Here is a 45474-nt window from a genome sequence, read left to right as displayed (position 1 = left end):
GCTGGACCGGCACGCGCAGGCGGCGCAGGCCGCGGAACGCGCCGCCTACCTCGATCAGGTGGTGTCCACGGTGGACCGGCTGGTGGATCGCGGCGTGATCACCCGCACCCCGGCTCTGCGCGCGGAACTGGAGAGCCGCGCCCGCAAGGCCATCGAGGGATAGTCCGTTCGATCCTCGAACCGACCGTCGTGCGAATGCGACGCGCGTGTGAAGGTTTGTTACGTATGTGACTGATGTTGCGTATGGTGTTGGTGTGGATATGACGCGCAGGGCGATGCTCGCCATGGCGGCAGCCACCGTTCCGGCGACGATGCTCGCCGCGCGGGCGGCTGCCGACCCCGGATCAGGACCCGGCTCGGGCGGGACGGTGCCCGGTACTCCCGGTGCGGCCCCCGCCGCTGCGGCGACGCGCTGGACGCCGGAGCGCGCGCAGCAGTGGCGCCAGCAGGTCGGCTGGATGGTGGGCTGCAACTTCATCAACGCCAACGCCGGGAACCAGTTCGAGATGTTCCAGGCGCAGACCTTCGACCCGGTGCGGATGAACCTCGAGCTCGGCTGGGCCAAGGCGCTCGGGATGACCACGATGCGCGTGTTCCTGCAGGACCAGCTGTGGACCGCCGATCCGACCGGCTTCGTGGCGCGGCTCGACCAGTTCCTCACCGTCGCGAACGCCAACGGCATCAAGATCATGTTCGTGCTGTTCGACTCGTGCTGGGACCCGAACCCGAAGCCCGGCGTCCAGCGCGAGCCCACCCCCGGCGTGCACAACTCGACCTGGGTCCAGAGCCCCGGCGCCGCCGGACTGACCGACCCCGACACCTCGAAGCTGCAGGCCTACGCGACCGGCGTGGTCAAGGCCTTCGCGAGCGACCCCCGCGTGGTGGCGTGGGACGTGTGGAACGAGCCGGAGAACCTCGCCGACTCCTACCCGCTGAGCCCGCCGGACAAGGTGGCCCGGGTCGCGCAGCTGCTGCCCAAGGCCTTCGAGTGGGCCCGCGCGGGCGGTCCGACGCAGCCGCTCACCAGCGGTGTCTGGGCCGATACCCGCCCGGAGATCCGCGCGATCCAGCTCGCCCAGTCCGACGTGATCAGCTTCCACAGCTACGATCCGCCGGAGAAGTTCCGCGCGATGGCCGCCGACCTCGCGAAGCAGGGCCGGCCGATGCTGCTCACCGAGTACATGGCCCGCCCGCAGGGCAGCACGATCGAGACGATCCTGCCGATCTGCAAGGAGCTCGGCATCGACGCCTATCAGTGGGGCTTCGTCGCCGGCCGCAGCCAGACCTACTACCCGTGGGACTCGTGGAAGCAGCCCTACGTGGGGGCGCGGCAGCCCGCGCAGTGGTTCCACGACCTGCTCTGGCCGGACGGGCGCGCCTACCGGGAGTCCGAGGTGTCGACGGTGCGCCGCCTGACCGGCAAGGTCTAGGTCCGGGTGCTCCGCAGGAAGTCGCCGCCCAACGTGTAGTACGCCTCGGCCTTCGGGCCGAGGCCGAGGTTGAGGATCGGCGGGGCGCCGCGCGAGCGCAGGGAGGACGAGGCGAGGTCCCGTTCCACCTGCAGGCTGACGGCGTTCGCGTCGATCGCGGGGACGGCGGAGCGCTGTGCCAGATCGGCGCGGGCGTGCTCCAGCCCGGCCGCGGTGAGCGCGGTCAGGGCGAACGGGTTCGACGAGGTGCCGGTGCCGGGCCGCAGGCTCACGATCGGGAACCGCCCGACGGTGACCTCGATGGTCCCGCTCCGGCCGCCGCCCTGGATGCTGAGCCTGAGACGGCCCTGGTCGCCCGATACCGCGGTGGCGTTCGGGGCGAACACCCGGTACTCGAGCCCGCTGAGGAAGGGCTGCGCGGGGTCGATGCCGTTGTCGCGGAGCGCGCGCTCGGCGGTGGGGAGGAGGCCGTCGAGCTTCGCCAGTGCGAGATTGTCGGGCAGCTCGCCGGCCTGGTCGGCGTGGATCTCCTTGCCGGACATGTGGAACTCGACGATCAGCTTGCGGTCCTGATAGCGCCGCTCGATCTGGATGCCGTCGTCGGCGTGCCGGTTGGTGCGGTCGATCGCGATGCGATCGGCGGCGGCGGTCGCCTTCGCGGCGGCCGCCGTCAGGTCCAGCGCGGCGAGGTCGGCGGCGCGGAAGACCGCGTCCTGGCGGTCGTTGGTGGCGCTGCGGCTGGGCTCGTACCACTTCCCGCTCGACCGCGAGTACTGGAACCACACCCGCTGGCCCTTCGCGAGGTCCAGCAGGCCGACCTGGGTGCTGGACTCGCCGATGCGGATGCTCAGCAGCGATTGCGATCCGCCCGGGAGCACCTCGTCGGCCTTCTGCAGAGCGCTGCGCAGCTCGGCCGACGGATCGACCGCGGCCGCGCGGTCGGATGCGCCGAGCGCCGAGTTCGAGGTGGGGGAGCGGCCGGGTGCGCTCTCGGTGAGCACGATCGCCGCGGGGAGGCCCGCCGAGACGACGAGGATCCCCGTCGCGAACGCCGCGATCAGCGATGCGCCGGGCGGCGCGGACCGTAGGCGCCACGCGAGCAGCCCCGCGACCACGACGGTCGCGACGGCCCAGACGAGGGGGGCGGCACCGTCGGACACGACGGACCCGACCAGGCCCACCGTGGTGAGCACCGCGAGCAGGGCGATCGTGAGGGAGGTGGGCACGGTCCCAGGGTATCGGCCTGCGAATCAGGCTGAGCGCAACCAGTGCGCGCCGGGGGAAACGGACATACCGTTCGCGCAGGTATTGTCTTTCGCCCTCGAAAGGAACTCTCCCATGACCGCTTCCGCCACCGGAACCCTCTCCGCCATCATCGACGCGACCGCCGAGGCGGTCTCACGCAATGTCGCCAACGCGCACGTGGTGTTCTCGGCGACGGCGGTGCCGCAGGGCACCGTCGGCAGCGTCACGACGGCCCGCCGGCACGTCCTCGAGGTCGACGAGCCGCCGACGCTCGGCGGCGCCGACACCGCGATCAACCCGGTCGAGGCGTACCTGGGCGCCCTGCTGTCCTGCCAGGTGGTGACCTACCGCTTCTACGCCGACAAGCTGGGCCTGACCATCGACGAGCTGAAGCTCAGCGCCGAGGGCGACCTCGACGTGCGCGGCTTCTTCGGCCTCGACGACGCCGTCCGCCCCGGGTTCACGGCCGTCCGGGTCACAGTCGACATCACCGGCCCGGACGGCGAGGAGCGCTACCGCGAGCTGACCGACACCGTCGACGCGCACTGCCCGGTCCTGGACCTGACGCAGAACCCCACTCCGGTGACGACGACGCTGCGGGTGAACTGACGCACGGTGGGGGAATCGGTGCGGCGCGGGGGACGACGGCGCCGAACAGCGCCGATTCGACTCTGACCGGGACTTTCTCTACACTAGTGAGGTTGCCTGTCGTGCTTCGAGCACGCCCGGCGCACATCCCCGAACCGGTTCGCCGGTCCGGAATCCCTGCAGTGCAACGGTATTGCAGGACGGTTTGCTTCGTAGTAGGCCCACCGTCGGACGTTCCAGGCCCTGATTCGTCAGGGCACCAGACCGCCGTCGATGCATGGGAACCGCTGCGAGAAAGGTAGACGAATCTGTCATGACCATGACTGATCCGATCGCGGACTTCTTGACCCGTCTGCGCAACGCCAACTCGGCGTACCACGACGAGGTGACGCTCCCGCATTCGAAGATCAAGGCGAACATCGCCGAGATCCTCAAGCGTGAGGGCTACATCACCGACTTCCGTACCGAGGACGCCGAGGTGGGCAAGAACCTCGTCGTTTCGCTGAAGTACGGCCCCAGCCGTGAGCGTTCGATCGCCGGCCTGCGCCGCGTGTCGAAGCCCGGTCTGCGCGTGTACGCGAAGTCCACCAACCTGCCGAAGGTCCTCGGTGGCCTGGGCGTGGCGATCATCTCCACGTCCTCGGGCCTCCTCACGGATCGCCAGGCAGCCAAGCAGGGCGTGGGCGGCGAAGTCCTCGCTTACGTCTGGTAAGGGGACACAAACTTATGTCGCGTATTGGTAAGCACCCCGTGGTCGTTCCCGCGGGCGTCGACGTGCAGATCGCCGGCCAGGACGTCACCGTCAAGGGCCCCAAGGGCCAGCTGTCGCTGACCGTCTCCGAGCCGATCTCGGTGTCGAAGAACGAAGAGGGCGCCGTCGTGGTGGCCCGTCCCGACGACGAGCGGCGCAACCGCGCGCTGCACGGTCTGTCGCGGACCCTGGTCGCCAACATGGTGACCGGTGTGACCGAGGGTTACACCAAGAAGATGGAGATCTACGGCGTGGGTTACCGCGTGGCGCTCAAGGGCAAGGACCTCGAGTTCGCCCTGGGCTTCAGCCACCCGGTGCCGATCGAGGCGCCCGAGGGCATCACCTTCGCGGTGGAGAGCCCCACCAAGTTCTCCGTGTCCGGCATCGACAAGCAGCAGGTCGGCCAGATCTCGGCGGTCATCCGCAAGCTCCGTCGTCCCGACCCCTACAAGGGCAAGGGCGTGCGGTACGAGGGTGAGCAGATCCGTCGCAAGGTCGGAAAGACGGGTAAGTAACTCATGGCAACTCAGACCGAGAACAACAAGCGGGTCCCGGTGGGCAAGGACGTCTCGACTCGTCGTCGCACGTCGAAGGCCCGCCGTCACTTCCGCCTGCGCAAGAAGATCGAGGGCACCGCGGCCCGTCCGCGTCTCGTCGTCAAGCGCTCCAGCCGGCACATCCACGTGCAGCTGATCGACGACCTCAAGGGCCACACGCTGGCCGCGGCGTCGACGCTGGAGGCGGACGTCAAGGCTGCGGGCGGCGACAAGTCGGCCCAGTCGAAGAAGGTCGGCGAGCTCATCGCCGCGCGTGCCAAGGCAGCCGGTGTGGACGCCGTCGTGTTCGACCGTGGTGGCAACAAGTACCACGGCCGGATCGCTGCGCTCGCTGACGCCGCTCGCGAAGGCGGGTTGGAGTTCTGATGACCTGTACCACCATCTTTTCCATCGAAGGAGAGGCAGCCTGATGCCCGGACGTCAGCGTCGTGACGGCGGCAATGGGCCCGCCGGTAACAACGGCCCCGAGAACTCGAACGACCGCCGCGGCGGCCGTGGCGGCCGCGACCGCGATCAGCGCGGTGGTCGGAACGAGGCCGAGAAGAGCAACTACATCGAGAAGGTTGTCACCATCAACCGCGTCTCGAAGGTCGTGAAGGGTGGTCGTCGCTTCAGCTTCACCGCCCTCGTGATCGTCGGCGACGGCCAGGGCATGGTCGGCGTCGGTTACGGCAAGGCCAAGGAAGTTCCTGCGGCCATCCAGAAGGGTGTCGAGGAGGCTCGGAAGAACTTCTTCCGCGTCCCCATGATCGGCAACACCATCGTGCACCCGGTGCAGGGTGAGGCCGCGGCCGGCGTCGTGCTGCTGCGTCCCGCCAGCCCGGGTACCGGTGTCATCGCCGGTGGCGCCGTGCGTCCCGTGCTCGAGGCGGCCGGCGTCCACGACGTCATCGCCAAGAGCCTGGGCTCGGACAACGCCATCAACGTGGTGCACGCGACCGTGGCGGCTCTCAAGGAGCTGCAGCGTCCCGAGGAGGTCGCGGCTCGTCGCGGCCTGCCCGTCGAGGACGTCGCCCCGGCCGGCATGCTCCGCGCTCGTGCGGGTCAGGGAGCATAAGTCATGGCACAGCTGAAGATCACCCAGACGCGTGGCCTGGTCGGGCTCAAGCAGAACCAGCGCGACAGCCTGCGGACGCTGGGCCTCAAGGGCATCCGCAAGCAGGTCGTCCGCGAGGACAACCCCGTCAACCGCGGCCTGATCCAGGTCGTGTCGCATCTCGTGGAAGTGGAGGAGGTGTAAGCAATGGCTATCAAGCTGCACGATCTCCGTCCCGCGAAGGGCGCGAAGACCGCGAAGACCCGCGTGGGTCGCGGTGAGGGCTCCAAGGGCAAGACCGCCGGTCGCGGCACCAAGGGCACCAAGGCCCGCAAGAACGTCCCCGTGAACTTCGAGGGCGGGCAGATGCCGCTGCACATGCGGCTGCCGAAGCTCAAGGGCTTCAAGAACCGCAACCGGGTCGAGTACCAGGTCGTGAACGTGGGCGACATCGCCCGTATGTTCCCGCAGGGCGGCACCATCGGCATCGACGAGCTCGTCGCCGCCGGTGCGGTTCGCAAGAACCGTGTCGTCAAGGTGCTCGGCGACGGCGAGATCAGCGTCAAGGTGGACGTGACGGCGACCAAGGTCACCGGCGCCGCCAAGGCCAAGATCGAGGCCGCCGGTGGTTCGACCACCGAGCTGAAGCCGTCGGCCGAGGCCTAGTCCTCAGGCCTACGCGCCAGCGTGAGGAACGTGGACGCCGCGGTAGGCGCCGGTCACCGGTGCCTACCGCGGCTCTCGTTTCGCGGGTTCGACGGTGACCGCCCGCCTCCGCCGGGCGGTACGCTCTCCTAACCCGCGGGCCGCGTACCGCGCGGGCTGGTCACCGCGCATGCGGTCCGCCACCCACCCTGAACAGCCACTTCGAGAGCGGCTGTTAGAGTTTCATACGTTTGCAGGATTACCCATGAGGACACGGCACTCCGCCGCGGGTGGAGGACGTGTCCACGAGCGTGGGGCACCCCGTCGGGGTAGCCCGGCTGCCAGGAGGATGTGTGCTTTCGGCCCTAGTCCCGATCTTCCGGACCCCGGATCTGCGGCGGAAGATTCTGATCGTCCTGGGCATCGTCGTGCTCTACCGATTCGGCGCGACCCTGCCGTCGCCCGGCGTGGACTTCAAGAACGTCAGTGAGTGCATCGACAGCGTCAGCAAGGGCGCGAACGCCGATGTCTACTCGCTGATCAACATGTTCTCCGGCGGCGCGCTGCTGCAGCTGTCGGTGTTCGCGATCGGCATCATGCCGTACATCACGGCCTCGATCATCATCCAGCTGCTGATGGTGGTCATCCCGCGGTTCGAGACGCTCCGCAAGGAGGGTCAGGCCGGCCAGGCGAAGATCACCCAGTACACCCGCTACCTCACCGTGGCGCTGGCACTGCTGCAGGCCACCGCGATCGTCGCGATGGCCTCGCGCGGCCAGCTGCTGCAGGGCTGCCCGGACGATAAGCCGATCCTCCCGGACAAGGGCCTGTTCAGCCTGGTCACGATCGTGGTCGTGATGACCGCCGGCGCGATCCTCGTGATGTGGTTCGGCGAGCTGATCACCGAGCGCGGCATCGGCAACGGCATGTCGCTGCTCATCTTCGCGGGCATCGCCTCGCGTCTGCCCGCCGACGGCCAGAAGATCCTCCAGAGCCAGGGCGGCCTCGTCTTCGGCCTCGTGTGCGTCGCGGTCGTGGTGATCCTCGTCGCGGTCGTCTTCGTCGAGCAGGGCCAGCGCCGCATCCCGGTGCAGTACGCCAAGCGCATGGTCGGCCGCAAGATGTACGGCGGCTCGTCGACCTACCTGCCGCTGAAGGTCAACACCGCGGGCGTCATCCCGGTGATCTTCGCGTCCTCGCTGCTGTACCTGCCGCAGCTGGTGATCCAGTTGGTCGCGAACGGCTCGACGTCGACCTGGGTGGTGTGGATCCAGAACAACCTGGTCAACCCGGCCAGCCCCTGGCACATCGTCGTGTACTTCGCGTTGATCATCTTCTTCACGTACTTCTACGTGGCGATCACCTTCAACCCGGAGGAGCGCGCGGACGAGATGAAGAAGTTCGGCGGCTTCATCCCGGGCATTCGTCCCGGTAAGCCGACCGCGGACTACCTCAACTACGTCCTGCAGCGGATCACCCTGCCGGGCTCGCTGTACCTCGGTATCATCGCGATTCTCCCCAACCTGTTCCTCGAGATGGGCGGCGGCTCGAGCACGAGCAACCTGCCCTTCGGCGGCACGATGATCCTCATTATCGTGGTGGTGGCGCTCGACACCACCAAGCAGATCGAGAGTCAACTGATGCAACGCAACTACGAAGGATTCCTCAAGTGAGACTGGTTATTCTGGGCCCTCCCGGCGCGGGCAAGGGTACGCAGGCCGAGCGGCTGTCCGAGAAGTACGGCATCCCGCACATCTCCACCGGCGACCTCTTCCGTGCCAACATCAGCGAGGGCACCGCGCTCGGCGTCCAGGCCAAGACGTACATGGACGCGGGCGAGCTGGTCCCGTCGTCGGTCACCGTCGACATGGTGCGGTCGCGGCTGACCGAGCCCGACGCGAAGAACGGCTTCATCCTCGACGGCTTCCCGCGCTCGACGGACCAGGCCGATTCGCTGGCCGAGATCCTCACTGAGCGCGGCGAGAAGCTCGACGCCGTGATCTCCTTCGACGTCCCGGAGGACACCGTCGTCGAGCGCATGCTCGCCCGCGGCCGCGCGGACGACACCGAAGAGGTCATCCGCAACCGCATGCAGGTCTACGCGAACCAGACCGCGCCGCTGCTCGACTACTACGGGGACTTCGTCACGCACGTCGACGCCCTCGGGACCGTCGACGAGGTGCTGGGCCGGGTCACCGCGCAGCTCGACAAGTGAGTCGTTTCCGCCTCAAGAAGAAGACCGTGCCCTTCCGCTCCGCGGGAGAGCTCGATGCGATGGCCGCCGCGGGCGCCGTCGTGGGCCGCGCGCTCGTCGCGGTCCGCGATGCCGCCCGCGTCGGCGTTTGCACGCTCGAGCTCGACGAGGTCGCCGAGACGGTGATCCGGGAGGCCGGCGGGGTGCCCTCGTTCAAGGGCTACCACGGCTTCCCCGGCTCGATCTGCTCCTCGGTCAACGAGGTCGTCGTGCACGGCATCCCGGATCGGTCGACGGTGCTCGCCGCGGGCGACCTGGTGTCCATCGACTGCGGCGCCATCCTCGACGGCTGGCACGGCGACTCGGCGTGGACCTTCGGCGTCGGCGAGCTGTCGGCGGAGGACGCGGACCTCTCCGAGGCCACCCGCCTGGCCATGGAGGCCGGTATCGCCGCGATGATCGACGGCAACCGCCTGACCGATGTCTCGCACGCCATCGAGACCGCCACCTACGCGCAGGCCGCGCGGCTCGGTCGCGACCTGGCCATCGTCGACGGCTACGGCGGCCACGGCATCGGCCGCGAGATGCACATGGAGCCCTTCCTCGCCAACGAGGGCGACCCGGGCAAGGGCCCGCTGCTCGTCGTGGGGTCCACGCTCGCCATCGAGCCGATGCTCACGCTCGGCACCCCCGACACCTCCGTCCTCGAGGACGACTGGACCGTCGTCACGGACGACGGTGCCCGCGCCGCGCACTGGGAGCACACCGTCGCCGTCACCGCCGACGGTCCGCGTATCCTCACGCCTCGCCCCTGACCTGCGGTGATGTCGTCCCGCTTGACCCTCACGCGACGTGAGGCCGCAGTGTGGTCGCTGTGAACGAGGGGAAGCATCGGTTCCACCCGGTCGGCGCCGTCGCGCGGATGACCGGGGTGAGCGTCCGCACGTTGCACCACTACGACGAGATCGGGCTGGTCCCGCCGTCGGCGCGCACCGGCGCCGGCTACCGGGCCTACTCCGATGTCGACGTCGAACGGCTGCACCGCGTGCTGACCTACCGGGAGTTGGGCTTCCCCCTCGAGCAGATAGCGACCCTGCTCGACGATCCGTCGGCCGACGCCATGGCGCACCTGGAGCAGCAACACAGTCTCCTGACCGAACGGATCGACCGTTTGCGCCGGATGGTCGCGGCTGTGGAGGACATGATGAACAGCAAGAAGCAGGGCATCGCGCTGACCGCCGAGGAGCAGAGCGAGATCTTCGGCGACGACTGGCGGGGCGACGAGTACGCCGCGGAGGCGCAGGAGCGCTGGGGTGAGACCGACCAGTGGAAGCAGAGCTCGGACCGCACCGCCTCGATGAGCAAGGACGACTGGAAGCAGGTCAAGGCCGACACCGACGCGCTGGAGGCCGCCCTCGCCGACGGTCTGGCCCGGGGCGTCGCGCCCGGCTCACCGGAGGGCGATGCCCTCGCCGAGCGGCATCGGGCGAGCATCGAGAAGTTCTACGACTGCGACTACCCGATGCAGGTCTGCCTGGCGCAGATGTACCTCGCGGACGAGCGGTTCACCAAGCACTACGACGACATCGCCCCCGGGCTCGCCCGGTACGTGCACGATCTGATCGTCGCGAACGCGGAGCAGCGGAGCTGATTTCCGGGCGGCTCGGGGGCGGAGACGATCTCCTGAGCGGTCCGAATCATCGCGCTACTCTGGTCACGTGGAGTGGCTCAACTTCTGGTGGCTGATCTTCCCGTTCAGCGGCGTGATCGCGGCCGGCGTCAAGGGCGCGGTCAGCTGGAGTGACAGGCGGGCGGACCGTCGGCTCGAGCGGTACCGCATCAAGCACGAGACGAAGGCCGCGATGGCGCAGGCGAAGGGCCGCGCGCAGGTCGACGCCGCCGAGGTGCGGCAGGAACTCGCCCGCGCGGTCGCGGACCACGACGCCGTCGACACCCGCTGGTTCGAGTACGAGACGGACCTGTCGACCATCCTCGACTTCCCGATGATGGTCGACATGCGGGAGCCGCTCACCGTCGACTTCCACAAGGCGAAGCGGCGCGCCGACCTGCTCCGCCCGGACGGCCCCGAACAGGTCGACGGGGTGGAGGAGTACCGCGCCGCGGTGCACGCCTACGCCGCCGCGTTCGACGTCGCCGAGCAGGAGGCGCGCCGCCGGCGCCGGGGCGACTTCTCGCCGATCGAGCAGGAGCGCCTCGCCAAGGCGCAGCGCCTCCTGACCGTCGCGCTCGACGGTGCCGCCACGGGCCCGGAGCGCCGGCAGGCCTATCAGCGGGCGCGGTCCGAGCTCGACGGCCTCATCGACCTGCCGAGATCCGCCACCGTCGCCCTGGAGCGCCAGGTGCGGTCCGCCCTGGAACGGTAGCCGGGCTACGGCGCGACGAAGGTCGTCGTGACGCCCACCAGGCTGTAGATGCCACGCGCCCGGGCGTCGCGGGTGGCCAGTACGGCGCCGTTGTCATGGGCGGCGAACGCGACCAGCGCGTCGTACACCGGACCTCCTGCGATGTTCAGCTCCGCGCACAATCGGTGGATCTCGGTCGTCGTGCGGGGCGACGGCGTGAGGATCTGCTCGAAGTTCGCGTCGATGAGGTCCGTCGCATCGGTGGGGGCGACCCGTGACCCGCCCGGGAGCCGGGTGAGCGCGGAATAGGTCTCGGCAAGCGCGTGACCGCTCAATGCCAGCCGTTTCCCGGACGCCCACATGGCGACGGCTTCGTGTTGCCGGTGCTGGGTGGACAAGAGGGGGACTGCGACGGACGTATCGACCGCGATGAGTGCGGCCGACGTCATCTGCGGCCGGCGTCGATCAGCGCGAACAGCACGTCGTCATCGAAGGGGGTGTCGCCGACCGCGACCAGACGACCGTCATCGTCGCGCTCGAGCTTCGCGGTGCGGCCACCGGGCGTGATCTGAACGCCGCTGCCGTACCACGAGATGTCGACCACCGATCCGGGGGTGATGCCGAGCGCGTCGCGGAGCTGCTTCGGGACCAGTATCCGGCCCACGGAATCCACTGTTGCTTCCATGGGACCACATTACCAGTCGTATCCCAATCCGATCCCAGTGAAATCCCAGTCCGAATCGGACAAGATCCGAGAGCACACAAGAACGAGGCACCCCCGACTCCGTCGTTCACGGTGTCGGGGGTGCCTTCGCTGGTCGTACCGGTCTACGTGCAACCGCGCTGCACGGCCGCGGTCCAGGCGTCGTCGCCGGCGAGAACCGATCGGACGGCCCGGCGCAACCACCTCAGCGCGCGCATCGCCGGACTCCTAGGACGCGTCCGCGGCGGCCTTGAGGCCCAGCTGCAGGTCGGCGAGGATGTCGTCGATGTGCTCGATGCCCACGGCCAGGCGCACCAGGCCCGGGGTCACGCCGGCCTCGAGCTGCTCCTGCTCGGTGAGCTGGCTGTGCGTGGTGGACGCGGGGTGGATCACCAGCGAGCGCACGTCGCCGATGTTGGCGACGTGGCTGTGCAGCTGCAGCGCGTCCACGAAGGCCTTGCCCGCGGGCACGCCGCCCGCGAGCTCGAACGCGACGATGGCGCCGGCGCCCTTGGGCAGCAGCTCCCGAGCGCGGTCGTAGTAGGGCGAGGACGGCAGGCCGGCGTAGATCACGTCGGTCACGGTGCCCTGGCCCTGGAGGAACTCGGCGACCTTCTGGGCGTTGGCCACGTGCCGCTCGACCCGCAGGCTCAGCGTCTCGATGCCCTGCGACAGCAGGAAGGCGTTGAACGGGGAGATCGCGGGGCCCAGGTCGCGCAGCAGCTGCACGCGGGCCTTGAGGGCGAAGGCGGGCGCGCCGAGATCGGCGAAGACGACGCCGTGGTACGACGGGTCCGGGGTGGTGAAGTTCGGGTGCCGGCCCTGCGTCCAGTCGAAGCTGCCGCCGTCGACGATGACGCCGCCGATCGCGGAACCGTGGCCGCCGAGGTACTTGGTGGCGGAGTGCACCACGATGTCGGCGCCGTGGGCGAGCGGGTTGAGCAGGTACGGGGTGGCGACCGTGCTGTCGACGATGAGCGGCAGCCCGTTCTCGTGCGCGACGCCGGAGACGCCGGCGATGTCGAGCACGTGGCCGCGCGGGTTGGAGATGGTCTCGGCGAAGAACGCGCGGGTGGTGGGGCGGATGGCGGCGCGCCACTGCTCCAGATCGTCCGGGTTCTCGACGAAGGTGACCTCGATGCCCAGCTTGGCCAGGGTGTAGTGCAGCAGGTTGTAGGTGCCGCCGTACAGGTAGGGCGAGCTGACGATGTGGTCGCCGGACTCCGCGATGTTGAGGATGGCGAGCGTCTCGGCGGCCTGGCCGGAGGCGACGAGGAGCGCCGCGACACCGCCCTCGAGCGCGGCGATGCGCTGCTCGACGGCGTCCTGGGTCGGGTTCATGATGCGGGTGTAGATGTTGCCCGGCTCGGCCAGCCCGAACAGCGCCGCGGCGTGATCGGTGTTGTCGAACGTGTACGACGTGGTCTGGTAGATCGGGAGCGCACGCGCATTGGTCGCACTGTCGGGCGTCTGCCCGGCGTGGATCTGCGTGGTCTCGAAGTGCCAGTTCGGGCTGTCCGGATTGCTCATGGCCCCGATACAAGTGCACAGCCGCCCCGATGTCCAGGGTTTGACTCATACTGTGGGAAAAGGGAGGCGCATGCCGCAGGACGAGATCGTCGGGCTGTTCGACGAGGCCGGGCACCAAACCGGATCGGCGCCCCGCTCGCGGGTGCGCGCCGAGAACCTCCGCCACGGCGCCACGGCGATCCTCGTCTTCGACGGCGCCGGCCGCATCTACGTGCACCGGCGCACCGTCGTCAAGGACCTCTACCCGGGCCTGCGCGACTTCTGCGCGGGCGGGGTGCTGCTGGCGGGGGAGTCGCCGGACGACGGTGCCGCCCGCGAGGTCTTCGAGGAACTGGGCGTGCACGGGGTGCGGCTGCGCCCCGTCGGTGTCCGTTCGTACGCGGACCCGCGGACCCGGTTCGTCTGCTTCCAGTACGTCTGCACGTACGACGGTGCGCTCGTCCACCAACCGGAGGAGGTCGCGAGCGGAGGGTGGATGACCCCGCGCGAGCTCCTCGCGGCGGTGGCCGCGGACCCCGCGGACTTCGTCCCCGACTCGGTCGAACTCGCGTTGCACCTCGTCAGCCGCGGGGGCGGTTCCGACGGGGCGTTCGGCCAGGATTCGGTCGGAGGGTCGTGAGCGCGTAGAATAGATGGGTAGCGCGGCGTTCGGCCGCATGCCCGGCCGCTCGCGGAGGGGCACAGGTCGCACACGGCGTCCGCTGAAGACAACAGGATCGTGGAGGGTATGGCGAAGAAGGACGGAGCCATCGAGGTGGAGGGCCGCGTCGTCGAGCCGCTCCCCAACGCAATGTTCCGCATCGAGCTGGAGAACGGGCACAAGGTGCTCGCACACATCAGCGGCAAGATGCGGCAGCACTACATTCGTATTCTGCCCGAGGATCGGGTGGTCGTGGAGCTCTCTCCGTACGACCTCACGCGCGGGCGCATCGTCTACCGGTACAAGTGACCGCGTAGCGCACCGACGAGAAGGGCCCACCCCGCGGGGTGGGCCCTTCTCGTTCCCGGTGACCGGGGTTACGGGGTTCAGACCGCCAGTCGCAGGCCGCCGGCCTGGGCGAACACGAACTGCAGGTCGATGAACTCCGACATCAGGCCGCTGCTCGTCGACAGCTGGATGCCGCCGGTCGTGAGGCCGAGCGCCGCACCGTCGGACAGCCGGACGAGCGGGCCGCCGCTGTCGCCGTGATCGCCCTTGAGGTCGGTGAGGATCCGCGTCGGTGCGACGTCGACGACCTTGCCGCACTGCCAGCCGGTGGTGCGGCCCTGGCGGCACACCCGATCGCCCACGACGGCGCGCGCGACGCGGGTGGGCTTGACGCGGCCGAGCGAGGTGCTCAGCGGCACGGCCTTCTTGAAGGTGATGGTGGCCCAGTCGGGCGCGTTGAAGTCCGCGATCCGCCCGTCCTTGCTCACCTTCGGGTTGGACGACTGGCGGATCGTGCCGACCGAGGTGATCGTGCGCTCGGTGCCGGGTACGGGTACCGCGACGTCCTGGCCCGCGCGTCCGCAGTGGCCGGCGGTGACGCCGACGCGCTCGCCGTTCGGCGTGATCGCGAGGACGCCGAGGGTGCAGGCGGAGACCTCGATCCCCTCGCCGGTGCGCTTCTGCACCACGTCGATCTCGGAGCCGGGGCCCACGACGATGCGCGGGGCGGCCGTAGCCGGGGCGGCGGTGACCAGCAACGACGCTGCGACGCCGACGGCGGCGGTCGCGGCGACGCTGAGTCGGCGAGCGAGGGACAGGCGCATGTCTTGGTCCTATCGAATCATTGGGAATCATCGGTGACGGATAGTGCATGTCACGCGTGCGCCTGAGGCTAGCACGGGCGCTGCTCGGCGGCGGATTTGGGAGCGCGGCGCGCGCAGCGTAGACTGGATCATCGCGTGCGTGCGCGGCTTCGTCGTGCGTGCAGTGGCGCCGTGCCGGATATCCGGTGCGGCGTGGAAAAACACGGAAACAACTGGATAGGACTGACGTGAAGGTCAACCCCAGCGTCAAGCCGATCTGCGAGAAGTGCAAGGTGATCCGCCGTAACGGTCGGGTCATGGTGATCTGCGAGAACCTGCGTCACAAGCAGCGTCAGGGCTAGTCACCGCGCTTCGAGCGGTTCGCCGCTTGGAACACTTGATGACCTCTCCGCACCAGCGGGGGCATACGGCCCCTGTGGGACCCCCGGCTCGGAGGCCGGGGCCTCGGCCGGCGTGAAAGCGCCGGAACCAGCGAGGACGGGCGGGGAGCAGACCTCCGAACGAGAAAAGGAAACCGCCAAGAATGGCACGTCTCATGGGTGTCGACCTCCCGCGCGAGAAGCGCATGGAGATCGCACTGACCTACATCTACGGCATCGGCCGTACCCGCGCGACTGAGATTCTCGCCGAGACCGGTGTGAGCCCGGATCTGCGCAGCAAGGACCTCAGCGACGAGGATCTGACCAAGCTCCGCGACTTCATCGAGGGCACGGACTACAAGGTCGAGGGTGACCTGCGCCGCGAGGTGCAGGCCGACATTCGTCGCAAGATCGAGATCCAGTGCTACCAGGGCATCCGCCACCGTCGTGGCCTGCCCGTGCGTGGCCAGCGCACCAAGACCAACGCTCGCACCCGTAAGGGTCCGAAGAAGACCATCGCCGGAAAGAAGAAGTAATGCCTCCGAAGTCGCGCGCCGCCACCGGCGCGAAGAAGGGCGCATCGCGTCGTCGCGAAAAGAAGAACGTTCCGCACGGCCACGCGCACATCAAGAGCACGTTCAACAACACGATCGTCTCGATCACCGACCCCAACGGCAACGTGATCAGCTGGGCCTCCTCGGGCCACGTCGGCTTCAAGGGCTCGCGTAAGAGCACCCCGTTCGCCGCGCAGCTCGCCGCCGAGAACGCTGCTCGCAAGGCGCAGGAGAACGGCGTCAAGAAGGTCGACGTCTTCGTCAAGGGCCCGGGTTCGGGTCGCGAGACCGCCATCCGTTCGCTGCAGGCCGCCGGCCTCGAGGTGGGCACCATTTCCGACGTGACGCCGCAGCCGCACAACGGCTGCCGTCCGCCCAAGCGGCGTCGGGTCTAGGGAAGGTAGGAGAGAGAAACCATGGCTCGTTATACCGGCCCTGTCACCCGTAAGTCCCGTCGTCTGGGCGTCGACCTCGTCGGCGGTTCCGAGGCGTTCGAGCGTCGTCCTTACCCGCCCGGCCAGCACGGCCGCGCGCGGATCAAGGAGTCCGAGTACCTCCTGCAGCTCAAGGAGAAGCAGAAGGCCCGCTTCATGTACGGCGTGATGGAGAAGCAGTTCTCCCGCTACTACAAGGAGGCGAAGGCCGCCACCGGTAAGACCGGTGACGCCCTGCTGCAGATCCTCGAGACCCGCCTCGACAACGTCGTGTACCGCGCCGGCCTGGCGCGTACCCGCCGTCAGGCCCGCCAGCTGGTGACCCACGGTCACTTCACGGTGAACGGCGTCCGCGTGGATGTTCCCTCGTACCGCGTCTCGCAGTACGACATCATCGACGTGCGCCCGAAGTCGCTCGGCACCACGCCGTTCCAGATCGCGCGTGAGACCGCCGCCGAGCGCACCGCTCCGGCATGGCTTCAGGTGGTCCCGTCGACCCTGCGCATCCTCGTGCACCGCGTGCCCGAGCGTGAGCAGATCGTCGTGCCCTTCCAGGAGCAGCTCATCGTCGAGTACTACTCGAAGTAAGTAGTGCATCGGTCGCCGGCGGATTCGCCGCCGGCGACCTTCTACGGGCGTCAAATAGCGGACGCCCAGAGAGAAGGAATACTCAATGCTCATCTCGCAGCGACCCACTCTCAGCGAAGAGGTCATCTCCGAGGCGCGCTCGAAGTTCATCATCGAGCCGCTGGAGCCGGGCTTCGGTTACACGCTGGGCAACTCGCTCCGCCGCACGCTGCTGTCGTCCATCCCGGGCGCGGCCGTGACCAGCATCCGCATCGACGGTGTGCTGCACGAGTTCACCACGGTCCCCGGCGTGAAGGAGGATGTCACCGACATCATCCTGAACCTCAAGGGCCTGGTCGTCTCGTCGGAGGATGACGAGCCGGTCACCATGTACGTGCGCAAGCAGGGTCCGGGCGCCGTCACCGCGGGCGACATCGTCCCCCCGGCGTCGGTCACCGTCCACAACCCCGACCTGCACATCGCCACCCTGAACGACAAGGGCAAGCTCGAGATCGAGCTCGTCGTCGAGCGGGGCCGCGGTTACGTGCCGGCCGTGCAGAACAAGGCGTCGGGCGCCGAGATCGGCCGTATCCCGGTCGACTCGATCTACTCGCCCGTGCTGAAGGTGACCTACAAGGTCGAGGCCACCCGCGTCGAGCAGCGCACCGACTTCGATCGCCTGATCCTGGACGTCGAGACCAAGAACTCGATGACCGCGCGGGACGCGCTGGCCTCGGCCGGCAAGACCCTGGTCGAGCTGTTCGGCCTGGCGCGCGAGCTCAACGTCGAGGCCGAGGGCATCGAGATCGGGCCGTCGCCGGCCGAGGCCGACCACATCGCGGCGTTCTCGCTGCCGATCGAGGACCTCGACCTGACGGTGCGCTCGTACAACTGCCTCAAGCGCGAGGGTGTGCACACCGTGGGCGAGCTCGTGGCCCGCACCGAGTCCGATCTTCTCGACATCCGCAACTTCGGTCAGAAGTCGATCGACGAGGTCAAGGTCAAGCTGCACACGCTGGGTCTGGCCCTCAAGGACAGCCCCGCGTCGTTCGATCCGTCGCAGGTCGACGGGTACGACCCGGCCACCGGTACCTGGAGCGACGACGCGTCGTTCTCGGGCGACGCCGATGGCGATCAGGACTACGCCGAGACCGAGCAGCTCTGAGCTGAAGAGCTCGTAAACACCCACAGGAGAAACAATGCCTAGGCCCACTAAGGGCGCCCGGATGGGCGGCTCGGCCTCGCACCAGAAGCACATTCTGGCGAACCTCGCGACCGCGCTCTTCGAGCACGGCCGCATCGAGACCACCGAGTCCCGCGCCAAGCGCCTGCGCCCCTACGCGGAGAAGCTGATCAGCCATGCCAAGCACGGCAAACTGGCCAACCGCCGCGAGGTCATGAAGGAGATCCGCAACAAGGACGTCGTGCACGTGCTGTTCGCGGAGATCGCTCCGGCGGTCGCCGACCGTCAGGGCGGTTACACCCGGATCATCAAGACGGAGAACCGCAAGGGCGACAACGCCCCCATGGCCGTCATCGAGATCGTGACCGAGCAGCTCGCCGCCACCGAGGCGTCGCGCGCCACTCGTGTCGCCGCCTCGCAGGCCGCTGCGAAGTCCGCCGCCGTCGAGGCCGCGGAGATCGTCGAGGAGACCTCGGACCTCCCCGCCGGCGCGCACGCGCCGCTCGAGGACGCCGACGAGGCCCCCGAGGGCTTCCCGATCAAGGGCAACGCCGATTCGAAGCTGTACCACCGTCCCGGTACGCGTTTCTTCGACTCGACGGTCGCCGAGATCTGGTTCGCCGACGATGCTTCGGCCGAGGCTGCGGGCTACTCGCTGCCGCCGTCGCAGCAGGACGACGACTCCGACTCGGAGTAGTCACCCACGTACGCGAGCCCGCCACCTGCACGCAGGTGGCGGGCTTCGTCGTTCCCGACATAACAGCGTTAGCCCAGATGGTGACCTCGGACTTCCGCTGCGACCGGTGCTACCTACCCTCGGGTCAGGTGCGGATCGTCGCGATCACGGCGTCGACGGTGCGCCGCACCTTCTCCTCCGAGACCCGCGGCAGGGTGAATTTCGCGAGATAGGCCTCGTTGGTCACGCGCGACCAGTCGCAGGTCACGGCGACGAGTGTCCCGTCTCCCTCCGGGGTGAACGTCCACGACCATTCGACGCCGACGGGCGGCTTCCCCCGACCGGCGGGCAGCCACGCGATCCGCGTGCCCGGCTCGAACGCGGTGACGTGGTTGTCGACCGAGTACGGGCGGCCCTGCTCGTCGGTCATCTCCATGCCGAAGGTCTGGCCGACGCCGGTGATCGTCTCAGGGGTATCGACAGAGACGCCGCGCAACATGCCGGAGCCGTCGGCCGCCGCGTGCACCGCGGGGCGGGCCAGCGTCGCGAAGAGCACGGCCGGCGGGACATCGGCGAACACGGTGACGGTCTGCGCGGTTTCGGTCATGGGCCCGACGCTACGCCGCTCACGATCTCGGCTTCTGCGCGCGTGGAGGTGTTCCAGTGCACGCGCACGCCCCCAGAACCCGACATCGTGAGCCGACTCAGTAGTCCGGCAGGTCGATCCCATCGGCCTTCGCGAACTGCGCCGCCCAGACCAGCCGCATCGGCCATATCATGGCCGTCCGGTACGTGAGGTCCCCGAGCGCGACGCCGATCCGGCCCACCGGGGCGAAGCCTGCGGGACTGCCGGGCGGCAGCTCCTGCGCCTTGGCCACGAACGGCCGCATCACCGCGTCGTACCGCGCGAGCGCGCGGGGAACGTCACCGTCGGCCCGGCCCAGCTCTCCCGCGAGGACGTACGCGGCGACGAGGGCCAGCGTGGTGCCGAGTCCGGTGAGCGGGGTGGGGCAGTAGCCGGCGTCGCCGATGAGCGCGACCCGACCGCGGGTCCACGAGTCGAGCCGAACCTGCGCGAGGTCCTGATAGGCCCAGTCGTCCGCGGTGCGCATCGCGCGCAGGAGCTGCGGTGCCACCCAGTCGACGTCGGCGAACTCCTGCTCGAACAGCGCGAACTGCTCCTCCCGGGTCAGTCGGCGCGCGTCGGTGCCGCGGACCGCGAGCCCGGCCTTGACGGTGCCGTCGGTGCGCGACGGCCGGACGGAGACCACGCGGCCCCGGCGGGCGGTGTGCATCAGGTACCAGCCGCGGGTGTCCTCGTCGATCTCGGCGGTGAACCAGGCGTACCGCAGCCCGATGGGGCGCAGGGCCTCCCGGTCCGGCCCGAAGGCGGCGCGCCGCACGGCGGAGCCGAGGCCGTCGGCCCCGACGACGAGGTCGAACTCCCGGGGCGGCGCGGACTCGAATTCGACGTGCGCGCGGTCCCCGCTCTGCGATATCGCCGTCACGGTGTCGTCCCACAGGTACTCGACGTCGTCGGGGACGGCGTCGACGAGCACCTCGGCGAGGTCGCCGCGAAGGATCTCGCGGGTGGAGACGATGCCGTTGCCGCCGAAGGCCTCCACGGGCATGTTCGCGCCGCGCCGCCCACGACCGTCCACCTTGACGATGCCGCGCTGGTCGAGCAGCCGCTCGGTGCTGGCGGTGCCGAGGCCGAGCCGGTCGATCACGGTACGGCCCGCGCCGCGGAGGTCGACGGTCTGGCCGCCCGCCCGCAGCGACGGTGCGCGTTCGACGATCGTCACGCGGTGGCCCTGGCGGGCGAGGAGGGGGGCGGCGGCGGGACCGGCGATGGAGGCGCCGCTGATGAGGATTCGGAGCTGATTCATAGTGCGAACGTACGCCGTATCAAGTGCACCGCGCTACAGTGTTGACGTGGATTGTTTCACGAAGTGCACTAGTGCATCGAGCTCGGCGTGACGCGCGCCGAGGAGATCGCGGCGGTGCTCCGCGAGCGCATCGCGTCGGGCCGGCTGCGGCCGGGGGACCGGGCGCCGTCGACGCGGGCGATCATGCGCGATCACGGCGTGGCGATGGCGACGGCCTCGAAGGTGCTGACCCTGCTGCAGGCCGACGGCCTGATCGACTCCGCCCCGGGCAGGGGGAGCGTGGTGCTGAGCCCGGACCGCCCGCGCGCCCCCGAGCTGACCGCCGCCGACGTGATCGCCGCGGCCGTCGCCATCGCCGACGCCGAGTCGATGCAGGCGGTCTCGATGCGCCGGCTGGCCGCGGCCCTGGAGATCCCGACGATGGCCGTCTACCGCTACGTCCGCAGCAGCGACGAGCTGCAGGCGGCGATGCTGGACCGCGTGCTGGCGGACCTGCCCATCCCGCCCCGGACGACGGACTGGCGCACCGACGTCGAGGCGCTGCTCCACTCCCTGTGGGAGAGCATGAAGGCCCACCCGTGGCTCGCCGCCGCGATGTCCATGACCCGGCCGGCGGTGCTGCCCGGCGCGATGCCGATGTCGGAGCACCTGCTCGGCGCCCTGCGCGCCGCGGGCCTACCGCCGCGAGCCGCGTTCACCGAGTACCTCTGCCTGCTCAACCTGGTGCGCGGCCTGGGCGCGACGATCGAGCCCGAGCTCGCCGACCGCGCGGCGACGGGCGTCACCGAGGACGAGTGGATCGACACCCGGCTGGGCGAGCTGCGCGCCGTGGCGCCCGCCGACCGCTTCCCGGTGATGGCGGAGATGCTGCACACGAGCTACCCGTACGACATCGACGTGCTGCTCGACACCGCGCTCACCCGCTACCTGGACGGCCTGGCGGCGGGGCTCGCCCCGGTAGAGTCTCCGGCGACATGACTCGCTACCGCCTCGACATCGCCTACGACGGCACCGACTTCAGCGGCTGGGCCCGCCAGCCCGGGCTGCGCACGGTGTGCGGCGTGCTGGAGGAGAACCTCTCGACGGTGCTGCGGACCGCCGTGCAGCTCACCGTCGCGGGCCGCACCGATGCGGGCGTGCACGCCACGGGGCAGGTGGCCCACTTCGACCTGCCGGACCCGGTGCTGATCCCCGACGGCCTGGTGCGCCGCCTCGCGCGGATGCTCCCTCAGGACGTCCGGGTCACCGCGGTCGGCATCGCCCCCGCGGAGTTCGACGCGCGCTTCTCCGCGCTGCGCAGGCATTACGAGTACCGCCTCACCGATGCGCCCTTCGGCGCGAACCCGCTGCGCGCCCGCGACACCGCGCCGTGGCGGCGGCCCGTCGACCTGGCGCGGATGCAGGAGGCGAGCCACCGCCTGCTCGGCCTGCACGACTTCGCCGCCTTCTGTCGCCGCCGCGAGGGCGCGACGACGGTCCGCGAGTTGCAGCGGTTCTCGTGGTCGCAGGACGCCGACGGGGTGTTCACCGCGCAGGTCTCCGCCGACGCCTTCTGCTGGTCGATGGTGCGCTCCCTCGTCGGGGCCGTCGCCGCGGTCGGGGAGGGCCGACGGTCCGCCGACTGGGTCGCCGGGCTCCTCGACGAGCGCGAGCGTTCCAGCGCCATCAACGTCGCCGCCGCCTGCGGCCTGACGCTGGTGCGCGTCGACTACCCCGCGGACGACGAGCTCGCCGAGCGCAACCTGATCACCCGGGAGAAGCGCGAGGTCGACGGTGCCGCCGGCGGCTGCTGCGGCGACTGACGACGGGTTGCGGATCCGTTCGCCCGCAGTTCACTGCTCCGACGCCCGGCGCGTGGATACTCGGCTGGTGTGAACCCTTTCGACATCACCGGCTTCCTCGGCTCCGCGGGCCTGATCGGCCTGGTGCTGCTGATCTTCATCGAGACCGGTCTGCTGGTGGGGTTCGTCTTCCCGGGTGACTCGATCCTGTTCACCGCCGGCATCTTCGCGGCGCAGCCGCAGCCCTTCGCCCACCTCTGGCAGCTGCTGCTGTTCCTGCCGATCGCGGCGATCCTCGGCGACCAGTGCGGTTACGCGCTCGGCCGGTACGCGGGGCCGAAGGTGATGCGCGGCAGGGTTATGCGCTTCATCGGCCAGGACCCGGTGGACAAGACCTACGCCTTCTTCGACAGGTACGGCCCCTTCACGGTGCTCTTCGCGCGGTTCATCGGCATCGTCCGCACGCTGGTCCCGGTGCTCGCGGGCTTCTCGAAGATGGATCACCGCAGGTTCACGCTGTTCTCGGTGCTCGGCTCGATCCTGTGGTGCGACGGGATCGTGCTGCTGGGTTACTTCCTCGGCGGGATCCCGCTGCTGCGCGACCACCTCGAGGTGCTGTTCATCGGCTCCGCGCTGACGATCATCGTCCCCATCGCCGTCACGGTGATCAGCCGCCGCCGCGCCCGCAAACGCGAATCCGCGGAACCGGCTCCGCAGGAGACCGCCGCGCGCTAACCTCCCTCGCATGATCGGGTTGGGGGACCCGAAGCGCAGTTTCATCGATTGCGCGGGGGATGAATGGTACGTACGCGGGCCCGACGGTGCCGTGCACGCCCTGGCCGCTCCGGCGGCCACGGGCGAGTTCACGGCGCCCGCCGAGGCGACCCGCCGGTGGGCGCAGTGGCTCGCCGATGCGGCGAGCGGCAGCGCGCCGTCTCGCCGCTGGACGGTGCTGGCGCCCAGCGTCTTCGGCGCACCCCGCCGGAGCCTCGTCGCAGCGGCCGCGGGATCCCTCGGCGTCGCGGCGGAGGTCCTCCCGCGCGCCGAGGCGCTCGTCCGCGCGAGTGGCCTCCTCGATTGCCGGCGGGCGCTGATCCTCGAGTGCCGCGGTCCGGTGGCGCAGGCGCACGTCCTCGAATCCACCGACGGGGCCTGGCGTCCCGTCGCCGCCTCGTCGCACCCGGATCCGGTGCGGGCGGTGCGCGCCGTCCTCGACGACCGGGTGGATCAGGCCCTGGTCGACGGTCCGCCCGAGGTCTACGAGGCCGTCCGCGCCGCGCTGGCGGCGCAGAAGCTCTGGCGTGTGGTCCGGACGGACCCGGCCGAGGTGCTCGAGACCCTCGCGGCCTCCGGGCCCGCGCCCACGCCCGCGCACATCGGTCACGAACCCCCACGATCCTCGGTCTCCGTGACCGAAGAACCGCGCCACCGGGTGTGGCCGCTGGTCGCCGCGGGAACGGGCACCGTGGGGATGATCGCCGTGGGCGCGGTCGCGTGCCTGCCCGGGACGCCGCCGTCCGCGCCGGAGCGGCCGGTGCCGCCCGCGGAGACCTTCGTCCGCGTCGCCTTCGACGGTGCCGTCGTCGACCTCCCACAGGGCTGGGCGCTCACCGAACCCGCCCCGGGCCGCAGGCTCGCGCAGGCCGACGACGGCCGCCGAGTCACCGTGGTGCGGACCAGGTTGCGGGCGCCGTCGGACGCCGCCGCGGTGGCAGCGGATCTCGAGGCAGCCCTCGCCCGGCGCGGCGACCGCAGGATCACCGACTTGAACCCGGCCGCCCGGGTCGCGGGGCGGGAGGTGATCGGCTACCGCGAGCAGCTCGATGCCGAACGGTTCGTGGACTGGTACGTGGTCGTCGCGGGGGCGGCGCAGCTCAGCGTGGGCTGCGAGGCCGGGCGTACCGCGGCACCGCTGGCGGGGGCGTGCGAACGTGCCGTCGGCACCGTGCGGGAGGAATGAATCATGAAGGGGGAGAGATGACCATCGCCACATCGACCAACGGTGGGCTGCGGGTGCGCGCGAACGACCAGGGCACGCCGCTGCACATCACCATCGAGCGGACCGAACTGCGCCGCGAGCCGCAGGATCTCGCGGACGCGATCGTCCGGCTGTGCCGGGACGCCGCCACCACGGCGGGGCTCCGGCGCCGCGCCGAACTCGAACGCGCCGGCGTCGCCGAGGAGGTGCTCCGGGCGATGCGTCTGCCGGACCCGCCGGCTCCGCAGGAGCGGCCGGACGACGCGGTCGGCACCTGGCTGCGGCGGGTCTGAGCCGATGAGCGAGGAGATGGACCGCATCGAGGCCCGCGCGCACGAGCAGCTGCGGGTGCTGCGCCGCACCAGGATCGAGCTCGACGAGGTCCGGGTCTCCGTGTCCAGCCCGGACGGCGCGATCCGCGTGGAGCTGGACGGGGTCTGCGCCCTGGTCGGCCTCACGCTTACCTCGTCGGCATGCAGGTCCGACGGTGCCGCGCTCGGCCGGCGCATCGTCGACGTCTGTGCCGTCGCGGCGCGCGAGGTCGCGGCTCGCCGCGGGGCGGTCATGGAGCGCTTCCACGCCGACATCGCGGCCGGCTGAGGGGGCGACGCGGAGGCGCGAAAAGATTTCGGGATCCGATTCCCGAGCTGGTGCGTCCAATTGATGAGGGCCTCGCGCACCGGGCCCGGGGACACGATGGGGGAGAAAGATGTTCATGGCGGTCAATTCGGCGATCGCGGCGTTCGGCGCCGCCAACGCCGGCATCGGGGTGGCGGTCGCGACGGCGGGTTCGGTGGACGCGGCGGCCAATGTCGCGGCGCTGAACCCGGCCTTGGGCCTGATCGGGCAGGACTTCCTCGCGGCCTTCACCGCGGCGCAGGCGGTCCACGTCGAGTCCGTCGCGGAGCTGGCGGTGCTCTACGGCGGGATCGCTGCGTCCTCGGCGGCCACCGTCGCGGCCTACGGTGCCACTGAGGTGGCGAATGTCGCGGGACTGACCTCGGCGGTGTTGTAGGCCATGTCCGAACCCGCGACGCCGGACGGCGGGCTCGACCCGGCGATCCGGGCGCTGCTCGACCGGCCGGTGAACGAGGTCCTCGCCGCGCTGGGCCTGCCGCCGGTGCCCACAGCGCCGGAGAAGCCACCGCAGCAGGAGCTTCCGCCCGCCCCGAAGGGCGTGCCGGAGGCGCCGGAGTTCCCGGGATTCGACGTGGCGGGCCTCGTCAAACCCATGACGGATCTGCTGTCCACCTTCGGTTCGGGCAGCTTCAGCGGGCTGGACCCGTCGGCGGCACTGTCCGGGGCGTCGAAGGCGCTCGAGCAGGGGGTGTCGACGGGGATGCAGGCCCTCGGGCAGCTCTCCTCGGTATGGCAGGGACCCGCGGCGACGGCGGCCACCGGCAAGGGGCTCGAGGCCGCGACCGGTACGGGTCTGGCCGCGGAGCAGGGCGCGGAGCTCTCCACCGCCGTCGGCGAGGCCGCCACCGTCGTCGGCACGGGTGAGGCGGAGCTGCAGGCGATCATCGACTCGTTCATGTCCGTGATCGCGGCGCTCGGACCGTCGCTCTGGCTCCCGCCCGGGCAGGCGGCGGCGGTAGCGGCCGCCGAGGAGCATCTGGCGCACGCCACGGAGGTGGTGGCGCGCACGAAGAGTCAGCTCTCGGGGCTCAGCGCGCAGGTGGGCGCAGCGGGCCGCAAGGTGCCGGTGGCGGCGCCGCCGATGACGGCGGCGACGACGGCGGCGCAGGCCGCTGCGTCGATCGTGCCCGGCGTCGTCTCCGCGGTCACGGGCGCCCTCACGGGCGTGACGAAGCTCGCCACCGACACCGTCTCGGGTGCCGTGAAAACAGCCGTGAGCGTGGCGAGCTCGGCGGCGGAGGCGATCGGCGGATCGGCCGACTCGACCGCGGAGCCCGAGGGGGCCCGCGCGCCCGACGCCGACCGGGACGCCTTCCCGGTGGCCACGACCAGCACCGCCGGCGGCGCGGGCGCGGGTACCGGCGGAGGCGGCGGTGGCGTAGGCGCCGTCGGCCTCACCGGCGCCGGCCTCGGCGCGGCGTCCGCCGCTCTGGCGCAGCCGAGTTCGGGAACGCCCGTGTCGCGCACCCCCGTCGTCGACGGCGGCGCGCGTACGGTCCCCGCCTCGGAAGTGCTGACCCGCACCGGGATGGGCGGCGGCATGATGCCGATGGGGGCGGCGGGCGCCGCGGGGGCCCGGGCCACGGGGGCGGAGCACTCGGTGCCCGACTACCTCGTCACCAGTGACAACGGCGAGGCGGTGCTCGGGGATCTGCCGCTGGTCGGGCCGCAGGTGGTGGGCGATGCATCGCCGTCCGCCGACCTTTCCGGGCCCGATGTCGAACTTCGCCTGTAGCGGGGTGGAACCGCGCCGGGGGCCGGTGCGTCTAATGAATGAGGGAAGAACTTCGGGGGGAGTGCACGACCATGACAGGTACCAGGCTCAGCATGGATCCGCGCGAGGCGCGGGAGATCGCCCGCGGCATCGAGCGGATCGTCGTCGATCTCGAGAACGCGCAGAAGCGGTTCGCGGCGCACGCCGCACCGCCCGCCACGGGGCGCGACGAGGTGTCGGTCGCGGTGGCGAACACGGCGCGGCGGATGGGGGAGGCCCAGTCCCGCGCCGCGGAGACCGCCGCCGCCGATCTGCGCCGGCTCGGCGAGGCCGTGAACGGGCACGTCTCGGCCGTCCAGCGCAGTGACGAGGAGCTCGCGGCGGTCGTCGGTCTGGCGGTCTGACGGTGCCGCGCGATCCGGGGTTCACGGGGGTCGACTGGTACTCCCGCCCCACTGAGCGACTCGCGACCGAGCTGTTGGGCGGCGCGGGCGCACAGCCGCTCACCACTGCCGCGCAGGAGACGGCGCGGCTCGCGTCCGCGTACGGCGCCGCCGCGGTCCAGCTCGATCGGCTCGTCGTGCAGCTCGACGGTGCGGTGGACACGGGGCGCGCGGATACCGATGCCCGGCGCACCGGCCCCCTCCCGGAGTACGCACGCTGGCTGGCCCGGCACGCGGCCGACCTCGCGGAGTACGCAGCGAAGCTCGCGGGCCAGGCGTCCGCCTACGAGACGGCGGCGCGGGCGATGCCCTCGGTGGCGGACGCCACGCGGATGCGCACGGATCGGGAGAACGCGCGGGCCGCCGCGGACGCCGGCGGTGCCGAGCCCGCGGTGGCGGCGCTGGTCGGTGCCGCGGTGGACGCCGAACGGGCCGAGCAGCAGGCGCACGGCACCGCCGCCGCCGTGATGGTGGGCTTCGAACGCGCCGCGGAGCCGCTGCGGGTGCCCTGGGATCTCGCCCCGCCGCCGAAGGCGGACGCGGGGCGCGAGAAGCCGGGTAAGGACAAGCGATCCGGCACCGGCACCGGCACCGGCACCGGGACCGGGGCGGGCCGCGGAGCCGGTGGTGTCGGGGTCCCGGCGACGCCGCTGTCCGCGTTCCCCGTGAGCGCCCTGCAGCGTGAGCAGGCCTCCGCCGGCGCCCGGCCGGCGCCGGCGGGGAACAACGCCGCAGCAGGTGGTCGTGGGTTCCCGATGATGCCCGCGGGACTCATGGGTGCGGCGGCCGCCGGGGCGGCGGCGAAGCACGCGTCCGGACACACGCCGGGGGCCGTGCCCTCCGCGAGCGACGAGGACGCCCCGGACGCCTTCGTGGTGCACGCCGCGCCCGCGGTGCTCGGTGCGCACGGCGAGAGCCTGGTGGAGGAGCTGTGAGCGTGCACGCGGTGGCCGCGCTGACGGCACGGTTCGGTACCGAGGTGCCGCCCGTGCTGTGGACGCCGCCGGACCCGCGGCGCACCGTCGAACCCGGCGGACCGGTGCCCGAGCAGTCGGGGGCGGATCCCGTCCTGGACGACGACGAGCTCGCGGCCCTGGGCGTCCTCGCCGCACCGGAGGTGCGGATCGAAGGACGCGCGTCCGATGCGCTGGGGTCGCGGCTGTGCCTCGCCCGTTCGGGGCCGCGCACGGCGCGGGTGATCCGCAGTGCGGGTACGGCGACCGTGGACCTGCCGCACTGCGATGGCTCCGCGGATCGTCTCGGTGCGCTCGTGGCGCCGCTCCTCGGCGCGGGTGCACCCGCGGATCCCGCTGTCGCGGCCTCCTTTCCCGCCGCGCCGGGGAGGGAGGCCCTGTGCGCGGGGGACGCGTCCGCCGTCGCCGCGGGACTCCGCGCGATCGGGGTCGGGGCGGATCCCGCGCGACTGATCGCGAGAGTGTTCACACAGTCGCGGCGCAGCGTCGAGTTCACGGTGCACGCGGGCGAATCCCGTTGTGCGGGTGCGGTCGCGGTGATCGACGCGCCGAGTGGTTGCATCGTCGTCCGCACGGCGGGCGGGACGGGTGCCGGGGCGTGGATGGCGGTGGCCGAGGGGAGCACGCATCGGATCGGCAGGGCGCTGCGGAGCGCCTGCGAAGAACTTCCGGGGGGCGGCTGGACGCCGTGACCGGGGACGGCCCACGCCAACCGGTGCGGGTCGCGACGTGCCGGCACGTCCGGCGGGGAGGAGTACGACATGACGACCAAGGCCGAACTCGCGGCGATGAAGACCAGTGCCGGGACGCTGGACGACCTCGGCGCTCAGATGAAGGGCACGCTCGGACAGCTGCGGGGCGACGTGGAGGCCACGCAGGGCGTGTGGGCCGGCGCCGCGCAGGTGGCGTTCCTCGGCGTGATGGCGCGCTGGGACGAGAGCGCGGCCAAGATCAACACCGCGCTGAACGACATCAGCGCGATGCTCACGGCCAACACCGCGAGCTACGGCGCGCAGGAGGAACAGAACGTCTCCGACATCAACGCCGGTTTCGGCGGCGTGCTGAACGTCTGAGCAGAGAACCAACAAGGGGGAACATCATGAGTGACTACATCCGGTACGACTACGCCACGATCCGCGGCGCGCTCGACGACATCGCCACCCGCACGACGGTGCTGCTCCAGCAGGCGGAGGGCATCCGCACGGAGCAGATGAAGTTCGAGGGCGCCTGGGAGGACCCGGATTCCGCGACCGCGTACCAGGCGGTGCAGACGAAGTGGAACTCGGGTTTCGAGGAGATCACCTCGCTGTTGGCCCGCGTCAAGACCGCCGCCGAGAACGCGGTCCAGTCGATGCAGACGACCAACGCGCAGGCGGCACAGGGCTGGCAGGTGTAGCGGGAGCGGAGGCGGGGCCCGGCGGCCGATCGGTCGCCGGGCCCCGTCGTGCGGGGGAGAGCGTCAGGCGACGAGCCGCAGGGTCGCGGCGGCACCGTCGGTGCGCACGGTGAGCATCCCGGGCATCGGCTGGCTGAGCACCACGTCCGCTTCGGAGACCGGCGAGATCCCGGCCTGTTCGACCCGCCAGACGGTGCCCGCGGGCTCGACCGAGCCCGGCGGCAGCCCGATCGCGGTGCCGTCGAGCACGGTCACCGTGTAGTCGGCGGGAAGGGGCGCGATCGGATGGGGGTACCGCCAGCCGGAGATCCACAGGTGCCGCGGCGATCCCACCCAGGAGACGAGCGGCTCCCACATCGCGGGTCGGCCCGTCACGACGAGTACCCGCGCGCCGGTCGCGACGGCGCGCTCGACGAGCTGGCGGGCCGGATCGTCGGCGACCGCGGCCCAGACCGTCCGCACGCCGGGACCGTGGAGGCGCACTCCCACCGGCCCGCCGGCCGCATCGGACCCGAGGATCTGACCGGCCCCGCTCACGGGGATGTGGAGGGATTCCAGGGCGCTCGCCGCCCCGGTCGCCTCGTGATCGCCGCGCCGCGGGTGGCGGCCCGATCCGGCCCCACTGCACCACGCGCCCAGTCGGACTCCGCGATCCGCACCGGCGCGCAGCGTCACGCCGGCGGTGCCCGGAGCGTCCGCGTGGAACAGGGCGCCGAGCCCGCCGCGGGCGAGGATCTCGGGGTCCAGATACTCGGCCCCGGGCGGCGGGGCGGCATCCAGGTGCGCCGCCTCGGCCGGGCGAACCACGGCCGCGTCGACGCCCGCGGCGCGCAGCAGGTCCATCGCCCGCTGCGCCGCCAGCGCGGCGACCCGTCCCTCGCCCGACGGTCCGCCGCCCCGCCGTAGGCACGCCGCGGCACATGCGCGCGGATCGACCGTGATGCCGATGAGCACGTCGACCGCGGCCCACCGGTTCACGGGTCCCAGGAGGTGCCGGTACCGCAGGTACGGGGCGGGCGGCTCGCCGGGCGCACGACCGCCGCTCAGCAGCACGTCGATCCGCGACGCGGGCGTGTCGCCGTGGCGGAGCAGCGCCGCGAGCACGCCCAGCGGTACGGCCGGGTCGTCCCGCCGCAGCAACGCGACCACCTGCGGCGTCGACGCGGCGATGCGCACGAACGCGGTCAGGCCGTCGCCGCTGCGCCGTACCCCGATGTCGCCGCCGCCGGGATACGGCGCGGCCTCGACCCGGACCCCGGCCGCCGCGCGCAGGGCGAGCCGGTCCGCGACGAACTCCGCACCGGCGGTGCCGCGCACCCGGGTCAGCGCCCCGCCCCCGACCACGAGCGCGGCGCCGGCGGCGGCCCAGTGCGGCCCGCCGAGCGCCGCGGTGCCGAGACCGGCGGCAGCGGCGCCCAGCTCCGCGAGGAGCACCGCGCCGGTGCCCGGCCAGGCCGAGCGGTTCCATCTCCCGGGAGCGGCGAGTCCGGTCGACGGTAGTGACTGATCCATGAATGCTCCCCCTCGAGCCCGGCCGTCTCCCCCGAAACGTCCTGCAGTGCTGAGAAAGTACCGTATTCTCGGCGACAGTACGACCGCTTCGGGGGAAGCGGATCGGCACGCACCCCGGGGGAGGGCGAGCGAGAAATGCGTAAACAACTGACCACCCGCGCGCAGGTCAGCGGGTACCGATTCGTGTTGCGGCGCATGGATCACGCGCTGCTGCGGCGCGATCCGCGGATGATCTCGGATCCCATGGCCTCGCAGTCCCGCTCTCTCGTCGTGGGCCTGATCCTGGCGTTGGTGGTCACCGGCGGCTGCGGGGTCCTCGCGTTGCTCCGCCCGCAGGGCGCCGTCGGGAACGCGAAGATCGTGCTGGCGAAGGAGTCCGGCGCACTGTACGTCCGCGTGGACGACGTGCTGCATCCCGTCACCGGCCTCGCGTCCGCCCGGTTGGTGGTCGGCGAGGCCGCCTCGCCGACCGCGGTCAAGGACAAGCGGCTCAGCGACTTCCGGCGGGGCCCCGAGGTGGGGATCGTCGGCGCACCGGCCCAGATCCTCGGACCGGTATCGGCCTGGAAGGACGGCGCGTCACCGTGGCTGCTCTGCGACCGCACGCGCCCGGCGCCGCCGGACAAGCCCGCCGCGCGGGACGCGCTCGACACGATGGTCACCTCCGTCGACGAGGGGGCCGCCGACGAGGGCGCGGTGCTGGTGCGCCGCGATGACCGGTACTTCCTGCTGCTGCGGGGTTTCCGAGCGCCGGTCGATCCCGCGGACCCGGTGGTCCGGCGGCTCGCGGGCATCGACGGCACGCAGGCCCGCTCGGTCAGCGCGCCCGTGCTCAACGCCTTCGCCCGGATCGACGACATCGCCGTCCCGCAGATCCCCGGCCGCGGCCAAGCTGCTGCAGCGGTCCCCGGATCGCATGTGGGCGATATCGTTCGGGTCTCCGATGCCGACCGGGACCGCCTCTACGCCGTCCTCGCTGACGGGGTGCAGCCGGTAGGGCAATGGGCGGCCGACCTCATCCGCGCGGGTGACCCGGTGGGCGGGCCGATCGCCACCGTGCCCGCCTCGGTCGTCGCCGCCGCGCCCGTCCGGCGCTCGGTGCCCGTCGGGGACCTACCGGACAGGCGGCCCGTCGTCCGCACGCTGCAGGAGGCGCCCGTCGTCTGCGCCGCTGCCTCCGCCGACGGAAAGGGCGGGGGCACCGTCGAACTGCGCACCTTCACCGCGCCGCCCGGGTCCGGTGCGCCCGTCGCGCTCGCCGGGGCCGACGGTGCCGGCGACGCACTGGACGCGGCGCTCGTGCCGTCCGGATCGGGTGAGTACGTGATCTCGGCGCAGCCGGGCGGCGAGCGCCGTGACGGACTGTTCTACGTCTCCGATTCGGGCGTGCGGTTCGGCGTACCCGACCCGGCGACCGCGCAGATCCTGGGCCTGTTGCACCAGCCGCGGCCCGTGGCCTGGTCGGTGCTCTCGGCCCTGCCCGCGGGACCGGACCTCACGCGCGGCGCCGCCGCGGTGACCCGCGACGGAACGCGGATCACGGTGTCGCGCTGAGCCCGAAGGAGAACGGGCCGCTCAGCGGCGGGTGAGGCACGCGGCGACCGCGGCGACGAGCAGGATGCCGAGGCCGCCCAGCGAGACGGTGCGCGGCCCGTGGTCCGGTGCCGGCACCGCCGCGATGTCGAGGCGGCCGGGGGCGGCGAGCTCGCCGGGCGATTCCGCGGTGACGGCCGCGACGGGGTCGACGATGCCCGCGCCGCCCATCCCCGCCGATCGCCGCGCGGTCGCGATGATCCGGGCGCGGACCTGCGCCGCGGTGAGGTGCGGGAAGCGCGATCGGACCAGCGCGGCGACCCCCGCCACGTAGGGCGCGGCGAAGCTGGTGCCGGCGAGTGGGCCGGTGCCCTCGCGGGTCAGCTGCGCGTTGGCCAGGCCGGCGCCGCGCGGCTCGAGCGTGGTCACGTCGGTGCCCGGCGCGGCGACGGTGACCCACGGCCCCGCCAGCGAGAACGCCGCCGGCCGCCCATCGGGCTCGGTGGCGCCGACGGCGAGCACGTGCTCGGCGAAGCGGGCGGGCGACGCGATCGTCAGGGGCGCCGCGGGATCGGTGTTCTGCTCCGCGCAGGGCCCGCCGGACCCGACATTGCCCGCCGACGCGACCACGACCACGTCCCGTTCCGCGGCGAAGCGCACGGCTCGGCCGAGAGCGTCGTCGCCGAGCTCGGCGGCCGATCGCCCGCACGCCACCTCGGAGATGTTGATGACGGTGGCCCCGAGGTCGACGGCGCGGACCACCGCGTACGCCATCGTGGTCACGTTGCCGTGGCTGTTGACGCCGCGCTGCTGCGGCTCGAAGGCCGCGCTGGCCTGGCGGATCGCGATGATCGACGCCGCGGGCGCCACGCCCGCGAAGGAGTCCCCCGGGGCGGGACGGGCGGCGATGATCCCGGCGACGGCGGTGCCGTGGGCGTCGCAGTCATCGCGCCCGTCGCCGGAGGAGACGTAGTCCCCGCCCGCGATCACCTCCCCGAGGCGGGGGTGCGGTGTGACGCCGGTGTCGATCACCGCGACCTTCTGTCCCTCACCGCGAGTGAATCGCCACGCCTGGTCGAAGCGCAGGGCGCGCGCGGCGTGATCGGCGCGGCCGTAGTCGGTGCCGGCCTGCGTGCGCAGCGTGTTGCACTGCGTCCGTTGGACGGTGGGCGCGAGTGGGGCCACCGGCCCGCGCGGCGCGCCGTCCGCCGGTGGCGGATCGGCGGAGGCCGGAACGACAGGCATCGCCAGAGCGGCCACCGCGGCGACGGTGACGGCCCGGATCCGCCGCCCCATCAGAGATTCCGGACCGTGGCGTACACGTCCCACACCCAGCCCAGCAGGGGCCCGGCCGCGGCGATCGTGAGGTACTCGCCGACCTCCGCCAGCCGGCGTTGGACGGGACTGAACGTGATGCGCGGAGCGGCCGCGCCGCAGGCCAGGGCCAGGCCGGCGATCGCGGCCAGCGCGACGAGACCGATCGCGGGCCAGGCCCCGTAGCCCCAGGCCAGGCTCGTGGCGGTGCCGATCGCGATGGCCGCGCCGCCGAGCACCCCGGCGCTCGCCTGGATCGGTTCCGCGTGGGTGCGGCCCCGCAGGCAGAACGCGATGGCGACGACGAGCACGAATGCCAGGTGCTGGCCGGGCAGTTCGCGGTCACCGGCGCCGACGGTCAGGGCCGCCACGGTTCCCGCTGCCGCTGCCCCGACGGTGATCCCGGTGCAGATCAGTTGGGCGAAGCCCGAGCGCGGCACCTCGGCCTGCTCGTCCACGAGCCCGGACGCCACCGCACCGACACCGGCGACGGTGGGCGGCGGGTCGTCGTCGATGGGGTCGATCCGTTCCCCCGCGGCCGGCACGTGCGGCAACGGGATCCGGGCCGCGACGGCGGCGATCCGGGCCGCGAAGACCAGCACCAGATAGGAGATGATCGCGACGGTGGCCCCGATCGGCGCCCGGTGGCCGGGCAGCCACATCGCGGCGAACATCGCGGGGCCCGCGATTGCCGCCGCCGTGAGCACCGCGGTGTGGACGGCGATGCCGCGGCCGGTGAAGCGCAGCGCGACGAGAGAGGTGACCGCTGCGGCGGCGCAGCCGAGCAGCGCGTGCGCCGCGCCGTACCGGCCGTCGGCGCCGAGCGGCACCGTGAGCGCGCCGGTGGCCGCGGCCAGCACCGCGGCACTCGCCGCGAGCACCGTGGGAACCGGCCCGGCCGAGCGCATCCGGCGCGCCGTCAGCAGCGATCCGGTGATCAGCGCCACTGCGCCTGCGCCGCACCACAGCTGGGCGAACACCCGGTCGGCGCCCGCAACGCTGCCGTCGGCGCTGCGGGGCGCGAGACCGAGCCGCAGGGAGACCGCGCCGGTCGCGAGGACCGCGAGGACCAGCACTACGAGGCCCACGATCGTCGCGGCCCGCTCGTCCCAGCGCCCGCCGGCCGTCAGGTCGGCCGCCGTCCGATCGAAGACATCGTCGAACACCGGCGGCGGGGGCGGCGCGTCGGCCACGAACAGGACCAGCAGCGCACCGTCGGTGATGCCGCTGTCCGCGGGGGTCTGCGGGCCGGGCAAGGGCTCCCCGCCGACGGGGGCCAATCGCCACGGCCGCGACCAGGCGGACTCCGCCGACTCGCCGATGCGATCGCCGAAGAGCCGCACCAGCTCCGGGATGAGCACCTCGGTGGGCGTGAGCAACGGCAGGGAGACGTCCACCTGTGCGCCGCCGCACAGCACCGAGACCCGGCTCAGCCGGGCCACCTCCGCCGCCGTCTCCTCCGCGATGTCGATGTCGGTCATGACGCTCCCCTCGCATGCCCTCCGGCGGGCCCGCACCGGGCCCGATATGAATTAGACGCACCGGCCCCGCGATCGGTTCCCCTTCGGACGAACTTCGTCGAACCCCTTCCGTCGGCGGGCCGCGCGGTGCATGGTGGTGCCACGACGGCGCGTGGGGGCGCGCCGCACTCCGGGGGAGGCACATACGTGGCCGACACGACGGACGTGGTCTTCGAGCCCGTCACAGAGGGTTTCGCACGCAAGCAGCGACTCGCGCCGCCGCGCACGCCGGGCGGCGAGGTGGCGCTGCAGGCGCCGCCCGAGATCCCGCGCGCCGTCCCGGGCGGCCTGCTCGGGAAGCTGCTGCCCGTGGTGATGGTGGTCGCGGTGGTGGGCATGATCGCGCTGATGTTCACCTCGGGCAGCGCGATGATGCAGAGCCCGTACATGATGATGTTCCCGCTGATGATGCTGATGTCGATGTTCGGCATGTACGGCATGAACAACCGGGGCAACGGCGCGTCCGCGGCCGAGCTCAACGAGGACCGCAAGGACTACCTGCGCTACCTGGGGCAGATCCGCGGCCAGGTGGACCGCACCCGCACCGAACAACGCGCGGCGCTGGAATGGATCCATCCGGACCCGGAGGCACTGCCGGGGTGCGTCGGGACGCGGCGCATGTGGGAGCGGCGCCCGGCGGATCCGGACTTCCTGCACGTGCGGGTCGGCGTCGGTGGCCAGCGGCTCGCCACGCGGCTCGTGCCGCCGGAGACGGGGCCGCTCGAGGACCTGGAACCGGTGTCGACGGTGGCCCTGCGCCGGTTCGTCCGGCACGGCGCGTCCGTGCCGGGCCTGCCGGTGGCGGTCGCCCTGCGCGGATTCCCCGCCGTCGGGCTCGACGGTCCGCGGGCCGAGGTCTTCGACACCGCCCGCGCGATGCTGCTGAGCCTGGCGCTGCTGCACGGTCCGGACCACGTGCGGATCGCCGTCGCGACCACCGACGTGGACTCCGCCGAATGGGGCTGGCTCAAATGGCTGCCGCACGTGGCGCATCCGACGCAGTGCGACGCCCTCGGCCCGGTCCGCACCGTCTACGGATCGGCCGCGGAGCTCGAGGAGGCGATCGCACCGGACCTCGCCGATCGCGGTGCCTTCGCGCGCGCGACCCCCGTCGACCCCGGGCGCAGCCACCACGTGATCCTGCTGGACCGGGGCATCGCGGTGACGCCCGGCGGCGCCCTCGACGCGGCGGTCGGCATCGACGGCGTGACGGTGATCGACCTGGCCCCGGAACCCGACTCGCTCGCCGTTCGCTCCGGCCTCCAGCTGGTGGTGGACGATTCGCGTCGACTCGGGGCGCGCAGCGCCGCGGGAGTCGAGTTCTTCGCCCGGCCCGATGCCGTCACCGCGGGCGCCGCCCAGGTCACGGCGCGGCGGATCGGGCGGTTCCGGCCGGCGTCGATGGCCGAGCTGCTGGACTTCGACGGTGAGCGCGGACCGTCCGATCCCGGCCTGCCGGCGCTGATCGGAATCGCCGACGCGGCGGCGATCACGCCCCAGTCGGTGTGGCGCGAGCGCACCGCGCGTGAGCGGCTGCGCGTCCCGATCGGAGTGGGGCCGCAGGGTGAGCCGATCGAGCTCGACCTCAAGGAGGCCGCGGAGAACGGCATGGGGCCGCACGGGCTGTGCATCGGCGCAACGGGTTCCGGAAAATCAGAGTTCCTGCGCACACTCGTGCTGTCGATGGTCGCCACGCACCCGCCGGAAGCGCTGAACCTCGTTCTCGTCGATTTCAAGGGCGGCGCCACCTTCCTCGGCCTGGAGTCGTTGCACCACGTCGCCGCGGTCATCACGAACCTCGAGGAGGAGATCGCGATGGTCGACCGCATGCGCGATGCGCTCTCCGGCGAGATGAACCGCCGGCAGGAACTGCTGCGGCGGGCGGGCAACTTCGCCAACGTGGGCGAGTACGAGAAGGCGCGCCGCGCGGGCGCCCCGCTCGACCCGCTGCCGGCGCTCGTGGTCATCGTGGACGAGTTCTCCGAACTGCTCGCGCAGAAGCCCGATTTCGCGGAGCTGTTCGTCGCCATCGGGCGCCTCGGGCGGTCGCTGCACATCCACCTGCTGCTCGCCTCGCAGCGCTTGGAGGAGGGCAAGCTCCGCGGACTCGACTCGCACCTGTCCTACCGGATCGGCCTCAAGACCTTCTCCGCCAGCGAATCCCGCGCCGTCCTCGGCGTCCCGGACGCCTACCACCTGCCGTCCACGCCGGGAGCGGGCTACCTCAAGTTCGATGCCGACCCGCCGCGCCGCTTCCACGCCTGTTACGTCTCCGGCGAGTACGTGCCGCCCAGCGCGGGACCCGCGGCGGCCCGACGAGCGAGCGTGGGGAGCGCGACGGTGCGCGAGTACCGCAACGCGGCCGCCCCGATCGAGCGGCGCGCCTCCGGACTTCCGGCGGGCCTGCAGCGGATCCCGGCGCAGCCCGGTGACCCGGTGCGGCCGTCCGCCGCCGGACCGGGCGTACCGAACCCGCCGGGCGGGACGCAGGGCGCACCGTCGCTCCTGCAGACGATGGTCGGCAGGCTGTCCGGGCACGGGCTCCCCGCGCACGAGGTGTGGCTGCCACCGCTCGACGAGTCCGCGGCGGTCGGGGAACTGGCCGAACACCTCCGCCGGAACGATGCGACGCCGCTGCGGGTCGCGATCGGCGTGGTCGACCGCCCCTACGACCAGCGGCGGGACCTGTTGGTGGTGGACCTGTTCGGTGCGCAGGGCAATGTCGCGGTGGTCGGCGGCCCGCAGTCCGGCAAGTCCACCGCGCTGCGGACCCTAGTGGTGTCCGCGGCGCTGACGCACACGCCGCGGCAGATCCAGTTCTACGTCCTGGACTTCGGCGGCGGCTCGCTCGCCGGCCTGGCGGGCGTGCCCCACGTGGGATCGGTGGCGGGTCGGCTGGATCCGGATCGGGTGCGGCGCACCGTCGCCGAGGTGTCCGGACTGATCCGGCGGCGGGAGGCGGCGTTCCGGGAGCACGGGGTGCAGTCGATGGAGCAGTACCGCGCGCATCCGGCGGCCGCCGCGGACCCGTTCGGCGATGTCTTCCTCGTCATCGACGGCTGGCAGGTGCTGCGGACGGAGTTCGAGGTGCTGGAGCCGCAGGTGAACGCGATAGCGGCCCAGGGGCTCTCGTACGGCGTGCACCTCGTGGTGGCCGCGTCACGGTGGGGGGAGATCCGGCCCGCGGTCAAGGACCAGCTCGGCACCCGGATCGAGCTGCGGCTCGGCGACCCGATGGACTCGGAGATGGGCCGCCGGGTCGCGGGGCTGGTCCCGATGGGGCGGCCCGGCCGCGGCATCACCTCCGAGCAGCTGCACATGCTGGTCGCGCTGCCGTGCGGCGCACCGTCGGACGACCTCCCCGCCGCGCAGGACGCGGTCGTCGCGGGCCTGGCCGCGCAGTACACCGAGGGTGCCCCCGCGGTGCGGATGCTGCCCGACCTGGTGCTCCGCGACCGCATCCCCGGGCGCCGCGACGCGCTGCCGACGCACGCGGTGTTCGGCGTCGGCGAATCCGAGCTGGCCGCGGCGACACTGCAGTTCGAGTCGCAGCCCTTCTTCCTGGTGCTCGGCGACAGCGAGTGCGGCAAGACCGAGACGCTGCGCACGCTGATCGCCTCCCTCGTCGCGGGCGGCACGCCGCGGCAGACCAAGGTCCTGCTCGTCGACTACCGCCGCACGCTGCTCGGCGTGATCGAGGGCGATCACCTCGCGGGGTACGCGTCGTCGTCGGACGCGCTCGTGCCGATGGTCGCGCACCTGGTGCAGATCCTCCGCGACCGCTGCCCGGGTCCGGATGTCACGCCGCAGCAGCTCAAGGAACGCTCGTGGTGGACGGGGCCCGACATCTATCTGATCGTCGACGACTACGACCTGGTCGCGAGCGCCACCGGGAACCCGCTCGCGCCGCTGCTGGATCTGCTGCCGCAGGCGCGGGACATCGGGCTCAAGGTGGTCATCGCCCGGCGCAGCGGCGGCCTCGCGCGCGGCCTGTACGAGACCTTCCTCGCCCGCATCCGCGACCTCGCCGCGGACGGCCTGGTGATGAGCGGCTCCCGCGAGGAGGGCACCGTCCTCGGCACCGTCAAGATGTGCCCGCTGCCGCCCGGTCGCGGCACCTGGGTCTCCCGCGCTCGCGGCGTCGAGCTGGTGCAGGTCGCGATGGTCGACGAGCCGGGCGGAACCTGACCGGGGCGGGGCTCAGCGATCGAGCGCCCTACTGATGGTCCCGGTCAGCGCCGGCCACGGCGGCTGCCGCAGCACGGCGAGGGTGGCCAGGGTCGCGGCGACGAAACCGGTGGCCACCCCGATCAGCGCGATCCGGTCCGCGTCGACGGCGGGCGACCAGACGGCCTTGCCGTCCCGGATCGCGTAGACACCGAGCGCGGAGGTGCGCAGCTCGCCGCCACGTCGGCGCCGCACGCGCGACACCTCGATCACGGTCGTCCCGTCGGGCGTCACGTGCGGATCGGCGAACACCACCCCGGTCGGGGCGGGGGCACCGGGGACGGATCTGAGTTCGGGGCGCATGCCTCCATCATGCGCCGCGCGGGCCGGGAACGCCGGGACGATCGCGGACGGGCACCGGGCCGGGCCCGCTCCACCCGGTCGCGCAGTCGCGCCGTGGGGTCAGGGACCTCCCCGTTCGGGGCCGGGATCGCCGTCGCCGTCCGGCTGGACGAGGCGGAAGTGCGAGCGGTCGCGCTCCATGAACCGGTGCTCGTAGACGCCCTCGATCCGCTTCCCGTCGACGGTCGCGGACAGGTGCAGCCGGTCGCCCTCGAGGCGGGCGGTGACGAGTAGCGGGGCGTCGTCCTTGTGCTTGCGCAGCTCGAGGACCTCGCCCTTCTTCGCGAGCTGCCACGCGACCGTCTTCCCCGACGGTTCCTGGGTCACGACGCTGTCGTAGCCCTCGCCCAAGGATCTCAGCACGGCGTTGCTCTCGCTGCCGCGCAAGGTGATCGCCACGTTGGACCACGGCGCCGGATCGCGCTGGGTGACCCCGGCCGGCGCGCCGTCGATCGTGAATGAGGTCGCACGCCAGATCCCGTCGAGGCCCGAACGCGGAGTGTGGATCACGTACACCGTCATCGCCCCGGTGGCGGTCAGCGCGACGAGCATCAGCGCCGCCACCGCGAACTTGAGGACCACCCCGGTGATCCGCGACCACGCCGGACCGGCCCCGGCCACGGGCAGCGGCGGCACCGGGGTCGGCGCGGGGCGGTTGAACACCACCCGCAGCAGGTTCGGCAGGTACGGCGCCGTGAGGGCGACCGCCACGACGAGCAGCTCGCCGGCCACGATCTTCACCGGGACGTCGTAGAACAGGTTGAGCAGGAACACCTGCGCCATCGCCACGATCGCCAGTAGCGAGCCCAGCAGCGCCGTGCGCCGCCACAGCAGCAGCACGCCCGCGACGAGCTCGATCAGGCCCGTGGCCACCATGTACGGAACGGAGGCGCCCATGAAGCCCCAGAGCGTCGTGAACAGGCTGGTGTCGCCCGTGAGCTGCAGCTGTTGCGAGGGCAGCGCCATGTATCCCATCTGCGTGGGGATCACCTTGGCGAGGCCGTAGATGATCATCGACAGGGCGAGGCAGAACCGGGCGAGGACCCCGAGCAGTCCCAGCAGCGAGCGGTAGTTCGGGCGGTTGCGGTCCAGCGCGGTCCACACCGCCACGATCACGACGCCGACGATGATCCAGCCGAGGTGCATGCACCACTGCCACAGGTTGTCCCCGCCGGCGGTGAGGACGATGTCCACGCCCCGCCCGCGCGCCGCGTAGCTGCCGATCTGGGCGAGCAGCCACCAGATCCCGCTGACCTTCCAGAGGAGCGCCAGTCCGACGTTGCCGTAGAGCGAGAGCAGCAGGATGCCGCCGCCGATCACGAACAGGAACCGGAAGGCCAGCTTCTGCGCTCCCGACCACCGCGCCTCAGGGACGGACGCCTGCGGAGCGGAGGGCTGCGGAGCGGCCGGGGCCGGCGACGACTGCGTTCCGTGGCTCTGGGGTTCGCTCATGACCGAATCGTATGGCTCACTCACGAGTGCCTCCTAGTGACAGATGTAACCGGATGTCAGGGGAAGTCGAGGCTCGGCGCGTCCTCGTCCGGGATCGGGTGGGTGAACCGCAGGTCCTCCGAGGCGCGTTTCATCGGGCGGCGCTCGAACGCCGCGGTGATCTCCCGGCCGTCGACGCGGCCGGCGAGGGTGAGGTGGTCGCGGTCGGGCTGGGTGTACCGCAGCACCGTCTCCGGGCCGGACTTGCGCGGCTTGATCGTGAGGGAGGCATCGTCGACCTCGAGGACCCAGGGCGTCGCGCGGGCGGCGGCGTCCTGGGTGACGAACGAGGTGTAGCCGTCGCCGGTGGACTCCCACATCCCGCGGCCGCGGTAGGTGATCGCGATGTTGATCCATGCGGGGTCGGTCGCCAGGGTCGCCTCGACGCCGTTCACGCGGAAGGAGGTCGCGTGCCAGACGCCGTCGATGTCGCTGCGGGTCTCGGCGAGCGCGGCTTTGGTGCTCACCCCGGAGTACAGCCCCAGCGCGGAGATCGATGCGATCGCCAGCACGGCGAGGACCTTGCCGGTGCGGCGCAGCCAGGTCAGGTCGGCCCCCGCGGCGGGCCAGAGGGCGGGCATCGGCCCGGCGGCGCGGCCGAATCCGACGCGGACCAGGTTGATCCACTGGGGCGCGAGGAGGCCGATCGCGATGAGCAGGAACTCGAAGCAGAGGAACTTGACCGGCACGTTGTAGAAGGTGTCCATCAGCACCACCTGGACCATCGAGACGATCGAGCCGAGCGCGCCCAGCACCCAGGTGCGCCGGGAGAGCAGCAGCAGGCCGGAGATCAGCTCGACGAGGCCAGTGACGATCGAGTAGCCGTCGGAGGCGCCCATGAAGCCCCACAGCATGTTCATCCGGCTGATGTCGCCCGCCGGCTGCAGCGCGTAGGTCGGCAGCTCCATGTACGCCATCTGGACGGGGATCGCCTTGCCCAGGCCGTAGAAGATCATGCCGCTCGCCAGCGCGATGCGCCCCACCTGCCAGAGCAGGCCGCCCAGGGCGCGGTAGTCGCGCCGCCCGCGATCGAGCAGCGTCCACACCGCCGTGATCACGACGGCCGTCACCGCCCACCCGATGTGGTACTGCCAGATCCCCAGCGAGTCGCCGGCGCCGCGCAGCGCCAGGAGCTGCGGCTCGGTGCCCGTGACGAGCGCCCCGAGGCGGGCGAACGGATCCTGCACGGCGGGCATCACCGGGCCCAGCTGCAGGCTGCCGAACACGGCGAGCAGGGTCAGCCCACCGCCGATCGTGAACAGCAGGCGGAAGCCGATCTTCTGGGCGGTGGTCCAGGCGGGCACGGGCGCGGTCTCGGGCGCCGACGGTGCCGCCTCCACGGTCGGGGAGGTCATGTCTGGAACCTATGTTCCGACGGTGCCGGCCACATCGGGGACGACCCTGGGCCGCACCCTGATTCCGGGCCGGGGTGCGGCGGACCGTCGGGCGTTTTGACCTGCACCCTTGTTCCCGCGTACTCTGGTCCGCTGGTGTGTGGCGCCGCGCTGCCCGAACGGGTGGAGCGGAGTCGAGTCCCGGGTCTCCGTTGGTCGCCGGGGGTGCTCTCGCCGCGCATGGACCGGCACCGAACCATCGAGCAGAGGATCTCCTGTGCCTACTTACACCCCGAAGGCGGGTGACGTGACCCGGCAGTGGTACGTCATCGACGCTTCTGACGTGGTGCTCGGCCGTCTCGCTGTCGCAGCTGCAACCCTGCTGCGCGGCAAGCACAAGCCGACCTTCGCCCCCAACGTGGACGGCGGCGACTACGTCATCATCATCAACGCCGAGAAGGTCGCCCTCTCGGGCGCCAAGCTCACCGACAAGCGGCACTACCGCCACTCGGGCTTCCCGGGCGGTCTCAGCTCGCGCACGATGGCTGAGGTGCTCGGCTCCAAGAACCCGGAGCGCGTGGTGCAGAAGGCCGTTCTGGGGATGATCCCCAAGAACAAGCTGGGCAACGCCATCGGCGGCAAGCTGAAGGTCTACGCCGGCCCGAACCACCCCCACACCGCGCAGCAGCCGGTTCCCTACGAGATCAAGCAGGTGGCCCAGTGAGCGAGACCATCGAGAACGTCGAGGGCGACGCCGAGGTCGTACTGAACGAGTACACCTCCGAGACCCCCGAGGCCGCTGCCGAGACCCGCGCCCCCCGTGGCCCCGTGGTCGTCGAGCGTCCCATCCAGACCGTCGGCCGCCGCAAGGAGGCCGTCGTCCGCGTGCGCCTGACCGCCGGCACCGGCAACTTCGTGCTGAACGGCCGCACCATCGAGGACTACTTCCCCAACAAGCTGCACCAGCAGCTGGTGAAGTCGCCGCTGGTCACCGTCGAGCGCCTCGAGTCCTTCGACATCGCCGCGAACCTCACCGGTGGCGGCCCGTCGGGCCAGGCCGGCGCGCTGCGCCTCGCCATCGCCCGCGCGCTGATCGAGGTCTCGCCCGAGGATCGCCCCGCGCTCAAGCGCGCCGGCTTCCTCACGCGTGACCCGCGTGCCGTGGAGCGCAAGAAGTACGGCCTGAAGAAGGCCCGCAAGGCTTCGCAGTACAGCAAGCGCTGATTGCAGCCTCTCATCAGGGCAGGCACCCGCATCCGTGCGGGCGCCTGCCCTGGTCTCGTTTCCACCCTTCTCTACTTGTGAGGTACTGATCCATGGGGCGTCTGTTCGGGACCGACGGTGTGCGCGGCCTGGCCAACGAGGAGCTGACCGCCGACCTGGCGCTGCGGCTGTCCGCGGCCGCGGCGGCGACGCTGGGGGCGCACGATCCGGAGGGGCCCGCGCGGCCCTTCGCCGTCGTCGGCTGGGACCCGAGGGCATCGTCGGAGATGCTGTCCGCGGCGGTCTCCGCGGGCCTGACCAGTGCCGGCGTCGACGTTCTGCTCGTGGGCGTCCTGCCCACGCCGGCCGTCGCGCACCTGGTGGCCGAGTACGACGCGGCGCTCGGCGTGATGATCTCCGCCTCGCACAATCCCATGCCCGACAACGGCATCAAGTTCTTCGCGCGCGGGGGGCACAAGCTCGAGGACGCGCAGGAGGACGCCATCGAGGCGGCCCTCGACGACCCCGCTCCGCCCCGCCCGACGGGCGCCGCGATCGGCCGCGTCAAGCGCGCCTTCGACGCCGTCGACCGGTACGTCGCGCACCTGGAGTCGGCCGTGCACGTCCCCCTCGCCGGGCTCAAGGTGGTCGTCGACGCCGCCAACGGCGCCGCCTCGACGGTGGCCGCCAAGGCCTACCGCGACGCGGGCGCCGAGGTGATCGCGATCCACGACGCGCCCGACGGGCTCAACATCAACCGGGACTGCGGCTCGACGCACCTGGAGAGCCTGCGCGCGGCGGTCCTCGCGCACGAGGCCGACCTGGGGCTCGGCCACGACGGAGACGCGGACCGCTGCCTCGCCATCGACGCCGACGGCCGGACCATCGACGGTGACGCGATCATGGCGATCCTCGCCATCGCGATGGACGAGGCGGGCGAGCTCACCGAGCACACGCTGGTCGCGACCGTGATGAGCAACCTCGGACTGCACCTGGCGATGAAGGCCGCGGGCATCACGCTGCGGACCGCCGCGGTGGGCGACCGGTACGTGCTCGAGGAGCTGCGCACGGGCGGCTACGCCCTGGGCGGCGAGCAGTCGGGGCACATCGTGCTTCCGGCCCTCGGCACCACGGGCGACGGCGTGCTCACCGGGCTCAAGCTCATGGAGCGGATGGCGCAGACCGGCTCGTCGCTGGCCGAGCTGGCGTCGGTGCTCACGGTGCTGCCGCAGGTACTGGTGAACGTGAAGGTGGTCGACAAGACCGCGGCGATGGCATCGTCGGACCTGGTCGCGGCGCTCGCCACGGAGGAGGCGGCGCTGGGCGAGGAAGGACGCATCCTGCTGCGCCCCTCGGGTACGGAGCCGCTGGTCCGCGTCATGGTCGAGGCGCCCACCGAGGAGGTCGCGCGGGGCACCGCCGAGCGCCTCGCCGGTCTCATCTCCTGACGAGGCCTATCGAAACGTTTTCATAACCGGTACCGTGTGGGTATGACACTTCCTGAGTCAACCTCAGGCCGCGGATTGCATGATTCTGGCGGCTCCGTGGAGGGTGGGGTCGTAGGGCGTGCGGGTCTGCCAGCAGCGGTAGATCACTCGGGTCCAGGCGCGGGCGAGG

General features: G+C 71.6%; 52 protein-coding genes. 39 read left to right on the top strand and 13 right to left on the bottom strand.

Going from position 1 to position 45474, the window contains the following annotated elements; genetic code table 11:
• Positions 1-260 precede the first annotated feature (260 nt).
• Positions 261-1430: a cellulase family glycosylhydrolase gene (locus tag HF999_RS18815; RefSeq protein WP_246208087.1), complete on the top strand. Its 1170-nt coding sequence runs from the start codon at positions 261-263 to the stop codon at positions 1428-1430.
• Here HF999_RS18815 and HF999_RS18810 read toward each other — a convergent pair.
• Entirely contained in the window at positions 1427-2656 is a 1230-nt protein-coding gene (locus HF999_RS18810) for a hypothetical protein (RefSeq protein ID WP_168547360.1), read from the bottom strand. The genes HF999_RS18815 and HF999_RS18810 overlap by 4 nt on opposite strands.
• A gap of 112 nt (positions 2657-2768) precedes the next feature.
• On the opposite strand from HF999_RS18810, the gene HF999_RS18805 reads away from it, so the two are divergent.
• The 12 genes from HF999_RS18805 (at position 2769) to HF999_RS18750 (ending at position 10830) form a co-directional block, all read left to right on the top strand.
• Positions 2769-3284, top strand: coding sequence for an OsmC family protein (locus HF999_RS18805; protein ID WP_168547359.1), 516 nt, complete (start codon positions 2769-2771; stop codon positions 3282-3284).
• A 292-nt stretch (positions 3285-3576) separates the two neighbouring features.
• Positions 3577-3975: a 30S ribosomal protein S8 gene (gene rpsH, locus HF999_RS18800; RefSeq protein WP_068533016.1), complete on the top strand. Its 399-nt coding sequence runs from the start codon at positions 3577-3579 to the stop codon at positions 3973-3975.
• A gap of 14 nt (positions 3976-3989) precedes the next feature.
• Positions 3990-4529: a 50S ribosomal protein L6 gene (gene rplF, locus HF999_RS18795; protein WP_168547358.1), complete on the top strand. Its 540-nt coding sequence runs from the start codon at positions 3990-3992 to the stop codon at positions 4527-4529.
• 3 nt (positions 4530-4532) lie between these two features.
• A complete protein-coding gene (gene rplR, locus HF999_RS18790; protein ID WP_168547357.1) occupies positions 4533-4937 on the top strand; it encodes a 50S ribosomal protein L18 in 405 nt (134 codons plus the stop codon).
• A 43-nt stretch (positions 4938-4980) separates the two neighbouring features.
• Positions 4981-5628: a 30S ribosomal protein S5 gene (gene rpsE / locus HF999_RS18785; protein ID WP_168547356.1), complete on the top strand. Its 648-nt coding sequence runs from the start codon at positions 4981-4983 to the stop codon at positions 5626-5628.
• A 3-nt stretch (positions 5629-5631) separates the two neighbouring features.
• On the top strand, positions 5632-5811 hold the full coding sequence (gene rpmD, locus HF999_RS18780) for a 50S ribosomal protein L30 (protein WP_168547355.1): 180 nt from the start codon (positions 5632-5634) through the stop codon (positions 5809-5811).
• A 3-nt stretch (positions 5812-5814) separates the two neighbouring features.
• Positions 5815-6273 carry a 50S ribosomal protein L15 gene (rplO, locus tag HF999_RS18775; protein WP_168547354.1) on the top strand — a complete coding sequence of 153 codons (459 nt, stop codon included), beginning with the start codon at positions 5815-5817 and terminating at the stop codon, positions 6271-6273.
• Between the two features lie 332 nt (positions 6274-6605).
• Positions 6606-7925, top strand: a complete 1320-nt coding sequence (secY, locus tag HF999_RS18770; protein ID WP_168547353.1) for a preprotein translocase subunit SecY — start codon at positions 6606-6608, stop codon at positions 7923-7925.
• A complete protein-coding gene (locus HF999_RS18765) occupies positions 7922-8467 on the top strand; it encodes an adenylate kinase (RefSeq protein ID WP_168547352.1) in 546 nt (181 codons plus the stop codon). The genes secY and HF999_RS18765 overlap by 4 nt, the downstream gene beginning before the upstream one ends.
• Positions 8464-9261, top strand: a complete 798-nt coding sequence (gene map / locus HF999_RS18760) for a type I methionyl aminopeptidase (RefSeq protein ID WP_168547351.1) — start codon at positions 8464-8466, stop codon at positions 9259-9261. Before HF999_RS18765 ends, map begins: the two co-directional genes overlap by 4 nt.
• 59 nt (positions 9262-9320) lie before the next feature.
• The gene (locus HF999_RS18755; RefSeq protein WP_168547350.1) at positions 9321-10097 is read left to right on the top strand and encodes a MerR family transcriptional regulator; all 777 of its coding nucleotides are present in this window, start codon (positions 9321-9323) and stop codon (positions 10095-10097) included.
• A gap of 67 nt (positions 10098-10164) precedes the next feature.
• Positions 10165-10830, top strand: coding sequence for a hypothetical protein (locus HF999_RS18750; protein ID WP_168547349.1), 666 nt, complete (start codon positions 10165-10167; stop codon positions 10828-10830).
• A gap of 5 nt (positions 10831-10835) precedes the next feature.
• Here HF999_RS18750 and HF999_RS18745 read toward each other — a convergent pair whose 3' ends face one another.
• The 3 genes from HF999_RS18745 to HF999_RS18735 all read right to left on the bottom strand — a co-directional run bounded on the left by HF999_RS18745 (position 10836) and on the right by HF999_RS18735 (position 13042).
• Positions 10836-11258 (bottom strand): PIN domain-containing protein, encoded by a 423-nt coding sequence (locus HF999_RS18745; RefSeq protein WP_168547348.1) that lies wholly within the window; start codon positions 11256-11258, stop codon positions 10836-10838.
• The gene (locus HF999_RS18740) at positions 11255-11494 is read right to left on the bottom strand and encodes an AbrB/MazE/SpoVT family DNA-binding domain-containing protein (RefSeq protein ID WP_068573259.1); all 240 of its coding nucleotides are present in this window, start codon (positions 11492-11494) and stop codon (positions 11255-11257) included. The genes HF999_RS18745 and HF999_RS18740 overlap by 4 nt, the downstream gene beginning before the upstream one ends.
• Positions 11495-11740: 246 nt before the next feature.
• Entirely contained in the window at positions 11741-13042 is a 1302-nt protein-coding gene (locus HF999_RS18735; RefSeq protein ID WP_168547347.1) for a bifunctional o-acetylhomoserine/o-acetylserine sulfhydrylase, read from the bottom strand.
• Positions 13043-13112: 70 nt separating this feature from the next.
• On the opposite strand from HF999_RS18735, the gene HF999_RS18730 reads away from it, so the two are divergent.
• Both HF999_RS18730 and infA read left to right on the top strand, forming a co-directional pair.
• Positions 13113-13661: an NUDIX hydrolase gene (locus HF999_RS18730; protein ID WP_168547346.1), complete on the top strand. Its 549-nt coding sequence runs from the start codon at positions 13113-13115 to the stop codon at positions 13659-13661.
• 108 nt (positions 13662-13769) lie between these two features.
• Positions 13770-13991: a translation initiation factor IF-1 gene (infA, locus tag HF999_RS18725; RefSeq protein ID WP_005140011.1), complete on the top strand. Its 222-nt coding sequence runs from the start codon at positions 13770-13772 to the stop codon at positions 13989-13991.
• A 77-nt stretch (positions 13992-14068) separates the two neighbouring features.
• Here the strand turns inward: infA and HF999_RS18720 are convergent, their stop codons facing one another.
• Positions 14069-14794, bottom strand: a complete 726-nt coding sequence (locus HF999_RS18720) for a S1 family peptidase (RefSeq protein WP_168547345.1) — start codon at positions 14792-14794, stop codon at positions 14069-14071.
• A 227-nt stretch (positions 14795-15021) separates the two neighbouring features.
• Here HF999_RS18720 and rpmJ point away from each other — a divergent pair, with 227 nt between their 5' ends.
• The 6 genes from rpmJ (at position 15022) to rplQ (ending at position 18588) form a co-directional block, all read left to right on the top strand.
• The gene (gene rpmJ, locus HF999_RS18715; RefSeq protein WP_024332746.1) at positions 15022-15135 is read left to right on the top strand and encodes a 50S ribosomal protein L36; all 114 of its coding nucleotides are present in this window, start codon (positions 15022-15024) and stop codon (positions 15133-15135) included.
• A gap of 182 nt (positions 15136-15317) precedes the next feature.
• Positions 15318-15689, top strand: a complete 372-nt coding sequence (gene rpsM / locus HF999_RS18710) for a 30S ribosomal protein S13 (protein WP_068522639.1) — start codon at positions 15318-15320, stop codon at positions 15687-15689.
• Positions 15689-16102 (top strand): 30S ribosomal protein S11, encoded by a 414-nt coding sequence (rpsK, locus tag HF999_RS18705; RefSeq protein ID WP_068573267.1) that lies wholly within the window; start codon positions 15689-15691, stop codon positions 16100-16102. The genes rpsM and rpsK overlap by 1 nt, the downstream gene beginning before the upstream one ends.
• A 21-nt stretch (positions 16103-16123) precedes the next feature.
• Positions 16124-16729 carry a 30S ribosomal protein S4 gene (rpsD, locus tag HF999_RS18700; RefSeq protein WP_068573269.1) on the top strand — a complete coding sequence of 202 codons (606 nt, stop codon included), beginning with the start codon at positions 16124-16126 and terminating at the stop codon, positions 16727-16729.
• An 85-nt stretch (positions 16730-16814) separates the two neighbouring features.
• Positions 16815-17873 carry a DNA-directed RNA polymerase subunit alpha gene (locus HF999_RS18695; RefSeq protein ID WP_168547344.1) on the top strand — a complete coding sequence of 353 codons (1059 nt, stop codon included), beginning with the start codon at positions 16815-16817 and terminating at the stop codon, positions 17871-17873.
• 34 nt (positions 17874-17907) lie between these two features.
• On the top strand, positions 17908-18588 hold the full coding sequence (rplQ, locus tag HF999_RS18690; protein ID WP_168547343.1) for a 50S ribosomal protein L17, sunset domain variant: 681 nt from the start codon (positions 17908-17910) through the stop codon (positions 18586-18588).
• Between the two features lie 124 nt (positions 18589-18712).
• Here the strand turns inward: rplQ and HF999_RS18685 are convergent, their stop codons facing one another.
• Positions 18713-19174: an SRPBCC domain-containing protein gene (locus HF999_RS18685; protein WP_168547342.1), complete on the bottom strand. Its 462-nt coding sequence runs from the start codon at positions 19172-19174 to the stop codon at positions 18713-18715.
• A 97-nt stretch (positions 19175-19271) separates the two neighbouring features.
• Complete coding sequence (locus HF999_RS18680; protein WP_168547341.1) at positions 19272-20456, bottom strand: FAD-dependent monooxygenase; 1185 nt, start codon at positions 20454-20456, stop codon at positions 19272-19274.
• A gap of 87 nt (positions 20457-20543) precedes the next feature.
• On the opposite strand from HF999_RS18680, the gene HF999_RS23085 reads away from it, so the two are divergent.
• From HF999_RS23085 to HF999_RS18615, 13 genes are all read left to right on the top strand, one after another.
• Entirely contained in the window at positions 20544-21434 is an 891-nt protein-coding gene (locus tag HF999_RS23085; protein ID WP_168547340.1) for a GntR family transcriptional regulator, read from the top strand.
• The gene (truA, locus tag HF999_RS18670; protein WP_168547339.1) at positions 21431-22258 is read left to right on the top strand and encodes a tRNA pseudouridine(38-40) synthase TruA; all 828 of its coding nucleotides are present in this window, start codon (positions 21431-21433) and stop codon (positions 22256-22258) included. The genes HF999_RS23085 and truA overlap by 4 nt, the downstream gene beginning before the upstream one ends.
• Positions 22259-22327: 69 nt before the next feature.
• Positions 22328-22972 carry a DedA family protein gene (locus tag HF999_RS18665; protein WP_168547338.1) on the top strand — a complete coding sequence of 215 codons (645 nt, stop codon included), beginning with the start codon at positions 22328-22330 and terminating at the stop codon, positions 22970-22972.
• 10 nt (positions 22973-22982) lie between these two features.
• Positions 22983-24197 carry a type VII secretion-associated protein gene (locus tag HF999_RS18660; RefSeq protein ID WP_168547337.1) on the top strand — a complete coding sequence of 405 codons (1215 nt, stop codon included), beginning with the start codon at positions 22983-22985 and terminating at the stop codon, positions 24195-24197.
• Positions 24198-24214: 17 nt separating this feature from the next.
• Positions 24215-24508: a hypothetical protein gene (locus HF999_RS18655; RefSeq protein ID WP_168547336.1), complete on the top strand. Its 294-nt coding sequence runs from the start codon at positions 24215-24217 to the stop codon at positions 24506-24508.
• 4 nt (positions 24509-24512) lie between these two features.
• Positions 24513-24815, top strand: coding sequence for a YbaB/EbfC family nucleoid-associated protein (locus HF999_RS18650; protein WP_168547335.1), 303 nt, complete (start codon positions 24513-24515; stop codon positions 24813-24815).
• A gap of 115 nt (positions 24816-24930) precedes the next feature.
• Positions 24931-25230, top strand: a complete 300-nt coding sequence (locus HF999_RS18645) for a hypothetical protein (protein WP_312854201.1) — start codon at positions 24931-24933, stop codon at positions 25228-25230.
• Positions 25231-25233: 3 nt separating this feature from the next.
• Entirely contained in the window at positions 25234-26589 is a 1356-nt protein-coding gene (locus tag HF999_RS18640) for a WXG100 family type VII secretion target (RefSeq protein WP_168547333.1), read from the top strand.
• Between the two features lie 92 nt (positions 26590-26681).
• Positions 26682-26972, top strand: coding sequence for a PE domain-containing protein (locus HF999_RS18635; RefSeq protein ID WP_168547332.1), 291 nt, complete (start codon positions 26682-26684; stop codon positions 26970-26972).
• Between the two features lie 2 nt (positions 26973-26974).
• Positions 26975-27946 (top strand): PPE domain-containing protein, encoded by a 972-nt coding sequence (locus HF999_RS18630; RefSeq protein WP_168547331.1) that lies wholly within the window; start codon positions 26975-26977, stop codon positions 27944-27946.
• Positions 27943-28677, top strand: coding sequence for an ESX secretion-associated protein EspG (locus HF999_RS18625; RefSeq protein WP_168547330.1), 735 nt, complete (start codon positions 27943-27945; stop codon positions 28675-28677). Before HF999_RS18630 ends, HF999_RS18625 begins: the two co-directional genes overlap by 4 nt.
• 69 nt (positions 28678-28746) lie before the next feature.
• A complete protein-coding gene (locus HF999_RS18620) occupies positions 28747-29058 on the top strand; it encodes a WXG100 family type VII secretion target (RefSeq protein ID WP_168547329.1) in 312 nt (103 codons plus the stop codon).
• 26 nt (positions 29059-29084) lie between these two features.
• On the top strand, positions 29085-29381 hold the full coding sequence (locus HF999_RS18615; protein ID WP_168547328.1) for a WXG100 family type VII secretion target: 297 nt from the start codon (positions 29085-29087) through the stop codon (positions 29379-29381).
• Between the two features lie 63 nt (positions 29382-29444).
• Here the strand turns inward: HF999_RS18615 and HF999_RS18610 are convergent, their stop codons facing one another.
• Positions 29445-30893: a type VII secretion protein EccE gene (locus tag HF999_RS18610; RefSeq protein ID WP_168547327.1), complete on the bottom strand. Its 1449-nt coding sequence runs from the start codon at positions 30891-30893 to the stop codon at positions 29445-29447.
• A 135-nt stretch (positions 30894-31028) separates the two neighbouring features.
• Between HF999_RS18610 and eccB the strand changes: the two genes are divergently transcribed.
• Positions 31029-32447 carry a type VII secretion protein EccB gene (eccB, locus tag HF999_RS18605; protein ID WP_168547326.1) on the top strand — a complete coding sequence of 473 codons (1419 nt, stop codon included), beginning with the start codon at positions 31029-31031 and terminating at the stop codon, positions 32445-32447.
• A gap of 21 nt (positions 32448-32468) precedes the next feature.
• Here eccB and mycP read toward each other — a convergent pair whose 3' ends face one another.
• Together mycP and eccD are read right to left on the bottom strand one after the other, a co-directional pair.
• Entirely contained in the window at positions 32469-33722 is a 1254-nt protein-coding gene (gene mycP, locus HF999_RS18600) for a type VII secretion-associated serine protease mycosin (protein ID WP_210733952.1), read from the bottom strand.
• Positions 33722-35221: a type VII secretion integral membrane protein EccD gene (gene eccD, locus HF999_RS18595; protein ID WP_168547325.1), complete on the bottom strand. Its 1500-nt coding sequence runs from the start codon at positions 35219-35221 to the stop codon at positions 33722-33724. Before eccD ends, mycP begins: the two co-directional genes overlap by 1 nt.
• A gap of 186 nt (positions 35222-35407) precedes the next feature.
• On the opposite strand from eccD, the gene eccCa reads away from it, so the two are divergent.
• On the top strand, positions 35408-39448 hold the full coding sequence (gene eccCa, locus HF999_RS18590) for a type VII secretion protein EccCa (protein WP_312854200.1): 4041 nt from the start codon (positions 35408-35410) through the stop codon (positions 39446-39448).
• Positions 39449-39460: 12 nt separating this feature from the next.
• Here the strand turns inward: eccCa and HF999_RS18585 are convergent, their stop codons facing one another.
• The 3 genes from HF999_RS18585 to HF999_RS18575 form a co-directional block, all read right to left on the bottom strand.
• Positions 39461-39790, bottom strand: a complete 330-nt coding sequence (locus tag HF999_RS18585) for a hypothetical protein (RefSeq protein ID WP_168547324.1) — start codon at positions 39788-39790, stop codon at positions 39461-39463.
• A gap of 99 nt (positions 39791-39889) precedes the next feature.
• Complete coding sequence (locus HF999_RS18580; RefSeq protein ID WP_246208071.1) at positions 39890-41281, bottom strand: hypothetical protein; 1392 nt, start codon at positions 41279-41281, stop codon at positions 39890-39892.
• 56 nt (positions 41282-41337) lie between these two features.
• A complete protein-coding gene (locus HF999_RS18575; protein ID WP_168547323.1) occupies positions 41338-42675 on the bottom strand; it encodes a hypothetical protein in 1338 nt (445 codons plus the stop codon).
• 256 nt (positions 42676-42931) lie between these two features.
• Between HF999_RS18575 and rplM the strand changes: the two genes are divergently transcribed.
• The 3 genes from rplM (at position 42932) to glmM (ending at position 45305) form a co-directional block, all read left to right on the top strand.
• The gene (rplM, locus tag HF999_RS18570; RefSeq protein ID WP_068573325.1) at positions 42932-43378 is read left to right on the top strand and encodes a 50S ribosomal protein L13; all 447 of its coding nucleotides are present in this window, start codon (positions 42932-42934) and stop codon (positions 43376-43378) included.
• Positions 43375-43878 (top strand): 30S ribosomal protein S9, encoded by a 504-nt coding sequence (gene rpsI, locus HF999_RS18565; RefSeq protein ID WP_068573327.1) that lies wholly within the window; start codon positions 43375-43377, stop codon positions 43876-43878. The genes rplM and rpsI overlap by 4 nt, the downstream gene beginning before the upstream one ends.
• A gap of 92 nt (positions 43879-43970) precedes the next feature.
• Positions 43971-45305 (top strand): phosphoglucosamine mutase, encoded by a 1335-nt coding sequence (gene glmM / locus HF999_RS18560; RefSeq protein ID WP_168547322.1) that lies wholly within the window; start codon positions 43971-43973, stop codon positions 45303-45305.
• Positions 45306-45474: the final 169 nt, after the last annotated feature.

Origin of the sequence: Tsukamurella spumae, assembly GCF_012396015.1 — a bacterium.
GTDB lineage: Bacteria > Actinomycetota > Actinomycetes > Mycobacteriales > Mycobacteriaceae > Tsukamurella > Tsukamurella spumae.
Note: the sequence above shows the minus strand (reverse complement) of the source record. Positions and strands in the feature narration are given on the sequence as shown.

Bases quoted from the DNA above. Each gene is read 5' to 3' on its own strand.
- rpsK (WP_068573267.1), top strand. From the start codon at position 15,689: ATGCCTCCGAAGTCGCGCGCCGCCACCGGCGCGAAGAAGGGCGCATCG.
- glmM (WP_168547322.1), top strand. From the start codon at position 43,971: ATGGGGCGTCTGTTCGGGACCGACGGTGTGCGCGGCCTGGCCAACGAG.
- rpmD (WP_168547355.1), top strand. From the start codon at position 5,632: ATGGCACAGCTGAAGATCACCCAGACGCGTGGCCTGGTCGGGCTCAAG.
- HF999_RS18680 (WP_168547341.1), bottom strand. From the start codon at position 20,456: ATGAATCAGCTCCGAATCCTCATCAGCGGCGCCTCCATCGCCGGTCCC.
- HF999_RS18720 (WP_168547345.1), bottom strand. From the start codon at position 14,794: ATGCGCCTGTCCCTCGCTCGCCGACTCAGCGTCGCCGCGACCGCCGCC.
- rplQ (WP_168547343.1), top strand. From the start codon at position 17,908: ATGCCTAGGCCCACTAAGGGCGCCCGGATGGGCGGCTCGGCCTCGCAC.
- HF999_RS18745 (WP_168547348.1), bottom strand. From the start codon at position 11,258: ATGACGTCGGCCGCACTCATCGCGGTCGATACGTCCGTCGCAGTCCCC.
- HF999_RS18635 (WP_168547332.1), top strand. From the start codon at position 26,682: ATGGATCCGCGCGAGGCGCGGGAGATCGCCCGCGGCATCGAGCGGATC.
- HF999_RS18740 (WP_068573259.1), bottom strand. From the start codon at position 11,494: ATGGAAGCAACAGTGGATTCCGTGGGCCGGATACTGGTCCCGAAGCAG.
- HF999_RS18660 (WP_168547337.1), top strand. From the start codon at position 22,983: ATGATCGGGTTGGGGGACCCGAAGCGCAGTTTCATCGATTGCGCGGGG.
- HF999_RS18735 (WP_168547347.1), bottom strand. From the start codon at position 13,042: ATGAGCAATCCGGACAGCCCGAACTGGCACTTCGAGACCACGCAGATC.
- HF999_RS18640 (WP_168547333.1), top strand. From the start codon at position 25,234: ATGTCCGAACCCGCGACGCCGGACGGCGGGCTCGACCCGGCGATCCGG.
- HF999_RS18695 (WP_168547344.1), top strand. From the start codon at position 16,815: ATGCTCATCTCGCAGCGACCCACTCTCAGCGAAGAGGTCATCTCCGAG.
- HF999_RS18685 (WP_168547342.1), bottom strand. From the start codon at position 19,174: ATGACCGAAACCGCGCAGACCGTCACCGTGTTCGCCGATGTCCCGCCG.
- eccD (WP_168547325.1), bottom strand. From the start codon at position 35,221: ATGACCGACATCGACATCGCGGAGGAGACGGCGGCGGAGGTGGCCCGG.
- mycP (WP_210733952.1), bottom strand. From the start codon at position 33,722: ATGGGGCGGCGGATCCGGGCCGTCACCGTCGCCGCGGTGGCCGCTCTG.
- rplO (WP_168547354.1), top strand. From the start codon at position 5,815: ATGGCTATCAAGCTGCACGATCTCCGTCCCGCGAAGGGCGCGAAGACC.
- HF999_RS18585 (WP_168547324.1), bottom strand. From the start codon at position 39,790: ATGCGCCCCGAACTCAGATCCGTCCCCGGTGCCCCCGCCCCGACCGGG.
- rpsE (WP_168547356.1), top strand. From the start codon at position 4,981: ATGCCCGGACGTCAGCGTCGTGACGGCGGCAATGGGCCCGCCGGTAAC.
- HF999_RS18815 (WP_246208087.1), top strand. From the start codon at position 261: ATGACGCGCAGGGCGATGCTCGCCATGGCGGCAGCCACCGTTCCGGCG.
- rpsD (WP_068573269.1), top strand. From the start codon at position 16,124: ATGGCTCGTTATACCGGCCCTGTCACCCGTAAGTCCCGTCGTCTGGGC.
- HF999_RS18645 (WP_312854201.1), top strand. From the start codon at position 24,931: ATGGCGGTCAATTCGGCGATCGCGGCGTTCGGCGCCGCCAACGCCGGC.
- truA (WP_168547339.1), top strand. From the start codon at position 21,431: ATGACTCGCTACCGCCTCGACATCGCCTACGACGGCACCGACTTCAGC.
- rplR (WP_168547357.1), top strand. From the start codon at position 4,533: ATGGCAACTCAGACCGAGAACAACAAGCGGGTCCCGGTGGGCAAGGAC.
- HF999_RS18580 (WP_246208071.1), bottom strand. From the start codon at position 41,281: ATGAGCGAACCCCAGAGCCACGGAACGCAGTCGTCGCCGGCCCCGGCC.
- rpsH (WP_068533016.1), top strand. From the start codon at position 3,577: ATGACCATGACTGATCCGATCGCGGACTTCTTGACCCGTCTGCGCAAC.
- HF999_RS18615 (WP_168547328.1), top strand. From the start codon at position 29,085: ATGAGTGACTACATCCGGTACGACTACGCCACGATCCGCGGCGCGCTC.
- eccB (WP_168547326.1), top strand. From the start codon at position 31,029: ATGCGTAAACAACTGACCACCCGCGCGCAGGTCAGCGGGTACCGATTC.
- HF999_RS18650 (WP_168547335.1), top strand. From the start codon at position 24,513: ATGAGCGAGGAGATGGACCGCATCGAGGCCCGCGCGCACGAGCAGCTG.
- HF999_RS18730 (WP_168547346.1), top strand. From the start codon at position 13,113: ATGCCGCAGGACGAGATCGTCGGGCTGTTCGACGAGGCCGGGCACCAA.
- rplF (WP_168547358.1), top strand. From the start codon at position 3,990: ATGTCGCGTATTGGTAAGCACCCCGTGGTCGTTCCCGCGGGCGTCGAC.
- HF999_RS18575 (WP_168547323.1), bottom strand. From the start codon at position 42,675: ATGACCTCCCCGACCGTGGAGGCGGCACCGTCGGCGCCCGAGACCGCG.
- rpsM (WP_068522639.1), top strand. From the start codon at position 15,318: ATGGCACGTCTCATGGGTGTCGACCTCCCGCGCGAGAAGCGCATGGAG.
- HF999_RS18610 (WP_168547327.1), bottom strand. From the start codon at position 30,893: ATGGATCAGTCACTACCGTCGACCGGACTCGCCGCTCCCGGGAGATGG.
- HF999_RS18805 (WP_168547359.1), top strand. From the start codon at position 2,769: ATGACCGCTTCCGCCACCGGAACCCTCTCCGCCATCATCGACGCGACC.
- infA (WP_005140011.1), top strand. From the start codon at position 13,770: ATGGCGAAGAAGGACGGAGCCATCGAGGTGGAGGGCCGCGTCGTCGAG.
- HF999_RS18620 (WP_168547329.1), top strand. From the start codon at position 28,747: ATGACGACCAAGGCCGAACTCGCGGCGATGAAGACCAGTGCCGGGACG.
- HF999_RS18655 (WP_168547336.1), top strand. From the start codon at position 24,215: ATGACCATCGCCACATCGACCAACGGTGGGCTGCGGGTGCGCGCGAAC.